Origin of the sequence: Roseivivax isoporae LMG 25204 (assembly GCF_000521865.1) — a bacterium.
GTDB lineage: Bacteria > Pseudomonadota > Alphaproteobacteria > Rhodobacterales > Rhodobacteraceae > Roseivivax > Roseivivax isoporae.
Map to the genome: position 1 here is coordinate 1 of NZ_JAME01000025.1, position 56261 is coordinate 56261.

A 56261-nucleotide genomic window follows, 5' to 3' on the forward strand; every position below is an offset into this window, starting at 1 on the left:
CAACCGCCGCACGGGTTTTCATGTTCCGTCCCTCCTGCTTTGTCCGGTCCGCGCGGACGTTGAGGGAAACGCGCGCCCTCGGCAACCGTGCAATGCGCGGCACCGACTTTCGTCTGCGCCGCCGGCTCAGAAATCGGCCCAGAGGCCGAGCTTGATCCCCATGCTCGCGTCCCCGACGAGGCCGTAGGCCCCGCCGATCTCGACCGACAGGTGGTCGGTGAGCGGCCAGACGAGCGACGGCGCGAGGCGCAGGAACGCCGGATCGCCCGACTCCTGTCCCATCTGGACCTGCAGGAGCGTCTTGCGGCCGCGCGCGCCGGTCAGGCCGAAGGTCACGTCGACCTTCACGTCCGCCCCCGTGCCGCCGCCGAGCGGCTGTTCCACCAGCGCGTCCGCCGCGACCCAGCCGCGGTCCCAGCCCATGCCGACCGAGAGCCCGGGCCGCACGACCGCCGCGCCCTCGATGCGGCCGAGGCCGAGTTCGGTCGCGATGCGGATGCGCGCGCCCTCGCGCGTGAGCGGCCAGCGCACGAAGCCCACCATCTTGCCCGCGCCGGACACCGACCGGCCGAGGTCGAGACCCGCGGTCAGCCGGTCGGTGACGCCATATTCGAGGTAGAGCGCGTCGTAACGCCCGGTGGGCTGCAGGCCGGTCCAGGTGGTGACGTCCTGCGGCCAGGTCAGGTGGACCGCGGCGCTGGCGAACCAGCTGCCGCGCTCCTGCGGCCAGGCCCCGGCCTCGACCGTCGGCGCGGCGCCGAGCCCCGCGAGGCAGAGTGCCAGAAACCGCCGCATGTCCCCTCCTTGCACAGCGTGGATCAGGAGAGCGGATCGGGGTTAAAGGCGCGTTAACCTTGGTTTTCCGGCACGGAAGGCGGTCGCGTGCAGCGCATGCGGGCCCAAGACCTATGGTCAAGTGCGCCCTGCCTGTGCAAGATGACGTGTGGAACACCACAGGAGGGGTGCCGATGGCCGGTTCCGTCATCACCGTGGCCCAGCAGAAGGGCGGATCGGGAAAGACGACGCTCGCGGCGAACCTCGCGGTGGGGTTCCTGCGCCGCGGGCAACGGGTCGCGCTGATCGACACCGACCCGCAGGGCAGCCTCGGGCGCTGGTTCATGACGCGGCTCGAGGCCGCGGGCGACGCCGCACCGGACATGGAGTTCGCCACCTCCTCGGCCTGGGGCATCACCTACGAGACCCGCAAGCTGACCGCCGCGCACGACGTGGTCATCATCGACACGCCGCCCAAGGCCGACAGCGACCTGCGGCCCGCGCTGCGCACCGCCGACCTCGTGGTGGTGCCGGTCGCCATGAGCCACGTGGATCTCTGGGCGACCGAGGGCGTGCTCGACCTCGCCCGGCGCGAGGGCAAGGAGGTCCTCGTCGTCATGAACCGCGCCCGTGCGGGCACCCGGCTCGGCGCAGAGGTGGCGCAGAAGGCCGAGGAACTGGCCGCCCGCATCGCCAGGGCGCAGTTCGGCAACAGGGTCGTCTACGCCGAGGCGCTGGGACAGGGCCGGGGCGCCGCCGAGGGCGCGAAGGGCCCCGCGCGCGAGGAGGTCGATGCCCTGACCGCAGAGGTGGCGGAGATCCTCCGGAACGGCTAGACGGGACCCGCCCCGCCACGGGGGCCGCCGCACAGGATGCCGCAGGAGATGCCCATGACTGACCGCGCCGCGCTGGCCGACCTGATCCGCGCCGACAGCGCCGCACGCGGGCGCACGATTTCGCGCCTGGGATATTTCTGCGCACCGTTCCGGCCGGCCTCGGGACCCTACACGGACCGGGTGGTCAAGATCTACCGGGGCCTGCCGGACGCCGCCGCGCTCGACCGGCTGGCCGCGGCGCACGATGCCTATGTGGAGGCGCTGCGCGCGGCGGGCGTGCCCCTGCCCGAGACCGCGTTCCACCTCGTCGACGTGGACGGCGTGCGCGTGCCGGTCGTGGTGCAGGAGGCGCTGCCCGAGGACAGCCTGATGCGCCCGCGCATGCAGACGGGGTCGCGGGACGCGACGCTCGCCATGATGCAGGCGGCGGGCGACGTCATCGCGACCTTCTGGCACAACGTCCGGGGCGATGACCGGCGCATCGGCTTTCACCCCTCGATCCGCAACTTCGCCATCCTCGACGGACGGGCGGTGTTCTTCGACACCTTCCCGCCGCTCATCGACTACGACCGGGACGAGATGGGGCGGCTCCTGCTGCAATTCTCCGAAAAGCGGCTCATGCGGCTGGTAGGACCGCTCCTGCGCGCGCGCGTCACCGGGATCCAGGACGAGTGGTATTCGGCACCCGAGACGCTCGTCGGGCTCGTGGGGTCGGCCTGCCGGCTGCGGCCGGAACACGCGGACGCCTATCTCGACTGGGGGCGCGGCTTTGCCCGCGATCGCATGACGCCCTGGGCCGACGAGGCGCTGGCGGGGCTCGATGCGCCGCCGCGGCTGCCGGGCTACTGGACGGGGTTCCGGCGGCTCCTCGGCCTCCAGGGGGAGCCCAATGTCTGAGACGCTGCCGGCGCTCTACGAACGCCGCGTGGCGGAGGGCACGCTCGACGCCGATCCCGCCCAGCGCGAGACCCTGCCCGAGTTCGAGCGCATCCGCGAGGAGCTTGCGAAGCCGCGCAAGGGCGGGCTGTTCCGCAAGGCGCCGCCGCCACCCAAGGGGCTCTACCTCTGGGGAGGCGTCGGGCGCGGCAAGTCGATGCTGATGGACCTCTTCGTCGAGACGCTCGAGGTGCCGGCGCGGCGCGTGCATTTCCACGCCTTCATGCAGGAAATCCAGTCGGGCGTGCACGCCGAGCGGCAGAAGGGCACCGAGGATCCGATCCGCCCCGTGGCGCGCAAGGTGTCCGACGCGGTGCGCGTCCTCGCCTTCGACGAGATGCAGATCACCGACATCGCGGACGCGATGATCGTCGGACGGCTGTTCGAACAGCTGGTCGCGGCGGGCTGCGTGGTGGTGACCACGTCGAACCGCGTGCCCGACGACCTCTACAAGGACGGTTTGAACCGGCAGCTCTTCCTGCCGTTCATCGATCACATCAAGGACACCATGGTGGTGAAGGAACTCGCCGCCGCCCGCGACTACCGGCAGGACCGGCTGGCGGGCACCGACACCTACTTCACCCCGAACGGACCCGAGGCGCGCGAGGCGATCGAGGCGGTCTGGCAGCGCCTGTCGGACGGGCGCGAGGAGCCGCTCGAGCTCCGGGTGCAGGGGCGCACGCTGGCGCTGCCGCGGTTCTCGAACGGGGTGGCGCGGGCGCGGTTCTACGACCTTTGCGGCCGGATGCTCGGGCCCGCGGACTACCTCAAGCTCGCCGAGACGGTGCGCGTGCTGATCCTCGAGGACGTGCCGCAGCTGAGCCGGCAGAACTTCAACGAGGCCAAGCGGTTCGTCACCCTGATCGACGCGCTCTACGAGGCGCGCACGCGGCTCATCATGTCCGCGGCCGCGGCGCCCGAATACCTCTACGTCGAAGGGGTCGGCGCGTTCGAGTTCGACCGCACGGCGAGCCGCCTGCGCGAGATGCAGTCCGAAGGCTGGGGAAGCTGACCGGGCCAGCCGCACCCGGACAGAAAGCGGGGTCCCGAAGGACCCCGAAGGCTGCTCGAATGCGGCTTGGTGCCTGTCTTGTCGCAAGGCCGGTCCGGGTGGGCCGGAACGGCGCGTAAGGGCAACCGGGACATGCTCGGCGACGCTGCTGCCAGGCACGATCCGCTTGGGCACCGCCCTGCCGGTAATCGTCGGCATGGGCGGCTCTTGGAGCGGCCTGTCGTCACGTTGCTGTCCCAGTCAGAGCCGGTGTGCGTCTCGGGGGTGCCTACCGGGGTCTTGGGCCAATCTTTGCCCACAAATGATTCGCCCGTCAACATCTAGTATCGCTGTCGATTCAAATGAGTTGTGGATAAAGAATCAGCTATATCTGGATAAGGTCGGTCGTCCCGATGTCAGCGGTTTTCCCGCAGCACCGCGCCGGCCAGGTAGAGCGAGCCGCAGATCAGGATCCGCGAGGACGGCGCCCGGCGGGCGATGCCGCGCACCGCCGACAGGACGTCGGACGCGGTCTCGGCCGCAAGCCCCGCGGCCCGGGCGGCAGCCGCGGTGTCCTCGGCCGGCAGGGTGTTGGTCTCTCCGGGCACCGGAACGGCGGTCAGGCTTTCGGCCACGCTGCCGAGGGGCCGCAGGTAGCCTGCCACGTCCTTGGTGTTGAGCATGCCGCAGACCAGGTGCGTGGGCCGCTGCGTGCGGGCCAGATGGGCGGCCAGCGCGCGTCCCGCCGCCGGGTTGTGCCCGCCATCGAGCCAGAGTTCGGCCTGCGGCGCGGCCTCGACCAGCGGGCCCTCGCGCAGCCGCTGCATGCGCGCCGGCCATTCGGCCCGCGTGACCGCGGCCTCGCAGGCGGCCTCGTCGTGACCGAGATGGCGCAACGCGGCGAGCGCGGCGCCGGCATTGTCGATCTGGTGCGGTCCGGGCAGGTTCGGCAGCGGCAGGTCCAGAAGCCCGGTCTCGTCCTGGTAGACAAGCCGCCCGCGGTCCTCGACCGCGTGCCAGTGCTGCCCGTGGGCGATCAGCGGCGCGCCGAGCCGCGCGGCCTGCGCCTCGATCACCTCCATCGCCGCGTCCTCCTGCGGACCCACCACGCAGGGCACGCCGCGCTTGAGGATGCCGGCCTTCTCGAACGCGATCTTGCCCAGCGTGTCGCCGAGATAGGCCTCGTGATCCATCGAGACCGGCGTGATGATCGTGAGCGCGGGACGCTCGACCACGTTTGTCGCATCGAGCCGCCCGCCGAGCCCGACCTCGAGCAGGGTCGTGTCCGCCGCCTCGCGCGCAAAGACGAGCAGTGCCGCGCAGGTGGTGATCTCGAAATAGGTGATGGGCTGCGAGGCGTTCGCCGCGTAGCACTCGTCGAGCACCAGCGCGAGGTCCTGCTCGGAGATCAGCGTGCCCGCGACGCGGATGCGTTCGTGGAACCGCGCGAGGTGCGGCGAGGTGTAGGCGTGCACGCGCTCGCCCGCGGCCTCGAGCCCCGCCCGGACCATGGCCTGCGTCGATCCCTTGCCGTTGGTGCCGGCCACGTGGATCACCGGCGGCAGGTCGCGCTCGGGATGACCCAGCGCCTCGAGCAGCCGCCAGACGCGGTCGAGCGTGAGGTCGATGATCTTGGGGTGCAGGGCCATCATCCTCTGCAGGATGTGGTCCGAGGTGAACGCCGTCATTCCCGCGGCTTGTCGGGGGCGCCCTCGGCACCCGGCATGTCGGCCTCGATGCGGTCGTCGGCGATGCTCTCAGGCGCGGGCAGCTCGCCCCAGACGGGCGGCGGCATGTCCATGAGCATGCGCAGCATCACGATCAGTTCCTCGCGCAGCTTGCGCCGGTCGGTGACCCGGTCGAGCATCCCGTGCTCGAGCAGGTATTCCGCCCGCTGGAAGCCTTCGGGCAGCTTCTCGCGGATCGTCTGCTCGATCACGCGGGGCCCGGCAAAGCAGATGAGCGCACCGGGCTCGGCGATCTGGATGTCGCCCAGCATGGCATAGGAGGCCGTCACGCCGCCCGTGGTCGGGTGCGTCAGCACCACGACATAGGGAAGGCCGGCCTCGCGCAGCATCTGGATCGCCACGGTGCTGCGGGGCATCTGCATCAGCGACAGGATGCCTTCCTGCATGCGCGCGCCGCCCGCGGCCGAGAACAGCACCAGGGGGCACTTGCGCTTCACCGCCTCCTCGGCGGCCTTGATGATGGCATTTCCGACGAACATGCCCATGGAGCCGCCCATGAACGAGAAGTCCTGCGCGGCCGCGACGATGGGCGTGCGGCCCATCTCGCCGTAGGCGACGAGCATCGCCTCCTTCTCGCCGGTCGCGCGCTGCGCGCCCTTCATGCGGTCCGGGTACTTCTTCTGGTCGCGGAAGTGCAGCGGGTCGGGCAGCGGATCGGGCACGGCGATCTCGACGAACATGCCGCCGTCGAAGAGCGCCTTGAACCGCTTGCGCGGCACGAGCTGCATGTGGTGGCCGCAGTTCGAGCAGACATGCAGGTTGTCGGCCAGTTCCCGGTGGAACAGCATGGTTCCGCAGCTGTCGCACTTGGTCCAGAGGTTCTCGGGGATCTCGCGGCGCGAGAAGATCGAGTTGATCCGCGGCCTGACGTAGTTCGAGATCCAGTTCATCGCGCTTCCCCCGCGGGTGCTCGTCCAGCGTGGGCCGGACTTATGTCGGCTGCGACCGGATTGCAATCCGCGCCCGCGGGCGCGCGGTCACGGGCGGCGGATGCCGAGCGCGAGGCGCGCCGCGATCCAGCTTGCCCCGAGCGCCGCGAAATCCGCGGGCAGGACGCGCCCGACCTCGTCCGCGTCCCCGGGCCCGAACGGGTAGGTGTAGAGCGCGAGCCCCGACATCGGCCCCTGCAGCGAGATGCCGAGGAGCACCACGGCGTTGTTGACGAAATGCAGCGCGAGCGCGGGACCGAGCGTGCCCGACCGCGCCGTGAGATCCGCGGCGATCAGACCGAACGCGCCCGCCCAGGCCGCGACGAGCCACGCATTCGTGCCGAAGCCCCCCGCGTAATGCCCGAGCGCGAAGAGCGCAGAGGGCAGCACCAGCCACAGGAGCGGGCTGCGGAACCGCGCGGCAAGCTGGCTCTGCAGGTATCCGCGAAAGAACAGTTCCTCGCTGCCGACCTGCACGAAGATCGCCAGCAGCGAGAGCGGCAGCAAGACGAGCCACTGGCCCGCCGCGAGGTTCGGCCGGAGCGGCTCGGGCGTACCGACCAGGGCCGCACCGATCAGCAGCCCGTTCAGGATCGTCGCGGCGGCGAGGACGCGCAGTCCCTGCGACAGGGCCGCGTCCGGCGGGCCGACGAGACTGCGCAGGCTCCGCCCGTGCAGCAGCCGCGCCGCAGCCCAGGTGCCGAGCCCGAGGAGCCCCATGGCGAAGAGGAGCGCGAGCAGGGTCGCGGGCGCCTCGGCCTGCACCATCATGCGTGCCAGCCGCGCGCCGTCCTCGGGGTGCAGGATCGCGGCGAGCGCAAAGAGCGCGTTGCCGCCGGCCAGCACCACCAGAAGCGTCATGAGGATGCCCAGCGCCAGCCGCCAGAGGGACGCGCGGGGGCGTGCGGGCGCGACGAGCGTCGCATGCGGGGCGTAGCTCATGGGCGGATCACGCGGGCCGGGACGACGCCGCGCGCAGCACGTCGAGATAGCCCCGCGCGGTCTGCATCCGCGCGCCGTGGCCCTTGTCCAGCATCAGGCGGTGCAGCCGGGGCAGGTTGTGGGCGGGCACGTGCATCACGAGGTGATGTTCCAGGTGGTAGTTCACCCGGTAGGGCGCGAGAAACAGCCGCTCGAGCGGGTTGGCAAGCGTCGTGCGGGTGTTGCGCAGCGGGTCGTCGGAAAACTCGACCGCGCCGTGCTCGGCGATGTTGCGGATGCGCAGCACCAGCTGGAACCACGTCAGCAGCGGCAGGATCCAGAGTGCGAGCCACGCCCACCAGGCGCCCGTCACCGCCCAGAACAGCGCGAAGACGACCGCGTTCGCGACGATGGCGCGGCCTATCACGGGGCCGGAGAAAGCCTGCGCCAGGTCCTGGCTCGACGGCGTGCCCTCGACCTCCCCGGCCATCTTGAGCGCGAACATGATCTGCTGCGCGCGCTGCTTGAGGCCGGTCTGGCCGGTGATGTCGCGGATCAGCTTGCGCCGGAGCGAGGCGCGGGTGGTCGGGAACGGGCGCGACAGCCTCAGGTCCGGGTCGCGGTCGGTCTGCGTGTAGCGATGGTGGGTCAGGTGATAGTGCCGGTATTCCGGAAGATCGGCGATGATCGGCCGCCCGCAGAGCCATTCGCCCGCGAACTCGTTCAGGGCACGGCTGCGGAACAGCGCGTTGTGCGCCGCCTCGTGCATGAGGATGGCAAGACCGAGCTGCCGCGAGCCGATGATCGTGAACGCGAGGAGGAAGGTCAGCGGGTTCGGCCAGAGCGCGAAGACCGCCAGCGCCCCGAGGATCAGCCCCCAGCAATGGGCGACGAGCCACGCGCCCCAGAGATCCGAGCGGCCGGACAGGCTGCGGATCTCTTCCGAGGTGAGAAAACGCTTGCCGGGTGTCATCACCGACTCTCCTATCGCGCGGAAAGTGTGGCCACCCGCGACGGCGGCTGTCAATTCAACGGCTCGTGTGGCGCTCGCGTGACGTTGCGGCGGGCATGCGCCTTGTGGACGCGCACCCGCTTTTGTATTGCGGAGGAAAATCGCGCCCGGAGGACCCCACCCATGCTCAAGCGCCCGTTCGACAAGTCGAAGCTGCCCAGCCGTCACGTGACCGAAGGTCCCGCGCGGGCGCCGCACCGGTCCTACTACTACGCCATGGGCATGACCGAGGAGGAGATCCACCAGCCCCTGGTCGGCGTCGCCACCTGCTGGAACGAGGCCGCGCCCTGCAACATCGCGCTGAGCCGCCAGGCGCAGGCGGTGAAGATGGGCGTCAAGCAGGGCTTCGGCACGCCGCGCGAATTCACCACGATCACCGTGACCGACGGCATCGCCATGGGCCACGAGGGCATGCGGTCCTCGCTCGCCAGCCGCGAGGCCATCGCCGACACGGTCGAGCTGACCATGCGCGGCCACTGCTACGACGCGATCGTTGGCCTTGCGGGCTGCGACAAGTCGCTGCCGGGCATGATGATGGCGATGGTGCGCCTCAACGTGCCGTCGGTGTTCATCTACGGCGGCTCGATCCTGCCGGGCAAGGCGCCGCAGGTCGACGAGATCCCCGAGGATTTCCGCTCGCGCGACCTGACCGTTCAGGACATGTTCGAGGCCGTCGGCCGCCACCAGAACCAGCAGCTGTCCGACAAGGCGCTCGACATGCTCGAGCGCGTGGCGTGCCCCTCGGCCGGCGCCTGCGGCGGCCAGTTCACCGCGAACACCATGGCCTGCGTGTCCGAGGCGATCGGCCTCGCGCTCATGAACTCCTCCGGCATGCCTGCGCCCTACGAGAGCCGCGACAGCTATGCCGAGGCGTCGGGCCGCGCGGTCATGGACCTGATCGAGAAGAACATCCGCGCGCGTGACGTCGTCACGCGCAAGAGCCTCGAGAACGCGGCGCGGGTCGTCGCCTGCACCGGCGGGTCGACCAATGCGGGCCTGCACCTGCCGGCGATCGCCCACGAGGCGGGGATCGAGTTCTACCTCGACGACGTGTGCGAGATCTTCCGCGACACGCCCTATTTCGTCGACCTCAAGCCCGGCGGCCAGTTCGTGGCCAAGGATCTCTACGATGCCGGCGGCATTCCCGTGGTGATGAAGGAGCTGCGCAAGGCGGGCCTCATCCACGAGGAGTGCATGACCGCCACCGGCCGCACCATCGGCGAGGAACTGGACCTGATCGAGCGCGAGGCCGATGGCCGCGTGATCCACCCGATCTCGACGCCCATCACCAAGACCGGCGGCGTCGTGGGCCTCAAGGGCAACCTTGCGCCCGAGGGCGCCATCGTGAAGGTCGCGGGCATCCCGGAGGAAGGGCAGGTCTTCACCGGGCCCGCCCGCGTGTTCGAGAACGAGGAAGAGGCCTTCGAGGCGGTGCGCGCGCGGTCCTACAAGGAAGGCGAGGTCATCGTCATCCGCAACGAGGGTCCCGCGGGCGGACCGGGCATGCGCGAGATGCTGGCGACCACCGCGGCGCTGTCCGGCCAGGGCATGGGCAAGAAGGTCGCGCTGATCACCGACGGGCGCTTCTCGGGCGCGACGCGCGGGTTCTGCGTGGGCCATGTCGGCCCCGAGGCGGCGCATGGCGGGCCGATCGCGCTGCTGAAGGACGGCGACCTCATCACCATCGACGCGGTCAAGGGCACGCTGTCCGTGGACCTGTCGGACGAGGAACTGGACCAGAGGCGGCAGGCCTGGAGCGGCGCGCGGCCGACGAACTACGCCGCCGGCGCGCTCTGGAAATATGCCCAGCTCGTGGGCGCGACCTACAAGGGCGCGGTGACGCATCCCGGGGCCGCGGCCGAAACCCACGTCTACATGGACCTCTGAACCCATGATCCTGCGCCGCCTCTCCGTCCTGATGCTGACGCTGCTGGCGCTCGGCGCCTGCGACGTCACGTCGGAAGAGGCGGCGCGCGGCTTTCTCGCGGATTTCGCCGCGCCCGGATCGGCGGGCGGGCGCGATGCGCTGTCCGAACCGGCGGCGGGCCCGCCCCCCGTCGGACGGGTCGCGCTGGCCGGCGGGGCCGTGGTCGTCGCGGGTCCGCGCGGCTACTGCATCGATCCGGTCACGATCGAATCCGCCGAGGACGGCGGGTTCGCCGTTCTCGCGAGTTGCAGCATCCTGTCGGGCGGCGCGTCGGGGCCGTCGGTGGCGCCCGCGCTCGTCACGGTCACCGTGGGCGGCCCGCAGCCCGCGCCCGTCCTTCCGGACGCCGCGACGATCGCGCGCGCGGCGGGCGTGCCGCTTGCGACCGACGCCACGCGCGGGCCGCTCGTGCTGGCGCAGATGGCCCGGGGCGGGGATACCGCGCTCGAGGGCGGGGACGCGCGCCACTGGCGCGGCGCCTTCCTGATGGGACGGCGGCTCGTGGCGCTTGCGCTCTACGCGCCGTCCGGCAGTGCCATGGCGGGCCGCGACGGCGCGCGGCTCCTGCAGGGGGTGCACGAGGCCATCGTGCGGGCGAGCCCGGACATCCCTGCCCCCATGTCCGGCCGCAGCGCGTCCCCGTCGCGCGGCTGATTGGGCATTTATCGGTCGGAAGGCTTTTGCCATAACACTCGGGCGGGGACACAACCGCCCGGACGGATCGGGGTTCATGGCAGGCAGATCACGCGGACCGCTCGACAGGCTGGTGCAGCGCGCCGCGGCGCTCCGCTGGCAGCGCGCCGCCGCCGACGCGCGGGAGGCGAGCCTCGACGACCTGCGCCGGGACCGCAGCGCCGCGCGACGGATGAAGCGGCATCTCGACGCCTTCCTGCACGTGGCCGAGGGCCGGCTGGCGCTGCCGGCGATCGGAACCCAGGCCTTTCCGCGGCCGCATGACACCGACTGGGCCTGGCGGCCCGAGGCGTGGTGCGGCCCGCTCGCGGTGCCCGGGATCGCCGCGGCCCCGTCAAAGGCCCCGCTCGGGGACGAGGCGACGCTGTTCCACGACTGCCGCGTGTCCGAGGTGACGATGCGCCAGGTCCGCAACACGCGCGCGGCCGACCTCGCCCCGTTCGGCCTGCGGCTCGACGTTTTCCGCTTCGACGGGACCTACCTGTCGCTGGCCGTGGACCTGCCGCCAGCGGCGGCGCTCGGCCTGCAGCGGCGGCACCTGATCCGGCTCGAAAGCATCGTCGAGATGGAGCGCCCCATCGCGATCTTCGCCCGGCTCAACATCAAGCACGGCCCGAATGTCGAGCAGCTGGTCCGCGAACTGCCCCTAGGGCAGGACGAGACGCGCATCGAGTTCGACCTGGCCTACACGAAACTGAACGAGAAGCGGGTCGAGAAGCTCTGGTGCGACCTGATCTTCGAGGGACCGCAGATGAACCAGGTGATCCTGCGCGACCTGACCTTCAGCCGCCGCCCGAGGGCGGACCTGTGAGCGAGGACGGCGCGATGAGCCCCTATACCCTGACCAAGACCCGCTTTTCCGAGGGCACCTGGGAGGGCGTGGTGACCGCGGACGGACGCGGAACGCCGCGGCCCGAACTGGTGGCGACGCATCTCGGCACCTCCCTGACGGGCGTGACGGTGACCGACACCGCCGAGCCGGGGCGCTGGGTCCTCAAGGTCCCGGTGCCGCCGCAGGCGGTGGGCGACGGCGTTCAGACCGTCCTCATCGCGGACGCGCGCACCGACGCCACGCTCGGGTCGGTCACGCTGGTGGCGGGCGAGCCATTGCACGGCGACCTCCAGGCCGAGATCGACCTGCTGCGCGCGGAACTCGACATGCTGAAGCGCGCGTTCCGCCGCCACTGCGCGGAAACCGCCTGAGCGCGGATCCCGGCCCGCGCGACCGGAGGTTTCGGGGATGATGCGGGACCGCCGCACCTTCGTGCGCCGGCCCCGCAGGTCCCTGCACCCCCGCTCTGAAATGGATCAGCAGAATATGGTCGCTGCGGCTAGAAATTCCGGCTGCGCCGGGTCCCCGGACGCAAGATACACCCGCCGCGGCAGGCGTGGATTCAAATCTGTGTTTCATCACGGACTGAAACTCCGCGGGGTGCAACAGCGCGGTTGCCTTGACCTTGCCGGGACCGGAACCCACGGTGGCGTGAACCTTCCCTCCGGATACCTGCCCCATGTCGTCGGCGCTGCGCGGCATCCTTCTCAAACTTGCCTCCGTGGTGCTGTTCGTCGTGATGTCGGCGATGATCAAGGCGACCGCGCCTGAGGTTCCGCCCGGTGAAGCGGTATTCTTCCGCTCCTTCTTCGCGATGCCGGTCATCCTGGTCTGGCTCTGGGGACGGCATGACCTGACCACGGGGCTGAAGACGTCGAACCCGCTGGGCCACCTGTGGCGCGGGCTGATCGGGGTGACGGCCATGGGCTTCACCTTCGCCGGGCTCGGGCTGCTGCCGCTGCCCGAAGTGACCGCGATCGGGTTCGCGGCACCGCTGCTCACGGTGATCTTCGGCGCGGTCCTGCTCGGCGAGAAGGTGCGGATGTTCCGGATGAGCGCGGTCGCGGCCGGGCTCGTGGGGGTCAGCATCATCATCTGGCCGCGCCTCAGCGTCGACGCGGCGACGCAGGCGGCGACGCTCGGCGCGATGTTCGTGCTGCTGTCCTGCGTGTTCCGCGCCCTTGCGCAGATCCAGATCCGGCGCCTCGTGGCGAAGGAGGAGACGTCCGCGATCGTGTTCTACTTCTCGCTGACCTCGTCACTCCTGGCGCTGCTGACGCTGCCCTGGGGCTGGATCGTGCCCGACCCGAAACAGGCGGTGTTGCTGGTGGGCGCGGGCGTCCTCGGGGGGATCGCGCAGATCCTCATCACCTCGGCCTACCGGTTCGGCGAGGCGGGGCTGCTCGCCCCGTTCGACTATGCGGCGATGCTTTTTGCGCTGGTGATCGGCTATGCGGTCTTCGGAGAGGTACCGACGGCGCCGATGCTGGCCGGGGCAGCGATCGTGATCGCCGCCGGCGTGCTCATCATCTGGCGCGAGCGGCAGCTGGGTCTGAAACGCGGCCGCGCCCGCGCGGGGCTTACCCCTCAGGGTTGAGGCGGGGCCCCGTCAGGCGCCGTAGCGGGCGAGGAACGTCAGCACGGCCCCGTCGATCACCCGGGCGCGTTCCGCCTCGGTGAACCGGGTCTGGATGCCGAAGACGAGACGCGGCCAGAGATCCGTCTTGCAGAGCTCGGCGAACTGGTCGGCGGCGAGCTCCATGTCGTCGATGACAAGCTCGCCCCGCGCCGCGGCCTCGGCAAGGTAGCCGGACAGCGCCTGCCGCACCACCATCGGGCCGCACTGGTAGAACTCGCGCCCGAGTTCCGGAAAGCGGTCGGACTCGGCCACGCACATGCGGAAGATGTTCTGCCCGAGGTCGGACAGGATGAAGGCCAGGAACGCCTTCGCCACCTGCGGCAGAACCTCGGCCGGCGGGCGGCTGCGATCGATGGTCGTCAGCGCCTCGTCGGCCTGGTTCTGGCACTGGCCCATGGCCACTTCCATGAACAGCAGGCGCTTGTCGGGGAAGTAGCTGTAGAGCGTCGCCTTGGAGACGCCCGAGGCGCGCGCGATGTCGTCGACGCTGGCGCCCTCGAACCCCTCGCGCATGAAGATCTCGCGCGCACCCTGGATGACCTGGGCGTATTTCCGCCCCTTGCGCACCTTGGCCGCATTCGCGGTCATGAGATCACTCCGTCGCCCGACGCGCCACTATAGACCGCGCGTCGGAGCGGCGGCAAGGCTGGCCCCGGGTCAGCCCCGGTCGACCTGCGGCACCGGAGGCTGGGGAACCGTGGGCGCGCTCGGCTCGGGGTAGGTCAGGTTGGGAAGGGTCATCGAAGGGATGCCCGCACTTGCGGAGGCCGCGATGGCGACGAGGGCGGCGGCAACGAGGATGGACTTGCGCATTGCAGTGACTCCTGTGGAAGACATGCGACTGATCTAAACCGTTCAGTTCAAAACGCAAGAGATTTCCGAACCGATCGGTTCACTTTCAGCGGAGCGCCGCTGTCCCGGGGCCTTGCGCGGCGCCGGCAAACGCGTAGATTAGAATCGTTCTAAATCTTTGGAGGTGCCATGGCACTCCTTCCCTACCGAAAGCGGTTCCGCGACCTCGACGAACGCGAGGTGCTGGCGTTGGCGATCTCGTCCGAGGAGGAGGACGGGCGCATCTATCGGCTCTATGCCGACCGGCTGCGGGCGGATTATCCCGCCTCGGCCCGCGTCTTCGACGGTATGGCCGCCGAGGAGGACACCCACCGGCGCGCGCTGATCGACCTCTTCACCCGCCGGTTCGGCGCGGTCATCCCGCCGATCCGCCGCGAGCACGTGGCGGGAGGGCTGTCCCGGCGCCCGGTCTGGCTGGTGGAAACCCTCGGGCTCGAACGGATCCGGGACGAGGCCGCCGCGATGGAGCGCGAGGCCGAACGCTTCTACCTCGAGGCGGCGCGGCGCAGCACCGACGCGGACACCCGCGCCCTGCTGGGTGACCTCGCTGCCGCCGAGGCGGGCCACCGCGGCACGGCGGGCGAGCTCGAGGCCGAGCACCTGGGGCAGGACGCGCGCGACGACGAGGACCGGACCGCGCGGCGGCAATTCGTGCTGACCTGGGTGCAGCCGGGACTGGCCGGGCTCATGGACGGCTCGGTGTCGACGCTCGCGCCGATCTTCGCCACCGCCTTCGCGACGCAGGACACGTGGACGACCTTTCTCGTGGGTCTCGCCGCGAGTGTCGGCGCGGGCATCTCCATGGGCTTCACCGAGGCCGCGTCGGACGACGGGGCGCTGTCCGGGCGCGGCTCGCCGGTCAAGCGCGGCATCGCCTCGGGCGTCATGACGACGCTCGGGGGGCTCGGTCACGCCCTGCCCTACCTCATCCCGCATTTCTGGACCGCCACGCTCACCGCCTTCGTCGTCGTGTTCGTCGAACTGTGGGCCATCGCGTGGATCCAGAACCGTTACATGGAGACCCCGTTCGTGCGGGCGGCCTTCCAGGTGGTGCTGGGCGGCGCGCTCGTCCTCGGCGCGGGCATGCTCATCGGCAGCGGCTGAGGCCGGCGGGCTGCGCGGTGCGGCAGCCTCGCCGCGCCGCGCAGCACACGCGTCCCTTGCCGATTGACCGGCCGGGAAAGGCTGCTACCAAGGCGCACATGCTCGAGATTTTTCTCAAGACATTGCCCTTCTTCGCATTGATCGGCCTCGGCTACGGCGCCGGGCGCACGCGCTTCTTCAGCGAGGAGGCGACCGCCTACCTCACCAAGTTCGTCTTCTACTTTGCGCTCTCGGCGATGCTGTTCCGCTTCTCGGCGAACCTGTCCATCGCCGACATCTTCGATGCGCGCCTCGCCGCGGCCTACCTCTGGGGCACGGCCTTCGTCTACGGCATCGCGCTCGGCGTCGCCTACTGGCGCAACCAGTCCACCGAGGTCGCGGCCATCGAGGCCCAGTGCGCGGCCATCGGCAATACCGGGTTTCTGGGCGTGCCGATGCTGGCGCTGCTGCTGGGGCAGGCGGCGGTCGGGCCGATCATCCTGATCCTCGCCATCGACCTCATCGTGTTCTCCTCGCTGCTCGTGATCCTCGTGACCGGGTCGCGCGACGGGCGCATGTCGGCCGCGGTTCTCGGGACCGTGGGCATGGGGCTCTTGAAGAACCCGATGATCGTCTCGATCGTGCTTGGGCTCGCCGTGTCGGGACTGGCGCTGCCCGTGCCCGGACCGGTGAACGAGTTCCTGTCGATCCTCGGTGACGCCGCGACGCCCGGCGCGCTCTTCGCGATCGGCGCCTCGCTGGCGTCGAAATCGGCCGAGCGGCTGACGATCGCGGGCTGGCTGTCCTTCTGCAAGCTGGTGCTGCATCCGGCGCTCGTCGCCGCGGGCGCCTACGTGTTCTTCCCGACCGATCCCTACAAGGCGGCGGTGGCGGTTTCGGCCGCGGCGCTGCCGGTCGCGGGCAACGTGTTCATCCTGGCGCAGCACTACGGGATCGCGCCGCAGCGCGTGTCGGCATCGATCCTGATCTCGACCGCGCTGTCGATCCTGACCGTCTCGGCGGTCATCGCGCTCGTCCAGGTCTGAGGCCGACGCGAAACCGCCAATCGTCGAGGTTGCGCGCGCGGCCGGCATCGGGCACGCCTTGGCGCAACGACCGCGAACGGACAGGAGAGACCGACGCCATGGAAACCGTATCCGAGAACCGCTCCTACGGCGGCACGCAGGGGGTCTACCGGCACGCCTCGGCCGCCTGCGGCTGCGACATGACCTTCGGCCTCTACCTGCCCGAAGAGGCGAAGACCGCGCCGGTCCCGCTGCTGTGGTACCTCTCGGGGCTGACCTGCACGCACGAGAACGCCATGACCAAGGCGGGCGCTCAGGCATGGTGCGCCGAGCAGGGCATCGCCATCGTTTTTCCCGACACGAGCCCGCGCGGCGACGGCGTCGCCGACGACGAGGCCTACGACCTGGGCAAGGGCGCGGGATTCTACGTGAACGCGACCCAGGACCCCTGGGCCAAGCATTTCCGGATGTGGGACTATATCACCGACGACCTGCCCAAGATGCTGGCCGAGCATTTCCCGCTCGACATGGACCGCCAGTCGATCTGCGGCCATTCCATGGGCGGACACGGCGCGCTGACCATCGCCATGCACCACCCCGAGCGGTTCCGGTCGGTGTCGGCCTTTGCGCCCATCGCGCATCCGACCCAGAGCGACTGGGGCAAGAAGCAGCTCGGGGCCTATCTGGGCGCCGATACCTCGACCTGGGCGCCGCACGATTCGACGCTGCTGATGCGCGAGAAGGGCTTCGACGGGCCGATCCTCATCGACCAAGGCGACAGCGACAACTTCCTCGACCTGCTCAAGCCCGAGGCGCTGGCCGAGGCGATGGCCGCGCGCCGTCAGGAAGGCCAGTTCCGCGTTCAGAAGGGCTACGACCACAGCTACTTCTTCATCTCCACCTTCATGGAGGACCACGTGTCGTTCCACGCCGAGGCGCTCTACGGGTGAGCGTCCTCTACGTCGACGCCGACGCCTGCCCGGTCCGGGACGAGGCCGAGCGGGTGGCGACGCGACACCGGGTGCCGGTGCGGATGGTGTCGAACGGCGGCATCCGCCCCTCGCGCAACCCGCTGGTCGAGATCGTCGTCGTGTCCGAGGGTGCCGACGTGGCGGACATGTGGATCGCCGACCGCGCCGGACCGGGCGACGTGGTCATCACGCAGGACATCCCTCTCGCCGCGCGCTGCGTCGCATCGGGCGCCCGGGTGCTGAAGCCCAACGGCGAGGCGATCACCGGGGCCAATGCCGGCCAGGCGCTGGCGATGCGCGACCTTGCCGCCGACCTGCGCGCGGCCGATCCGTTCCGGCAGGGGGGCGGACGCGGGTTTACAAAGGCGGACAAGGCGCGTTTCCTCGACGCGCTCGAGCGCGAGATGCGCGCGGCGGTGCGAGAGACACAGCGGAAAGAGGGGTAGGCATGACCATCGGGGCAGTCGTCTTCGACATCGGGAACGTCCTGATCGAATGGCAGCCGGAACGGCACTACGACGCGGTGATCGGCCGCGCGCGGCGCGAGGCGCTGTTCGCGGAGGTCGACCTGCACACGATGAACGACGCCATCGACCGCGGCGGCGACTTCCGCGAGACGGTCATGGCCTGCGCCGACAGACACCCGGACTGGGCAGACGAGATCCGGCTCTGGCACGATTCGTGGCTGCGGCTCGCCGGCCCGGCGATCCCGCAATCGGTCGCCGCGCTGCGCGGGCTGCGGGACGCGGGCGTGCCGGTCTTCGCGCTGTCGAATTTCGGCGTCGGCACCTTCGCGGTGGCCGAACCCGAATATCCGTTCCTCGCGGAATTCGACCGCCGCTACATCTCGGGCCACATGGGCATGGCGAAGCCCGATCACGACATCTACGCGGCGCTGGAGGAAGATTGCGGGGTGCCGCCCGGGCAACTGCTCTTCACCGACGACCGGGCGGACAACATCGCCGTGGCGGCCGCGCGCGGCTGGCAGACGCATCTTTTCGAGGGGCCCGAGGGGTGGCTCGCGCGGCTTCGGGCCGAGGGCCTGCTGACCGCCGCGGCCTGACCGCGCCTCAGCGGCGGAGCGCGGTCACCACGTAGTTCACCGACAGGTCCCGCGGCGACAGCCGCCAGGTGCCGGCGACGATGTCCGGCACCATGCCCTTGCGGTCCACGGGATCGAGCCCGCCTGCCGCCATCAGGCCCTCGAGCTCGTCCGGCGTGAGGAAGCGCCGCCAGTCATGGGTGCCGCGCGGCAGCCAGCGCAGGATCCACTCCGCGCCCACGATGGCGGCGGCGAAGCTCTTTCCGGTGCGATTGAGCGTCGACGCGACGAGAAGCCCGCCAGGCCGCACGAGCCGCGCGAGGTCGGCGAGGAAGGTGGCTGGATCGGCCACGTGCTCCACGATCTCCATCGCGAGGACGACGTCGAAGCGCCTCCCCTCGGCCGCGAGCGCCTCGGCCGTGATGGCGCGATACTGGATGGACAGCCCCGACATCTCGGCGTGGGCGCGCGCCGCGGCGACGTTGCCCGCGGCCGCGTCGATCCCGGTGACCGCCGCGCCGAGCCGCGCCAGCGGTTCGCAGAGCAGGCCACCGCCGCAGCCCACGTCGAGCACGCTCAGCCCCTCGAAGGGGCGCGACGCGGCGCGGTCGCGGGCGAATTCGCCGGCGATCTGGTCGGCGATGTAGTCAAGCCGGCAGGGATTCATCGCGTGCAGCGGCCGCGCGGCGCCGTCCGGGTCCCACCAGTCCTGGGCCATCGCCTCGAACTTGGCGACCTCGGCCGGATCGATGCTCGTGTCGCTCATCTGTCAGAAATTCCCATGGCCATGCCCTCACCTTCTCTCATATAGCTTGGGCATGGACAAAGACCTCGGTCAAAAACGCGCGGTGCAATACCTCTACCCTCCGCTCGACCCGTTCGACCAGCGGATGCTCGACGTGGGGGACGGGCACAGCATCTATGTCGAACAATGCGGCAACCCCCGCGGCACGCCGGTCATCGTGCTGCATGGCGGCCCGGGCGGCGGCTGTTCCCCGGCGATGCGGCGCTACTTCGACCCCCGCGTCTACCGCGTGATCCTCTTCGACCAGCGTGGCTGCGGCCGGTCGCGGCCGCATGCGAGCGTCTCGCACAACACCACATGGCACCTCGTGTGCGACATCGAGCGCATCCGCAAGGAGCTGTCGCTTGGCCCGGCCATCGTCTTCGGCGGGTCGTGGGGCGCGACGCTGTCGCTGATCTACGCGATCTCGCACCCCGAGTCGGTGACGCACCTCGTCCTGCGCGGCGTCTTCCTGATGACGCAGGCCGAGCTCGACTGGTTCTACGGCGGCGGTGCCGGTCTCTTCTGGCCCGAGACATGGGCGCGATTCACCGACCTCGTGCCCGCGGACGAGCGCGACGACCTGATCGCGGCCTATCATCGGCGGCTCTTTTCCGGCGATCTCAGGATCGAAACGAAGTTCGCGCGCGCGTGGTCGGCGTGGGAGAACGCGCTCGCCTCGGTGCATTCCTCGGGTCACGGCGGCGAGGCGCCGGGCGACTACGCGCGGGCTTTCGCGCGGCTCGAGAACCACTATTTCACGAATCGCGGCTTTCTCGACCACGACGGCTGGATCCTCGACAATGTCGACACGCTGGCGGGCATCCCGGGCGTGATCGTGCAGGGCCGCTACGACATGATCTGCCCGCCGGTGCGCGCCTGGCAGCTGGCGCGGCGCTGGCCCGCGGCCGAGCTGCGCATGATCCGGAACGCGGGTCATGCCCTGTCCGAGCCGGGGATCAGCGCGGAGCTGGTGCGAATCATGGATGAGCTTGCTCACTGACGACATGATGATGTCGGTTTTCGACATTCTTCTTTACAATCTTCGGGTGTCGACTACCGTTCGCTGCGCCCTGCGTCCGGGGCGGGACCCGCATGTCGGCGCCCGTCGGGCAGGGTGACTTTACGAGTGGCGACACAGCAAGACGAAAAGACGTGCCGAACGTATTCGCGATCATCCTCCAGAGGCTGCTTCTGGGCCTCCTGACCCTCTTCGTCGTCTCCATCATCATCTTTGCCGCGGTGAACATGCTGCCCGGCGACTTCGCCCAGGTCATCCTCGGCCAGGGCGCGACGCCCGAGGCGACGGAAGCGATCCGGCGCGACCTCGGGCTCGATCGGCCGGTCGTGCTGCGCTACTTCGAGTGGCTCGGCGGTGCGCTGCAGGGCGACCTCGGCCGATCCTTCGCGCAGGCGAACTTCGCGAGCTTCGTGGGCGCGGACGCGGCCGGCGGCACCACCGTCCTGCAGCAGATCGCGCCGCGCTTCGCCAACACCATGTTCCTTGCCGGCGTGACCGCCGCCATCGCGGTGCCCTTCGCGGTCGGCCTCGGCATCCTCGCGGCGCTCTACCGCAACACCGTCTTCGACAAGGGCACGAACGTCTTCGCGCTGACCTCGATCTCGAGCCCCGAGTTCTTCCTCGCCTACGTGCTGATCCTGTTCCTTGCGGTGCTGAACCCGATCCTGCCGTCGTTGTCGAACATCTACGCGGGCATGAGCCTCGGCGAACGGCTGGAGCGTTCCCTGCTGCCGGCGCTGACGCTGACGCTGGTGGTGACCGCGCACATGATGCGGATGACGCGCGCGGCGATCATCAACCTGCTCGCCTCGCCCTATATCGAGATGGCGCGGCTCAAGGGCATGACACCGATGCGGGTCATCGTGCGGCACGCGCTGCCGAACGCGCTGGCCCCGATCATCAACGTCATCGCCATCAACCTCGCCTACCTCATCACCGGGGTCGTGGTGGTCGAGGTGGTGTTCGTCTACCCGGGCATCGGCCAGCTCTTCGTCGACGCGGTCAAGACGCGCGACATCCCGGTGGTGCAGGCCTGCTGCCTGATCTTCGCGGCGGCCTACATCGTCCTGAACCTCGTGGCCGACATCCTGTCGATCCTGTCGAATCCCCGCCTGAGGCATCCGAGATGAACGTCTGGCTCTGGGCCCTCGCCGCGCTTGCGACGCTTCTGCTCGCGGCCTATGCCCTTCGCGCCGCGGGGCGTGCCGCGACCGCGGGCGCGCCCGCCTTCCGCGACATGACCTTTGCCGTGGCGTTCGGCTACGTCCTGGCCGCGGCCGCCTTGGCCGGCGGCGTCTGGCTGTGGGTCCAGCCGGGCGCGGTGTTCTTCCGCTGGGCGGTGCAGTTCTTCGCGATGGCGACCGCGGCGGCCTTCCTCTTCCGCCTCGCCGGACGGCACGTGGGCACCGAGGCAACGCGCAAGGCGTTCCGCCAGATGCCGCTGACCGCCGCGTTCGGGCTGCTGACGATCCTCCTCTACGCGGTGACCGCGATCTTCGCGGACATCCTCGCGCCCTACGGCCAGTCCGAGGTGGTGGGTGCCGTCAACATGCTGCCCGGCGGCGACCCGGCGACAGGCGGCGATCCGGCGCACCCGCTCGGCACCGACCAGATCGGCCGGGACCTGATGTCGCGTCTGATCTACGGTGCACAGAACACCGTGGGCATCGCCTTTGCCACCACCTGCATCGCGTTCTTCCTCGGCGGGTCGCTGGGTTTCCTGGCCGCGACCATCGGCGGCTGGCTCGACAACCTGCTGGCGCGCGCGGTCGACGTGCTGATGGCGATCCCGTCGCTGATCTTCGCGCTCCTGCTCATGACGATCGCAAGCGCCTGGGCGGGCAACCAGCAATGGCAGCTCACGCTCTACATGGTGATCATCATCGCGGTGATCGATTCGACCCGCGTCTTCCGGCTGGCGCGCGCGGTCGGGCAGTCGATCGTCGTCATGGACTACATCGAGGCGGCGAAGCTGCGCGGCGAGGGCCTGGGCTACCTCATCTTCCGCGAGATCCTGCCCAACGCCACCGCACCGCTCCTGGCCGAGTTCGGGCTGCGCTTCTGCTTCGTATTCCTGACCATCGCGGCGCTGTCCTTCCTGGGCGTCGGCATCCAGCCGCCCCTCGCGGACTGGGGAACGATGGTGCGCGACCTCGCGCAGTTCATCAACTTCGCCGCGTTCTCCCCGCTTGCCGCCGCGCTGCCGCTGATGGCCGCGGGCGCGATCGCGCTCTTGACCGTGGCGGTGAACTTCGTCGTCGACTGGATGCTGCACCGCTCCTCGGGATTGAAGGACTGACCGCATGGCCGACCACCTCCTGAAGATCCGCGACCTGAGGCTCGAGGGCCGCGCGGACGAGACGTGGCATCCCATCGTCAACGGCATCGATCTGGACCTCGGGCGCGGCGAGGTTCTGGGCCTCATCGGCGAATCCGGCGCCGGCAAGTCGACGCTCGGCCTCGCTGCCATGGGGTTCACCCGCGATGGCGTGCGCATCTCGGGCGGCACGGTCGAGTTCGACGGCATCGACCTCGTGAACGCGCCGCTCGCGGAGAAACGGCGTCTCCTGGGCAAGCGCATCGCCTATGTCGCGCAATCGGCCGCCGCGAGCTTCAACCCTGCCCACCGCATCATCGACCAGCACACCGAAGCGCCCGTGCAGCACGGCCTCATGTCCGAACGCGAAAGCGAGGAGGACGCGATGCGGCTCTACGAGCGGCTGCGCCTGCCCAACCCAGACGAGATCGGCTTTCGCTACCCTCACCAGGTGTCGGGCGGGCAGCTGCAGCGGGCGATGACGGCGATGGCCATGTCCTGCCGGCCGGACCTCATCATCTTCGACGAGCCAACCACCGCGCTCGACGTCACGACGCAGATCGAGGTGCTGGCCGCGATCCGCGACATCGTCGACCAGTTCGGCACCGCGGCGATCTACATCACCCACGACCTCGCCGTGGTGGCGCAGATGGCCGACCGCATCAAGGTGCTGCTCCGGGGCGACGAGGTCGAGGAGGCGCCGACGCGCGAGATGCTCGAGTCCCCGCAGGAGGATTATACCCGCTCGCTCTGGGCGGTGCGCAGCTTCGAGCGGCCGGAAAAACCCGCGCCGGCGGCGGACGCGGTTCCGGTCATCTCGGTGCGGGGGATCGATGCGGCCTACGGCGACACGCGCGTCCTGCACGACGTGAGCTTCGACATCCACGAGGGGCGCACCGTGGCCGTGGTGGGCGAGAGCGGATCGGGCAAGTCGACCACCGCGCGCTGCATCACGGGGCTCCTGCCGCCGGTGAAGGGCACGATCCGGCTCGAGGGCGAGGACCTGCCGCCGGATTACCGGCGCCGCAGCAAGGACCAGCTGCGGCAGGTGCAGATGATCTACCAGATGGCCGACACCGCGCTCAATCCGCGCAAGACGGTGGGCGAGATCCTCGGCCGGCCGATCGAGTTCTACATGGGGCTGCGCGGACGCGAGCGGCGCCGACGGGTCGAACAGCTTCTCGACGAGATCGAGCTGCCGGCATCGCAGTTCATCGACCGACTGCCCTCCGAACTGTCCGGCGGGCAGAAGCAGCGCGTGGGCATCGCGCGGGCGCTCGCCGCGGAACCGCGGTTCATCATCTGCGACGAGGTGACCTCGGCGCTCGATCAACTTGTCGCGGAAGGCATCCTCAAGCTGTTGGCACGCCTTCAGGATGAGCGCAAACTGTCATACATGTTCATTACACACGATCTGGCGACGGTCCGCGCCATCGCGGACGAGGTCGTGGTGATGAAGGACGGGGAAGTGGTGGAACAGGGCGACAAGCGGCAGATGTTCACGCCGCCGCACCACCCCTACACCGACCTCCTGCTCAGCTCGGTGCCCGAGATGGATCCCGACTGGCTGACCACCCTCCTCGAGGAGCGGGGCCGCGAGAACCTCGGCGACGCCGCGATCGACCGGATGAACGGATGAAGGCCCGGCCAACGGGCCGCACGAAGGCGGGACCCCCGTCCCGCGAAGGACCGACAAGGGAGACTTGGACATGACACGCATTTCCAGACGCGGGCTTCTGCGCAGCGGTGCCGCGGCAGGCGTGCTGGCGGCCTCGGGCCTGCCGATCCGCGCGCAGGAGGCCCGCCGCGGCGGCCGGCTGGTGGTGGGCCTTTCCGGCGCCAACACCTCGGACAGCTGGGACGGACGCACCCATTCGGACGTCTTCATGGTCTCCGCGGGACAGGGCGGGGTGTTCGACAGCCTGACCGAGGTGGCCGCCGACGGCAGCCTCGTGGGCGAGCTCGCCACAGACTGGGAGGCCTCGGCCGATGCCAAGGTCTGGACCTTCAACCTGCGGCAGGGCGTGAGCTTCCACAACGGCAAGCCGTTCGGCGCCGACGACGTGATCGAGTCGCTGCAGCTGCACGTGGCCGAGGGCGCGAAATCCGGCGCGGCGCCGCTCGTGTCGCCCATTACCGAGATGAAGAAGCTCTCGGAACACCAGGTGCAGTTCACGCTTGCCGAGGGCAATGCGGACTTCCCCTACCTGATGTCCGACTACCACCTGCTGATCTACCCCGCCGGCCAGATCGAAGAGGCGATCGCGCAGGGCATCGGCACCGGGCTCTACCGCGTGCAGAGCTTCGATCCCGGCGTGCGCTTCGTCGGCACCCGCGTCGACAGCCACTACAAGGACGGCCAGGCGGGCTGGTTCGACGAGATCGAGTACATCGCGATCAACGACAACACCGCCCGGATGAACGCGCTCCTGACCGGGCAGGTGGATGCGATCAATCGCATCGACTTCAAGACCGAGCAGCTGCTGCGTGCGAACCCCGCGGTGCGCATCCAGGAGGTGACGGGCAACCAGCACTACACCTTCCCGATGCTGACCAACTCCGCGCCCTTCGACGACCCGAATGTCCGGCGGGCGCTGAAGCACGGCATCAACCGGCAGGAGATGCTGGACAAGATCCTCTTCGGCCACGGCTCGGTCGCCGCGGACAGCCCGATCGGCCCCGCGAACCAGTACATGGCCGACCTCGAGCCGATCCCCTACGACCCCGAAAAGGCGCGCTACTACCTCAAGCAGGCCGGGCTCGACTCGATCGACGTGAACCTCTCGGCCTCCTCGGCCGCCTTCGAAGGCGCGGTCGATGCCGCGCAGCTCTACCAGGCCTCGGCGGCGTCGGGCGGCATCAACATCAACGTCGTGCAGGAGCCCGCGGACGGCTACTGGTCGAACGTCTGGATCAAGAAGCCGTGGTGCGCCAGCTACTGGTCGGGCCGCGCCACCGAGGACTGGATGTTTTCGAACGCCTACGAGGAAGGCGTGCCCTGGAACGACAGCCAGTGGGATGCCGAGGACAACGCGCGTTTCCAACAGCTGCTGATCGAGGCCCGCGCGACGCTCGATTCCGGGCTGCGCCGCGAGATGTACGGCGAGATGCAGCAGATCCTGCGCGATGAGGGTGGCGTGATCATCCCGATGTTCGCGAACTGGGTGCAGGCCGTGTCGAACAAGATCGCGACGCCCGACACCATCGGCAATCTCTGGCAGATGGACAATTCGCGCCTCGCCGAACGGTGGTGGATGGCCTGACGGGCCATCCCGCCGTCCGTCCCGAACGACGACGCCCCGCGGCCGGACCGGCGCGGGGCGTCTTTCGTTCGGGTCCGTGGCCGCGGCCGCAGCCGCGGCTCAGAGCACGTAGCGCGACAGGTCGCTCGACCGGCTGAGATCGCCCAGATGCGTCTCCACGAAGTCCGCGTCGACCGTGATGGTCTGCCCCGCGCGGTCCGGCGCCTCGAAGGACAGCTCCTCGAAGACCCGTTCCATGACGGTATAGAGCCGCCGCGCCCCGATGTTCTCGACCGAGCCGTTGACCTCGGCGGCGATGCGGGCGAGCGCCGCGATCCCGTCGGCCGTGAAGTCGACGGCGACCTCCTCGGTCTTCATGAGGGCCGTGTACTGCCGTGTCAGCGCGTTGTCGGTCTCGGTCAGGATGCGGACGAAATCCTCCTCGGTCAGCGCGCGCAGGTTCACCCGGATCGGCAGCCGGCCCTGCAGTTCGGGCAGCAGGTCCGAGGGCTTGGCGATGTGGAAGGCGCCCGATGCAATGAAGAGGATGTGGTCGGTCTTGACCGGTCCATGCTTGGTCGACACCGTCGTGCCCTCGATCAGCGGCAGCAGGTCGCGCTGCACGCCCTCGCGGGACACGTCGCCGCCGCGCGCGTCGGTGCGCGCGCAGACCTTGTCGATCTCGTCGATGAAGACGATGCCGTTCTCCTGCACCGCTTCGAGCGCGGCGTGCTTGACCGTCTCGTCGTCGAGCAGCTTGTCCGCTTCCTCCTGGATCAGGACCTCGTAGCTTTCGGCGACGCTGAGCCGCTTGCGCGTGGTGCGCCCGCCGAAGGCCTTTCCGAAGAGGTCGCCGATGTTCATCATGCCCATGCCGCCCTGCCCCGGCTGACCCGGGATCTCCATCGTCGGGAAGGGGCTCGAGGTGTCGGCGACGTCGAGTTCGATCATCGTGTCGTCGAGTTCGCCGGACTTGAGCTTCTTGCGGAACATCTCGCGCGTCGAGTCGCGCGCGCCGTCGCCGGCGATGGCCGCGATCACGCGATCCTCCGCGGCCTTGTGGGCAGCGCCCTTGACGTTCTCGCGCATCTGCTCGCGCGTCATCGCCATGGCCGCGTCCATCAGGTCGCGCACGATCTGCTCCACGTCGCGGCCGACATAGCCCACCTCGGTGAACTTGGTCGCCTCGACCTTGACGAAGGGCGCGCGCGCGAGCTTGGCCAGCCGGCGCGAGATCTCGGTCTTGCCGACGCCGGTGGGGCCGATCATCAGGATGTTCTTCGGATAGACCTCCTCGCGGATGTCGTCGGGCAGCTGGCGGCGCCGCCAGCGGTTCCGGAGCGCCACCGCGACGGCGCGCTTGGCATCCTGCTGCCCGATGATGAAGCGGTCGAGTTCCGAGACGATCTCGCGCGGGGTGAGGTCGGTCATGGCGTGTCCTTCTCGTGTGTGGTCGGCGGGGCCGCGTCCTCGCGCGGACCCCGAGAGAGGCAGGGCATGCGGCGCGGGGCCGTCAGCCGCCGATCTCCTCGACCGTGAGATTGCCGTTGGTGTAGACGCAGATGCCGGCGGCGATTTCCATCGCGCGGCGGGCGATGGTGCCCGCGTCCATGTCGGTGTCGATCATCGCGCGTGCCGCGGCGAGCGCGAAATTGCCGCCCGAGCCGATCGCGGCGATCCCGTCCTCGGGTTCGAGCACGTCGCCCGCGCCGGTGACCACGTAGAGCTCGGCGCCGTCGGTGACGATCAGCATCGCCTCGAGCTTCTGCAGATACTTGTCGGTGCGCCAGTCCTTGGCGAGCTCGACGCAGGCGCGCTGCAGCTGGCCCGGGGTCGCCTCGAGCTTGGTCTCGAGCCGCTCGAGCAGCGCGAAGGCGTCGGCGGTCGAGCCCGCGAAGCCCGCGACCACGTCCGAGCCTCCCGGGGACAGCCGGCGCACCTTGCGCGCGGATCCCTTGATGACGGTCTGTCCGAGGCTCACCTGCCCGTCACCCGCGACCACCACCCGGCCGCCCTTGCGGACACCGACGATCGTGGTGCCGTGCCAGCCGGGGAATGCGTCTTCGGCCATGAGGCCCTCCTGTCTTCGGTCTGCCGCCATATGGGGGCTGGACAGGAGCGGCGCAACCGGATCGCATGGCGCCGCCATCCCGGCCGGAGCCGCCATGACCGACACCCCGATCCCCGCAGACCTTGCCGGATGCTGGCCGAAGCTCGCGCGCGAGGCGGGGCTGCCGGCCGCCGGCTGGCGGTTCGAGCTGGTCTCGCGGCGCGACGACCGCGCCCGCGCGCGCAACGTCTGGCGGGTGCGGGACGGCGCGCGGTCGGTCGCGCTGAAACACGTGTCACGCCCTGTCGACCCGGCGGCGTTCCTGGCCGAGATCGAGGCGCTGATGCAGGCCGGCGCGCGGTTCCCGGACGGGTTCCCGCGGATCCTCGCCGTCGATGCGGCCGCGCAGGCAGTCGTGATCGAATGGGTCGAGGGGGTGACGCTGCACGAGGCGCTGGGACGGCGCGCGGCGGATCATGCGGCGCTGCTCGCGGTGGCGGGCGCCTGGGTCGCGAGGCTGCACCGGGCCGGGTTCGACGAGCGGCGGATGTTCCGGCCCCACCACTCGGTGGCGCACCTGACGCGGCTCGCGGACGAGGCCGCGACGGGCAGGCGCACGGTGCCGCGCCTCGAGGCATGGCTCCGCGCCACGCGGGCGCTCGCTGCCATGTCGAGGGATTACGAGGGGCGGGAGACCGTGTCCTCCGAGGGTCACGGCGACCTGAACCTGCGCAACCTGATGGTCGACGGGACGGCGGCGTCGGGTCTTGATCCGCGCCCCGTCAAGGCCGTTCCCGTCGGCCACGACATCGCGCGGCTCGCGGTCCACTACGGCGCGCTGCGCGCGCCCGACGCGGCGTGTGAGGGCCCCCTGCCGGGGGTCGACCTGACGGGGTTCTTCGCGGGCTACGACCTGGTCGGACCGGACGATCCGTCGATCGGGTTCCTGTGCCGGATGCGGATCCTGGTCGACTGGCAGACGCTGCCGGAAGAGCGGCGCATGACGCTTGCCGAGCATCGCCGCCTGGCCGGGCTCATGCGGCTTGCAGCCCGCGCCTTCGGCTGACGGGACCGGCGCCGCGCCCAGGTCCGGGCGCGACGCCGCAGCGCTCTCAGTCGCGGCGCGGCTCGTCGGCTGGCGCGACGCTGTGCGTGGCCACGGGCCCCTTGCCCTGCGGGTAGGTGGGGCCGTCCGCCGCCAGCCCGCTGTGCGGGTGGTTCGGATCGCGGCGGGCCTTCTCGGTGCTTTCCTTCGTCCAGATGGCGAAGGCGATGCCGGCGAAGAGGGTGATGAGTGCCAGGACAGGCACGATGAAGCCTGCGTCCATGAGACCGTTCCTTTCGGTTGAGTATCGCGGACAAACACCCGCCTTGCGGCAGTGTTCCCGGTGGCGGCCGGACGCGCGCGCATCCGGCGGAAAGCCGCCCCGGAACGCAAAGGGCCCCGCGGCGTGCCGCGGGGCCCCTGTCACGCATGGAGCGCGGGATCAGATCGAGTCGTCGATCCAGCCCTTGAGCGCCGCCTTCGGCGCGGCGCCGGCCCGGTTCGAGACGACCTGGCCGTCCTTGAAGATGAAGAGCGCCGGAATGCCACGCACGCCCATGGCGGCCGCGGTGTTCGGGTTCTGGTCGACATCCACCTTGGCGACCTTGATCTTGCCGTCGTACTCGGCGGCGAGCTCCTCGAGCGCGGGGCCGATCTGCTTGCACGGGCCGCACCATTCGGCCCAGAAATCCACCACGACGGGGATATCTGCGTTCTTCACTTCGTCGTCGAAGGTTGCGTCGGTCACTGCGACGGTCGGCATGGGCATGCTCCTGTCCATCGGGTTTCGGGAAGGGCGGTTCCGTCTTGGGCGCCGAACCTATGGACGCGCCGGCGTGGCGTCAAGATGGGGTGGCGCGGGCCAGTGCATCCCTCACGATGCTGTGCGGCAATGACATGAGCCGTGCCTCGGCGGTCCAGAGGAGCGCGGTCTCGACCTCGCGGTCGGGATAGAGGGCGCCGAGCATCGCGGCATAGGCGCCCATCTGGCGCAGAAGTCCCTCGGGCACCGCCTCGGGCGATCCGGGAACGGTCCGGTTCGACTTGAAATCCACGGCCAGGACCCGGCCCGGGGACAGCACCAGCCGGTCGACCACCCCGGCGAGGCGGCCGAGCCCCGGAACATCGGCGGACAGCGCGACCTCGGCCAGCGTGCCGGGCTGGAAGAGGTGCGCAAGCTGCGGCGCATCGATCACGGCGCGGGCCTCTGCCATGAGCGCCGGAAGGTCGGCGGGATCGGCCCCCGCAGCGCGGGCGATACGGGCACCGCCTTCGGCGCGCAGCCCCGGTGCAAGCTCCGGCAGCGTCTCGACGAGAAGATGCAGGAGGGTGCCGCGCCGCTTGGCAAGCTCGGTCTCCTCGCCCGCGTCGCCCGGCAGCGCCTTCGCGCCGCCCAGGTCCGAGGGGCTGCGCACGGGATCGGGCGCGACGGGCGCGGGCGGCGGATGGCGCAGCGCCTCGGGCAGCGCGACGGGTTCCGGCGGCGGGGGCGCCGCGGCCGGCGCGGCGACCCGGTCGGGCCAGCCCACGGAGAGGCGCAGGCCCTCGCCAGCGCCCAGCGCACCGAAATCGAAGGCCTGCGGCACGGCGCCCGCCCGGGCGAGCCCCGCGGCCACCTGCGCGTGCCACGACGCCCCGTCCTTGCCGAGTTCGCCCGCGGCGGCGACGATCAGCCAGCGCTCGGCGCGGGTCATGCCCACGTAGAGCAGCCGGTCGCGTTCCTCGGCGGCGCGGGCCTTGGCGGCGTCCTCGGCCGCCTGCTGCGGCGGGGGTTTCGCGCCCGACATCTTCCAGAACGCGGTCTCGCCCGCCCCGAGCAGCGCGCCGCGCAGGGTGGTACTGGGCTGCGCGCAATCGGGCAGGATGACGACGGGCGCCTCGAGCCCCTTGGCGCCGTGCACGGTCATGACGCGGATGCGCGCGCCCGCGGCCTCGGGGCTCCGCTTGATCTCGAGGTCGTCGGTCTGCATCCACTGCAGGAAGCCCGTGAGCGACGGCACCGCGGTGTCCTCGTAGGCGAGCGCCTGCGCGAGCAGGGCGTCGATGCCATCCTCGGCCTCGGTCCCGAGGCGCCCGGTCAGGCGGCGGCGGCCGTCATGGGCGGTCAGGATGTGTTCGATCAGGTCGTAGGGGCGCAGGAAGTCCGCGCGGTCGCGCAGGTCGTCGAGCATGGCGAGCGACCGGGGGAAATCGGCGCGGCGGCGGCGCAGTTCCTCCCAGAGGCCGCTGCCCTGCGGCCGGCGGTGGGCAAGGTCGTGCAGGTCCTGCTCGGACAGGCCGAAGAGCGGCGAACGCAGCACGGCGGCGAGCGACAGGTCGTCCTCCTGCGTGGCGAGGAAGGACAGGAGCGCGGCGATGTCGCGCACGGCAAGCTCTGCCATGACCCGAAGTCGGTCGGGACCGGCGATGGGCAGGCCTGCCTCCTTGCAGGCGCGGATGATCTCGTGGAAGGGCCCGGCGCGCCGCCGCACGAGGATCAGGAAATCGCCCGCGTGCACCGGCCGCGCGGTCCATGTGCCGTCGGACCCCTCGACCGGCAGGGGCGTGCCCGAGGCGATGGCGTCCGCGATGAAGCCCGCGATCCGGCGGGCGAGGATCACGTCGTGATGCGTCTCGCCCACGCGGTCGACGGGATCGAACCACGCGTCGGGATCGGGCTTCGGCGCCTTCTCGACCACGGGCCAGAGATCGACGCGGCCGGGCATTGCGGCCTTGAAGGCGATGTGCCGCTCGGCGGGCGAAAAGCCCGAGGGCTCGCGCCCCTCGAAGGTCGCGTCGACCGCCGCGAGGATCGGTGCGGCGGAGCGGAACGAATGGGAAAGTGCTCGCGTCTGCAAGGGATTGCCGGTTTCGGCGAGACGCGTGGCGAAGTCGTCGCGCATGCGGTCGAACTCGCGCGGGTCGGCGCCCTGGAACGAGTAGATCGACTGCTTCTTGTCGCCCACGACGAAGATCGTGCGCGCCACGTCCGACCGCGCGCCGGCGCCGGCGGTGAACTCGCGCGCCAGCCGTTCGATCACCTGCCACTGGATCGGCGAGGTGTCCTGCGCCTCGTCCACGAGGATGTGGTCGATGCCGCCGTCGAGCCGGTAGAGCACCCATTCGGCGACGGCCGGATCGGAGAGGAGCGCGTGCGCCTTCTCGATCAGGTCGTCGAAGTCGAGCCAGCCGCGCAGCAGCTTTTCCCGTTCGTATTCAGGCAGAAAGACCTGCGCGAAGGCGTGCAGCGCCTCGTCGCGGCGGGCGGCCTCGAGCGCGGTGCGGCGACCGCAGGCGCCCTCGAGCCGGGCGCAGAGGGCGTCGAGCCGGTGCATCGCGTCGGCGAACGCGGCCTTCACGTCCTTGCCCGGCACGCGGGAGGACACGGTGCCCTTCGCGGTGAGGAACGCGGCCTCGAGCGCGGCGAGGCCCGCGGCGTCGGGACCGGCGAAGGCGGCAAGCGCGTCGGCCGCCTTGCGGTCGTAGCTGTTACCGCCTCGCAGGAGCGGCAGGAGCGCGGCGACGAGGTCCGTCTCGTCCCCGAGGAAGACCTCGGCGAGCAGCGCGGCCTCGTCGTAATTGGTCGGGATTCCGTATGGCTCGCGTATGGCTTCGGCGTGGCGCGGCGGCCAGAAGGCATGACGGCGTCCGAGCAGGTCGCGCAGCAGCGCGTCGAGCCCGTCGTCGCCGCCCGTGAGGTGCCGCGCGACACCGGCCACGAGGTCCGGCCGCTCGGCCGACAGCCGGTCGAGCAGCGTCGCGCGCAGGAGCTCCGCGGCGCGGTCCTCGATCTCGCGGAAACCGGGGCTGACGCCCGCCTCGAGCGGGAAGCGGCGCAGCAGCGCCGCGCAGAACGAATGGATCGTCTGGATGCGCAGGCCGCCCGGCGTCTCGATCGCGCGGGCGAAGAGCGTGCGGGCGCGCTGCAGGAACACCCGGTCGAGGTCGCGCTCGACCCCGAGCTGCCGCAGCTCGGCGCGCAGGTCGTCGTCGGCCAGCATCGCCCAGGCGCCGAGGCGGCGGAAGAGGCGGTTCTGCATCTCGCTGGCCGCGGCCTTGGTGTAGGTCAGGCAGAGGATGTTCTCGGGCGAGACGTCCTGCAGCAGGAGCCGCGCCACCCGGTCGGTCAGCACGCGGGTCTTGCCCGACCCGGCATTGGCGGCGAGCCAGGTCGAGAGGCCCGGGGCGGCGGCGTCCACCTGCGCCTGCGTGGCGTCGTCGCGTGTCATCTGAGCCGTTCCTTCACCGGGCGGTCGGTGACCTCCCATTCGCCGAGACGGGAAAGGTGGTCGTAATCGGTGCGCGCGGCATCGCTCTGCAGCGCGCGGCGCGCGGTGTAGCCCTGCTCCGCGTCGGCATAGCGGGCCATGAGGCGGCCGAACTCCTCCCACACCTGCGCGGGCGGCACCTCGTCGAGGGGAGCGGCGAGCTCGCCCGGTTTCGGGCCGACACCGATATAGGCGGCATGCGCGACCTTCAGCGCCGCGAGGCCGGCGAAGCCGCCGCGCTCGGCCATGGCGGCCTCGAGCAGGAGCTGCTTGTCGAAATGGGCCTGCTCGTCCTTCGACGGCGGCGTACCGGTCTTGTAGTCGTAGATCCACGCGACCCCGCGCGCGTCGAGGTCGATGCGGTCGGCCTTGGCGGTGAGCGTGAAGGGCGGCACAGCCAGGTCGGCGCGCCCCTCGATCTCGAGCCGGTCGCGATGCGGGCTGGCCACGGCGCGACGGCGGATCTCGTCCGCGACGAAGCCTTCGGCGATGCGCGCCATGCGCGCGCGCCAGAGGTGGCGGATGGTGGGAAAGGGGATGGCGGCGAGCGCCGCGTCCACATGCGCCATGAACTGCGGCACCGAGAGCGCGGCGGGATCGTCGAGCGTCGCCGTCACGTAGGCCTCGAGCGCGTCGTGCATGGCATTGCCGCGCATGAGCGCGTCGGGCGCGGCCTGCAGCGGGTCGAGCGGGCGGAGCCGCAGCACCTCGCGGGCATAGATGGCGTAGGGGTCGCGGATCAGCGTCTTGATCCGGGTGACGCTGAGCCGGGTCGGCCGCGCCTCGGCCGGCGGGGCGGGCGAGGGACGCGGCGCGCGCGGGCTCTCGATCGGGGTCTCGAGCGCGGCCGCCATCTGCCGCCAGCGCGTGCCGCGGGCGCGCATCGCCGCGAGCGCCTCGGGCCCCTGCCGCGCCGGCAGGCCCGAGAGCAGGTTCACGATGCGGTTCAGCCAGCGCGAGGGCACGGTCTCGGCGTCGTCCGAGCGTTCGGCGCGGGTCAGCCAGACCTCGCGCGCGGCGATGGCCTGCTGGAAGTCGTGGGCCGAGAGCCCGATGCGCCGCTCGGGCAGCGTCAGCCCCGCCTCGGCGCGCATGCGGCGGTTCAGCCAGGGGTCGGCCGCGGGCATCTCGGGCCAGGTGCCGTCGTTGAGCCCGCCGAGGATCAGGAGGTCCGCGCCCATCACCCGCGCCTCGATGGTGCCCCAGATGCGGACGAGAGGGTGCGGCGCGTCGCGGTCGCGCACCGCCTCGGCCCGCGACAGGAGCGCAGCGAAGAGATCGGCATAGTCGCGCGCCGAGAGGTCCGTGCCGTGCCCGGCCTCGGCCGTCAGCTCGGAGATCACGCCGCGCAGGGTGCGCCCGGCGGATTCGTCCCAGAGCGGGGTCGCATCGCCCCCGGCGCTGCCCGCGACCGCGGCTTCGCCCAGTGCCACGTGGTCGGCGACCCAGTCGGCGAGCGGCCGCCGGCCGGACGTGGCGCGCGCGGTGAAGGTGGCGCGGAGCCAGTCGGACCAGATGGCGGGGTCACGGCCGCGCCTGCCCTCTTCCGCCCGCCACGCGGCGAGCCCCGGTTCGTCCGGGTAGGGCATGCCGCGGCGGCGGATGAAGAGTTCGAGCCGCTGGGTGTCGAGCTGGTGCGGGCCACGACCCGCGCCCGCATGCGTCAGCGGGTGCTTGAGGATGGCAAGCAGGGCCTCGGCCGTCAGCGGTTCGGCGAAGAGCGCGGCGAGCTGACGCATGAGCCGCCCTGGCGGGGTCAGCTGGAGCGGCGTGCCGGCGCTGTCGTCGGGCACGATGCCCCAGCGGCCGAGCGCGGCGGCGACCTGCCGGGTGAGCATCCGGTCGGGGGTCACGAGCGCCGCGGGGGTGCCGTCCTCGGCCGCCTGCCGCAACCGCAGCGCGATGGTGCGGGCCTCGTCGCGCCGGGTCGGCGCCTCGAGCAGGGTGACCTCCGCCATCGCCGCCTCGAGCGGCGGCAGCGCGGGGCCGTCGCGGAGCCACTGGTCGGTCACCGGCGCGGGCCGGAGCGCGAGGGACACGAGGCGGTTGCGGGCAGGCGCGGGCGCCGCGTCCTCCGTCCACGGGAGGACGTCGCGCGGGCTCGAGCCGAGCACCGACAGGAGCCGGGCGAAGCGGAACTGCGGATGGTCCTCGCCGGGCTGCGCGCGGTTCTCCTGCGGCAGGGTGTCGGTCAGCTGGTCCCAGACGTGGCGCGGCAGGTCGGTGTCGAAGCCCGGCAGCACCAGAGCGCCCTGCGGCAGGTGCGCGACCGCCTGCATCAGGCGCAGCGTCGTGCCGCGCGAGCCGGTCGAGCCCGCGACGATCACCGGGTGATCGGGTGGCGCGGCCTGCCAGTCGGCGAGCCGCAGTTCCAGCATCCGGCGCTGCAGCGCGGCGGCATCGGGGGCGGCATCGGCGTCGAAATAGCGCTGAACGATGGTGAGAAAGCGCAGGGCGCGCGCCCAGTGGCCCGAGAGGTCGGTGACGTCGAGGCCCGCGATGCGGTCGGGCGGCACGTCCTCGACCTGCATCTCGTCCATGAGCTGGGCGAGGCTGTCGGCGAGGTCGAAGAGCGCGGCACGCGGCGCGATGGCGGGGTCGGCGTCGATCAGCCGCGAGACGAGCGCGGTCAGTTCGAGCCTGCGGCGCAGGCCCGGCGCGGGGTCGGGCAGCGTCGCCGCCAGCGCCGGCGGCCCGATCTGCGTCACGAGCCGGATGCGCGGCAGGAAGCCCGGCGGCCCCTCGGCAAAGAGCGTCTCGACCCGGCGGCGCATGCGGTCCGAGCTCACGAAGAGTTCGACCCGCGCCATGGCCTCGGGCGGATGGCCGGCGAGACGGGCGCGCAGGCCCGCGACGAGGGCGCGGGGAAAGTCGATGCCGGGGGCGAGGCCGAAGAGCCGCGGGCCCGGGGCGGGGTCGAACATCAGGCCTCCTTCAGCATCGTCTCGGCGCGCGCGATGCCGTCCGGGTGGCCCACATCCGCCCAGCGCCCGGGATGCTCGGTGCCGTAGAGGCGCCCGTCGCGGGCGATCGCGTCCCAGACGCGGTTGAGCGAAAAGGCGCGGTCGGGGATCGCGGCGAGCCGGTCGGTCGCGAGGATCTGCACCCCGGTATAGACCTGCGGGCCGCCGCGGGTGAGGCGGCCGTCGGGTCCGAGGGTGAAGTCGCCCGGGCCCTGGCGCCCCGTGGCGCGGTGCTCGGGCACGGTCAGGAGCAGCGCCTCCATCCGCGCGGGGTCCCAGGCGGCGGCGAGGGTCTCGAACGGGTTCGGTCCGGTCCAGACCGCGTCGGTGTTCGAGGTGAAGACGGGCGCGGGGCCGAGATGCGGCAGCGCGTGCCGCAGGCCCCCGCCGGTGTCGAGGATCTCGGGCGTCTCGACCGACACGGTCACGTCGCGGCCGGCGAGGTGCGCGACGATCTGCGGGGCGCGGTAATGCGCGTTCACCACCACGCGCGCGGGCGCCACGGCGCGCACGAGGTCGAGCGTGCGGTCGAGCAGCGTGCGGCCGGCGACCTCGATCAGCGGCTTCGGGCGGTCGGCGGTCAGCGCGCCCATACGCGTGCCGAACCCGGCGGCAAAGAGCATCACGGCGTCGGGCATGGCGTCCTCATGGCGGCCAGCATCGCGGGTGTCGGGCGGGGCAGGACGGGACGCAGCCGGCGCGCCACCGCGGCCAGCGCCGGATGGTCGAGCGCGCGGTCGAGATGCGCCCAGACCCGCGGCACGAGGTCGATGTAATGCGGCTTGCCCGCCTGCGCGGCGAGACGGGCGAAAACGCCGAGGATGCGCAGGTTCCGCTGCGCCCCGAGCACGGCGAGCCGCGGACGGAGTTCGGCGGCGCTGCGCCCGGAACGTTCGAGATAGCGGGTGCGGGCGATCTCGGCGGCGGCTGGAGACACGTCGCGGCGGGCATCCTCGACGAGCGAGACGAGGTCGTAGCCCGGGGGGCCGCGCATGGCGTCCTGGAAATCGAGCAGGCCAGCGCGCGCGACGCCCGTGCGGTCGGGCAGCCAGAGAAGGTTCTCGGCGTGGTAGTCGCGCAGGATCATCACCGACATCTCTGGGGCGTGGGTGGCGAGCGCATCCTCGAACGCCGTCCGGACATCCGCGGCAAGGCCCGCGTCACGGGGGCCGCCGGCGCGCGGCAGGTACCAGTCGAAGGCCATGCCGGTGAGCGCGGCAAGCTCGGCCGGGCCGGCGGGCGGCAGGTCGGCGGGAGGCGCGTGGCGCTCGACGACGCCCAGCACGTCGACGGCGACGGCGTAGAGCGCGGGTTCGCGCGCGGGCTCGGACGCGGCGAGGCGGGCGAAGAGCGCGTCGCCCAGGTCCTCGGCCAGGAGCAGGCCGGCCGCGGCGTCGCAGGCGAGGATCGCGGGCGCGCTCAACCCCCAGCCCGACAGGAGCCGCGCGAGACGGGCGAAGCGGTCGACGTCGCCGCCCGGGTCCTGCATCAGGATCGCTGTGTCGCCTCCGCGCTCGAGGCGCGTGTAGCGACGGGAGGAGGCGTCGCCCGCCAGCGGCGCCGGGACCGCCCCGCCCCATCCGGCGCGGTCGAGAAAGTCCGCGACGCTCATGCCCCGAGGTCCTCGAGCCGGTCGGTCCAGCGGGGCGCGGTCCAGGTCAGGTCGGCGGTGCGGGCATCGGGGGTCGGTCCGGGGCCGAGCGCGAGCGTCAGCGCGTCGGCCGGGGCGTCCGCTCCCAGCCGGTCGGGCCATTCGACGAGGCAGATCGCGGTCTCGAACGCCTCGTCGAGGCCGAGTTCGGCCACTTCGGACGCATCGCCCAGCCGGTAGAGGTCGGCATGCCAGATCTCGGCCCCGTCCGTGTCGTAGACCTGCACCAGCGTGAAGGTCGGGGACGGCACGTCCTCGGCCCGGCCGAGGCGGGCGCGGATCAGGGCGCGGGCGAAATGCGTCTTGCCGGCGCCAAGCCCGCCCTCGAGCAGCACGGTGTCGCCGGGGCCGAGGCGCGGCGCGAGCCGGGCGGCGAGCGCGTCCGTCGCGGCGGCGTCGGACAGGGACAGGCGGAGGGTACGGGCGGTCATCGCCCGCGACCTTACAAGCGCGGCGCCGGGCCGCAAGCCGGTTCAGGCGCGACGGACGCCCCGTTCCTGCCGCTGCACGCCCTGCCAGTCCGGCACGAAGCGCACGAGCGTCGCGCCGGCATGGATCGGCTCGATCCGGCAATGCACCGGCGTGCCGTCGGCGAGCGCCACGTCGGCATCCCAGCCCGCCCGTTCGCCGAAGCCCGTGACGTAGTCGCGCAGTTCGCCCCAGACCGGGGTCGGGCGGCACATGTGCTGCCAGTGGCGCGTGGCGTCGACGATGGTGGCATCGGCCACCAGCGCCTCGGGATCGGTGTCCCAGAGCCGCCGGTAGCCCGCGTTGCAGAGCGCGAGCGCGCCCGTCGCGGTGAACACCGCGACCGCGTCGTCGAAGGCGTCGATCACCGACTGGCCGAGCTCGAGCTCGTTGCGGAAGCGGCGGCTGAGCGTCACCTCGTCCGAGATGTCCTCGAGCAGGAAGGCCACCGCGCCGTCGGGATGCGGCCGGCCGGTGAGCCGGTAGGTGAGCCCGTTCGACAGCGGCCAGGTCTCGGAATAGCGGTCGTCGCGGGCGGCGGCGACGAGGCGCGAGAGATCCGCGCGCCAGGTGCCGTAATCGCGCGGTTCGGGCATCACGCGCTTTTCCCGCAGGAGGTCGAAGAAGGTCATGAGGTTCGGCCGGGTCGACAGGCGTTCCGGCGGCAGGCCCGTCAGGTCCACGAGCGCGGGATTGAAGAGCACGAGCCGCTGGTTGCGGTCGAAGATGGCGAGCCCCGTCGGCAGGTAGGAGAAGGTCTTGGACAGCGTCTGGACGAAGTTGCGCTGCGCCGCCTCGGCCCGCACCACCGCGTCGATGCCGATGGCGTAGTGGCGCGCCCCCTCGCCGTTGCGGCGGCTCACGACCTCGAACCAGCGGTCACCCGCGGCACCGGCGGGCGCCTCGGCGCGGTGGCTTTCGCTGTCGCTGCCGGGGGTGAGGTCGACGGGGAGCGGTGCGGCATCGCCGGCGGCGCGGGCCAGCGCCTGGTAGCGGGCATTGGCGTAGGTCACGCGCCCCGCGGCATCGGTCTCCCAGACCGGACAGGGCGCGTCGGCGAGAAGGCCCGCCAGCCGGTCGACCGCGCGGGTCCGCAGCGCCAGGGCGACGCGCAGCGCGGCCTCGGCGCCCGGACCGGCGAGGGAAACGCGCAGGCTCGGCCCCGCGCAGGCGAGGACGAGGTCGGGCAGGTCCGCATCGGCCGCCGCGTGGCGTCCGGGCGCGGCGTCGCCGGCGGCGGGCAGCGAGGGATAGAGCGTGCGCAGGCGGCCCGCGACGGCCTCCCACCCGATGTCGGTGCCGTCGGGACGGGGCGGCGGAAAGAGGCAGTCGATCAGGGTCTCGCCCGCTTCGCAGGCATCGAACATCCGGCCGCCGCGCAACAGGTAGAGCGGCGCCTCTGTGCCACCGTCCCCGGACAGCGCCGTCCCGTCGCGCCGGAGCCACGCCGCCAGGGTGCCGAGTCCCAAGGCGGCCGCCACGCCGCCCAGGCTGTATCCAGGTCCCATAAACCCCGTCCCTCTGTCGGGCGCGCCGTCCCCTCGGCGCGCACCGCAATCACGTACTCAGGGTATGCGGCAGCATCCGTTAACGAGCCGTTAATCGGCGCGCGCGCCCGGCGGCGGCCGGGGCGTTCAGGCCACGATGGGCCGGTTCTGGCCGATCGCCGGCCGCGGCGCGTCGGGATCGAGCGCGATCTTGGCGCGCGGCCAGACCACGTCGACGATGGCACCGCGCCGTTCGCCCTGCGCGTGGGCGGGCAGGAACGGATCGGTGCCGTTGGCGAAGCTCAGCGTCGCGCCGGTGCGTTCGAGCAGCGTCTTGGCGATGAAGAGCCCGAGGCCCATGCCCTCGTATTCCGGCCGCGCGCGGCGGTCGCCGTCGCTGCGCCGGCGGCGCACGAACGGGTCGCCGATGCGGCCGATGAGGTGCGGCGGAAAGCCTCGCCCGTCGTCGACGATGCGCACCGAGATGTGGCTGTCGCTCCATTCCGCCTCGATCCAGACGGTCGTGCGCGAGAAGTCGACGGCGTTCTGCACGAGGTTGCGCAGTCCGTGGATGATCTCGGGGCGGCGCAGGATCTGCGGCTGCGCGATGCCGGCGCCCTCGGCCGGCAGCGCCTCGATCACGATGTCCTTGCCGCGCAGGGCATGCGGCTCGGCGGCCTCGCGGATGACCTCGACCAATGGGGCCTGACGCATGTGCAGGTCGTCCTTTCCCGCCCGCCCCATGGAGCGCAGGATATCGCGGCAGCGGTCGGCCTGTTCGCGGATGAGCCGCGCGTCGTCCTGCAGGTCGGGGCGGTCGGCGAGTTCCTCCATCAATTCGGCCGAGGTGAGCTTGATGGTGGCGAGCGGCGTCCCGAGCTCGTGCGCGGCCGCGGCGACGACGCCGCCCAGGTCGTTGAGTTTCTGCGCGCGGGCGAGCGCCATCTGGGTCGCGCTGAGCGCGTCCGACATCATCTGCATCTCGAGCGTCAGCCGCCGCGCGTAGAGCGAGATGAAGACGAGCGCGATGGTGATGGCCGTCCACTGGCCGAAGACGAACAGGTCGGGGATGCGCAGCACCTGCCCGTCCTCGGTCACGAGCGGCAGGTGGAAGAAGACGAGCAGCGTGACGAGGCAGAAGGCGATCGTGTTCAGGATCACCGTCGAGCGCAGCGTGAGCACCGCCGCCGACACCGTGACGGGCGCCAGCACGAGCAGCGAGAACGGGTTGTGCAGCCCGCCCGTCAGGAACAGCAGGAAGCAGAGCTGGAGCACGTCGAACGTGACCATCATCAGGTTCTCGGGCTCGGACAGGCGCTTGTTCTCGGGAAAGACGAAGATCGCCACGAGGTTGCCCGCGACCGAGATGCCGACCGCGAGGAAGCAGAGCCCGGTCTCGATCTGCAGGTCGTAGAGACGCGTCGCCACGAAGATCGCCGCGAGCTGGCCGCAGAGCGCGAACCACCGCAGCAGGATCATGGTGCGGAGCCTGATCCAGTTGCTGCGCCGGCGCTCGCCCAAGGGCGCGAGTTCGCTCTCGGACATGTGCGCCTCTGTCGCTTTGCCGCCCATCGCCGAATTGATAGGTCTCGCGTCCAGCGGAATCAACGACGGAGAGCAGGCACATGGCGGACCGGCGGATGCTGGCGGCGCTCGTTTCGGGCGCGGCGATCGTGGGGCTCAGCGCGGGACTGTTCTTCTGGTCGCAGATGCGCGGGGACGCCGACGTCTTCGCGGCGTGCGCGCAGGGGCAGGTCGCGGGCGGCATGGGCGCCATCGGCGGGGATTTCACGCTGGTCTCGGACGCGGGCGAGACGCTCAGCTCGGCCGAGGCGCTGGCGCGGCCCTCGCTCGTCTATTTCGGCTACACGTTCTGTCCCGACGTCTGCCCGCTCGACACCGTGCGGAACGCCGACGCGGCGGACCTGCTGGCCGAGGACGGGCACGACGTGCAGCCGGTCTTCGTGACCGTCGACCCGGCCCGGGACACACCCGAGGTCATGGCGGAGTTCACCGACGCGATCGGCGGCGACACGCTGGGGCTGACGGGGTCGGCCGAACAGGTGAAGGCGGCCGCCGACGCCTACCGGGTCTACTTCCGCGTGCCCGACAGCGACGAGGAGTACTACCTCGTGGACCACACGACGTTCACCTACCTCGTGCTGCCCGGGCACGGCACGGTGACCTACTTCCGGCGCGAGACCCCGGCCGAGGAGATGGCCGAACGGGTCGAATGCTTCCTGAACGCTGCGTGAGATCGGGGCGCTACGTGATTGACCCCGGCCCGCGCGGAGCTAAGACTTTGCTGACGCGATGAGACTTTCCGGAGTGATGCACGTGGCCGAGGACATGCCGCCCGACCTTGGCGAGGACCGCACCCTTCTGCTGGTGGACGACGACGAGTCGTTCCTGCGCCGCCTCGAGAAGGCGATGGCGAAGCGCGGCTTCTCGGTCGAGACGGCGGGATCGGTCGCCGGCGGCACCGCGATCGCCACGGCGCGCCCGCCGGCCTACGCGGTGGTCGACCTGCGGCTCGAGGACGGCAACGGGCTCGACGTGGTCGAGACGCTGCGCGAGAAGCGGCCCGATTGCCGCGTCGTGGTGCTGACGGGCTACGGCGCGATCGCGACGGCGGTCGCCGCGGTGAAGATCGGCGCGACCGACTACCTGTCGAAGCCCGCGGACGCCACCGACATCGTGAACGCGCTCCTGTCGCGGCAGGAGGAGATGCCGCCGCCCCCGGAGAACCCGATGAGCGCCGACCGCGTGCGGTGGGAACACATCCAGCGGGTCTACGAGCTGTGCGACCGCAACGTGTCTGAGACCGCGCGAAGGCTCAACATGCACCGCCGGACGCTGCAGCGCATCCTGGCCAAGCGGTCGCCCCGCTGATCGTCGTTCCGCACGCGCTCGATCACGATTTCCGATAGGGCCTTTCTTTTCCCGATCCTTTCGCTCAAGTATTCGGCGAGGACATCCGCGGCGACGTTCCCGAGTCGCGGAGGCGGAGGAAAGGAAGACCGGCACATGATTGTCTGTCACTGCATGTCGATCAGCGACCGCGACATCCGCGCCGCGGTCGACTGGATGCGCGCCGCCGATCCCCACACGATCGTCACGCCCGGCAAGGTCTACCGCGCGCTCGGAAAGAAGGCCGATTGCGGCGGCTGCCTTCCGGTCTTCATGGACACCCTGAAATCGTGCGATAGTTTCGAAGTGCCAGCCAACCTGCGCGGCCTGCGCCGCGCGGTCGAGCCAGACACGCGAAACAAGGGAATACGACATGAAGGGCGACGATAAGGTCATCGATTACCTCAACCGCGGGCTCCGCAGCGAGCTGACCGCGGTCAACCAGTACTGGCTGCACTACCGCCTGCAGGAGGACTGGGGCTACGGCAAGATCGCCGCTAAGAGCCGCGCGGAATCGATCGAGGAGATGCACCACGCCGACCGCTTCATCGAGCGGATCATCTTTCTCGAGGGCCATCCGAACCTTCAGAAGCTCGATTCGCTGCGCATCGGCGAGACGCTGAAGGAGACGCTCGAATCCGATCTCGCCGCCGAGCACGACGCCCGCAATCTCTACATCGAGGCGCGCGACCATTGCGAGAAGGTGGGCGACTACGTGTCGAAGAACCTCTTCGAGGAGCTGATCGCGGACGAGGAAGGCCATATCGACTACCTCGAGACGCAGCTCGACCTCTTCGCGAAGCTGGGCGAGGAGCGGTACGCGCTCCTGCAGGCGACGCCGGCGAACGAGACCGAGTGAACGACACGCGCCGGCGCCCCGCTGGGGGCGCCCGCGCCTTTTCCGGCCACGTCTTTTCCGATTGAAATACTCGGGAATACGTGGAAGATCCCGGCACATCCTCCGCCCCTGACCGGAGCCCGAGCGTGCCGACCCGTTCCGCCCTGCTGTCCCTGACCCTCTGCCTTACCGCCGTCGCCGGCGCCGGTGCCACGGAGGCGCCGGACCTCCTCGCGGCGCCGCATCTCGACGTGGTGCCGCGCACGGCGGAGGAACGCGCGCGGATCGCGGACGTCGTGGCCGCGCCGACCCGGTTCGACGCGCCCGAGCGGTTCGAGGAGAACCCGGCGGGCGCCGCGACGGTGCGCGCCCGCACGAATGCCGACGCGTTCTCGCAATCCTCCGCGAACATGCCGTTCGAGCGCGAACTCGACTTCAAGGTGGGCAACGGCCTCTTCAAGAAGCTCTGGGTCTCCGCGCCGTCCTCGACGCTTGCCTCGGACGGGCTCGGCCCGCTCTACAACGCGCGGTCCTGCCAGCGCTGCCACATCAAGGACGGCCGCGGCGTGATGCCGGACGGCGAGGGCCCCGGGGGCAGCGGCCTCCTGATGCGGCTGTCGGTGCCGGGGAACGCCGGCGCGCCTTCCTCGGAAATCGAGCGGTTCCTCGCGGGCCGCGAGGGGACGCCGGCGCGCACCGATCCCCATCCGGTCTATGGCGGGCAGCTGCAGGATTTCGCGGTGGCGGGACAGAGGGCCGAGGGGCAGGTCCGCGTGACCTGGCAGGAGATGCCCGTGGCCTTGTCCGGTGGCGAGAGCGCGAGCCTGCGCGCGCCCTCCGTCGAGATCGCGGAGCCGAGCTACGGCCCGCCGGGCGACGACGTCATGACCAGCCTGCGGCTCGCGCCGCCGATGATCGGGCTCGGCCTGCTCGAGGCGATCCCGGCCGAGGACATCCTCGCGCGAGCCGATCCGGAGGATGCGGACGGCGACGGCATCTCGGGGCGCGCGCAGGTGGTGTGGTCGGTCGAGCACGATCGCCCGATGCTGGGCCGCTTCGGCTGGAAGGCGGGCGCGGCCACGGTGCGCGAGCAGGCGGCAGCGGCCTTCGCGGGGGATCTCGGGATCTCGTCGCCGCTGTTCCCGGCGGGCGCGGGCGACTGCACTGACGGCCAGCCCGCCTGCCTGTCCGCCCCGCACGGCGACGGCGACGCGCGCGGCACCGAGGTGGATGCCGAGGGGCTCGACCTGGTGACGTTCTATTCCCGGAACCTCGGCGTGCCGGCGCGGCGCGACGTGGACGACGCGCAGGTCCTGCGCGGCAAGCGCATGTTCCACGAAAGCGGCTGCGCGTCCTGCCACCGGCCGAAATTCGTGACCGCGCGCCTCGACGGCCAGCCCGAGCAGAGTTTCCAGCTGATCTGGCCGATGACGGACCTGCTGCTGCACGACATGGGCGAGGGGCTGGCCGACCGGAGGCCCGAGGGGCGCGCGACCGGGCGCGAATGGCGCACGCCGCCGCTCTGGGGGATCGGGCTGACCCGGACGGTGACCGGGCAGGAGCGCTACCTGCATGACGGGCGGGCGCGGTCGCTTCTCGAGGCCATCCTGTGGCACGGCGGCGAGGCGGAGGCGGCGAAGACCCGCGTGACCGAGATGCCGCCCGCCGACCGCGCCGCCCTGATCCGCTACCTGGAGAGCCTCTGATGCGTGCCGTCCTGACCCTGTGTCTCTGCCTGGCGACGCCGCTTGCGGCGGGCGTGCCAGAGGCGGTGCGCGACCACGCGCTGCCTGCCGCCGACCGGTTCGCCCGCGCCGCGGACGCGCTTGCCGCGTCGGCCGAGGCCGACTGCACGGCCGAGGCGCTGCGGCCCGCCTGGAACGAGGCGTTCGACGCGTGGCTGGGACTCGCGCACCTGCGCTTCGGCCCGCTCGAGACGGAGAGCCGCGCGCTGACGCTCGGGTTCTGGCCGGACACGCGGGGGATGATCCCGCGCACGCTCGTCGGGCTCGCGGCGGACGGGGACGCGGCGGTGGACGACCCGGCGGCCTTCGCTGAGGTGTCGATCGCGGCGCGCGGGTTCTTCGGGATGGAACAGGTGCTCTACGGGCCGGACGCGGGCTACGGGCACGACAGCTATGCCTGCCGGCTGGCGGTCGCGCAGGCGCGTGACATCGACCGGATGGCCGCCGGCATCGCGGCGGACTGGCAAGACCACGCGGCGCTGCTGACCTCGGCCGGGGCCGCGGACAATGACACCTATCTCAGCACCCGGGAAGCGCGGCAGGCGTTCTACACCGCGCTCGTGACCGGGATCGCGTTCACCGCGGACCAGCGGCTGGGACTGCCGCTCGGCAGCTACGACGACCCGCGGCCGGAACGGGCCGAGGCGCGACGGTCGGCGCGGAGCCTCAGGAACGCGGTCCTGTCGCTCGAGGCGCTGCGGGATCTCGCGCGGACGCTGGCGCCGGGCCCCATCCCCGACACCGACGCGGCCTTCGACGCGGCGCTGGGAACCGCATCGCGGATCGACAGCGCCGACCTCTCGAGCGTCGCGGACCCGGCGCGGCGGCTGCGCGTCGAGCAGCTGGCGCAGGAGGTGCGCGCGATCGGCGAGGCCGCGGCGAACGAGATCGGCGTGCCGCTGGGCGTCTCGGCGGGCTTCAACGCGTCGGACGGGGATTGAGGACCATGACCACGCGCAGGACGTTCCTCGCCACGCTTCTCGCGGCGTCGACGGCGCCGGCGCTGTCCTGGGCCGACGCGGGCAACCCCGCCTATCTCGGTGCGGCGCGGGACCGCGACGGCGGCCACGCTCTCTACGGACTCGACGCGGCGGGCGCGCGCATCTTCCGCATCCCGCTGCCCGCGCGGGGCCACGCGGCGGCGGCGCATCCCGACGCGCCCGAGGCCGTGGCCTTCGCGCGCCGGCCGGGCACCTTCGCGCTGGTGATCGACTGCGCGCGGGGCCGCGTGGCGCACCGGCTCGAGGCACCGGCGGGGCGGCATTTCTACGGCCACGGGGCGTTCGTGGCGGCGGGCGACGTGCTCTGCACCACCGAGAACGAGATCGACACCGGCGAGGGCCGCATCGGGCTCTGGTCGCGGCGCGAGGGCTATGCGCGGATCGGCGAGATCCGCAGCCACGGGATCGGGCCGCACGACATCCTGCGCATGGACGGCGACGTGCTGGCGGTGGCGAACGGCGGCATCCGCACCCATCCCGATACCGGGCGCGAGAAGCTCAACATCGACACGATGCGCCCCTCGCTCGCCTGGATCACGCCGGATGGCGACCTGCTGGACGCGGTGGTCCTGGCGCCCGACCTGCACCGGAACTCGATCCGGCACCTCGCGCAGGCGCCGGACGGCACGGTGGCCTTCGCCATGCAATGGCAGGGAGAGCCCGGCGATGCGGTGCCGCTCCTCGGGCTCGCGCGGCGGGGGCATGAGCCGGTCCTGCTCGCGGCGGAGCTGGGCGAGCAGATGGCGATGCAGGGCTACGCGGGCTCGGTGGCGTTCTCGGGCGACGGGCGGTCGGTCGCGATCACCTCGCCCAGGGGCGGACGGCTGCACCGGTTCGACGTGGCGACCGGGGCGGTCACCCCCTACCGGCGGGGCGACGTCTGCGGGCTGGCGCCTGCGCCCGGCGGCTTCACCGCGACGGACGGCCTCGGCGGCATCGTGGCCGTCGGCCGGGATGTGGCGCCGCTCGCCGCGCATGACGGCCTGAGCTGGGACAACCACCTCGTGGCGATCGGCGCGTGAAAGGGCACTCGCGCCGCGTTCCGGCATCTGGTTAACGTGACGCGGACATGCGACTCGCGACGATCACCTACGGCACGGCCCTCGCCATCATGCTGGGCTGGCTCTTCTGGATGGGCAAGCCCATCCTGCTGCCCGTGCTCGCCGCGGTCATCTCGCTCTATGTCCTGTCGGCGGCGGCGACGGCGCTGACGCGGGTGCCGCTGCTCGGGCACCTGCCGCTCTGGGCGCTCCGGACGCTGGTGCTGCTGCTCTTCACCGCGGGCATCGTGATGCTGTTCGTGCTGATCGTCGTCAACTTCAACCGCGTGATCGCGGCGGTCCCGGGCTACGAGCAGAACCTCGACCGTCTGGTCGCGCGCGGCGCGACGATGCTCGGGATCGAGGACGAACCGAACTGGGAGATCGTCCGCGACAACACGCTGGGCCAGATCGACGTGGCCAGCTACATCGCGCCGCTCGCCAACCAGATCCGCGGGATCGGCACGTCGCTGTTCCTGATCGTGCTCTACGCCGCGTTCTTCTTTGCGGAGCGGGTGCAGTTCGCAGACAAGATCACCATCGCGCTCGGCGGCATGCGCCGCGGCGCCAAGGCAGTGGACCTGATGAACCGCATCAACGGGCGAGTGAGCGACTACCTCCTGGTCAAGACCTTCGTGAACGTGGTGCTGGCCGCTATCTCGTTCGTCATCATGTGGGCGATCGGGGTCGAGTTCGCCGTGTTCTGGGCGGTGCTGATCGGCTTCCTGAACTACATCCCCTATTTCGGGTCGCTGATCGGCGTGATCTTCCCGGTGATCCTGAGCCTCGTGCAGTCGGGGTCGTTCGGCTTCGCGGTGGTGTCGCTGGTGACGCTGACCTTCGCGCAGGTCTACGTGGGCGCTGTGCTCGAGCCCCGGCTGATGGGGCGGACCTTCAACCTCTCGCCGGCGGTGGTGCTGCTGGCGCTGGCTTTCTGGGGCGCGCTCTGGGGCATCGCCGGCGCGATCCTCGCCGTACCGCTGACCGCGAGCCTCGTGATCGTGCTGGCCGAGGTGCAGGCGACGCGGCCCATCGCGGTCATGCTGACGGCGCGCGGCCGGCTGTGAGCGACCTGGAACTCTTCGCGGTCTGCGCCCCCGGCCTCGAGGCGGCGCTGGCGTCCGAGGCGCAGGCGCAGGGCTTCGACGTCACGGACACCACGCCCGGCGGCGTGACGCTGCGCGGCGGCTGGCCCGAGGTCTGGCGCGCGAACCTGTCGCTGCGCGGCGCGGTGCGCGTGCTGGTGCGGATCGGCGCCTTTCCGGTGGCGCATCTCGCGCAGCTCGACAAGCGCGCGCGCAAATTCCCCTGGTCCGACACGCTGCGCCCGGACGTGCCGATCCGGGTCGAGACGACGTGCCGCAAGTCGCGCATCTATCACCAGGGCGCCGCGACCGAGCGGATCGAGACGGCGCTGCGCGAGAGCCTTGGCGCGACCATCGACCCGCAGGCGTCGCTGGTGCTGAAGGTCCGGATCGAGCGCGACATGTGCACCTTCAGCCTCGACACGAGCGGCGAGCCGCTGCATCGCCGCGGCCACAAGGAAGCCGTGGGCAAGGCCCCGATGCGCGAGACGCTGGCGGCGGCATTCCTGCGCGATTGCGGCTTCGACGGGACGGGGCCGGTGCTCGACCCCATGTGCGGCTCCGGCACCTTCCCGATCGAGGCGGCCGAGATCGCGGCGGGCCTGCTTCCGGGGCGGTCGCGCGCGTTCGCCTTCGAGACGCTGGCGAGCTTCGACGCCGCGGCCTTCGCCCGGATGCGCGGCGCGGGTCCGGCCGAGGCGCCGGGGCCCGTGCGCTTTTACGGCTCGGACCGCGACCAGGGCGCGGTGCAGTCCGCCACCGCCAACGCGGCGCGGGCGGGCGTGGGCGCCGCCTGCCTCTTCGAGCGGCGCGCGGTCGGCGACATCGTTCCGCCCGAGGGGCCGCCGGGGCTCGTGGTCGCGAACCCGCCCTATGGCGGGCGGATCGGCAACAAGAAGCTTCTCTTCGCGCTGCACGGCGCGTTCGGAGAGGTTCTGAAGGCGCGCTTCCGCGGCTGGCGCGTCGGCATCGTCACCAGCGAGCCGGGGCTCGCGCGCGCCACGGGCCTGCCGTTCCTGCCGCCCGGCCCGCCGGTGCCGCACGGGGGTCTCAAGGTGCGCCTCTACCGCACGAAACCGCTGCCGTGAGCGGAACCGCGGAGACGCGCCGGTGCTTGTCTGTGCGCATCGGGCGGCCTACGTGACGCCGCAGTGATCAGGAGGCGTGTTGCGCCATGGCAGAGAAGAGCCGCACCTTCGGCGTCATCGGGCTGGGAAATTTCGGATCGACCGTGGCGAAGGAGCTCACGCGTTTCGGCAACGACGTGATCGGCATCGACACGGACAAGGATCGCGTGTCCGCCCATGCCGACGAGCTGGCACAGGCGATGATCGTCGACGCCCGCGACGACAAGGCTATGAAGGAAGCCGGCATGGGCGATTGCGACGTCGCGCTCATCGCCATGGGGTCCGACCTCGAGGCGTCGATCCTCGCCGCGATCAACCTCAAGCTCGTGGGGGTCGAGACGGTCTGGGCCAAGGCCCGCACCAAGACCCATCACCGCATCCTGTCGCGGCTCGGCGTCGACCGGATCATCCACCCGGAGGTGGAGGTCGGCCAGCACGTGGCGCAGGTGCTGCACAACCCGCTGATCCGCGACTACATCAGCCTCGGCAACGGGTTCTACGTGGTGAACTTCCGCATTCCCGAAAGCCTCGAGGGCAAGACGCTGGAAGAGCTGCCGCACCGCGAGGATTACGACCTGCGCTGCGTGGGCGTGATGCGCGGCACCGAGTTCCTGGGCATGGACGGGCAGGGCTGCACCTTCCAGAGCGACGACCTGCTGCTGCTGCTCGGCAAGCGCGCGGATCTGCGCCGCTTCGCCTCCAGCCTCTGACATGGCGCTGATCGGGGCCAGGGCGGGCGTCCGGTACCGCGTGATGCGGGCCTCGCCGCCCGCGCTGCTGGCGTTCTTCTACCTGATCTTCGCGGTGATCGGCGGACTGCTCCTGTGGGCGCCGATCTCGAGCAACGCGAACGTGGGCTGGGTCGAGGCGCTGTTCACCTCGGTCTCGGCGGTGACGGTCACGGGGCTCGTGGTGGTGGACACCGGCGCCGACTTCACCCTTTTCGGGCAGGCGGTGATCGTCATCCTGATGCAGCTCGGCGGGCTCGGGCTCGTGACCTTCGCGGTCTTCGTGCTGAGCGCGCTCGGGATGCAGGTGGGACTCGGACAGCGGCTGATGCTGCGCGAGGACCTGAACCAGAGCAATATCGGCGACCTCCTGATGCTGGTGCGCACGGTGTTCGTCGTGTCGCTCGGCTGCGAGGCGGCGGGCGCGGTGGTGCTGGCCACGGTGTTCGTGCCCGATCACGGGCTCTGGCCGGGGATCTGGGCGGCAGTGTTCCACGCGGTGTCGGCGTTCAACAACGCGGGCTTCTCGCTCTGGTCGGATTCGCTCATCGGCTACGCGCTCGACCCGGTGGTGAACGTGGTGGTGCCCGTCCTCTTCATCACCGGGGGGCTCGGGTTCATCGTGCTGTCGGACCTGCAGCGCAAGCGGCGCTGGCGGCGCCTCGGCCTGCATTCCAAGATCATGCTCGTGGGCACGGCGGTGCTGATCGTCTTCGCCTGGATCATGTTCGCGGCGCTCGAATGGACCAATCCCGGCACGCTCGGCGCCATCGACAGCGTCGGCGGACGTCTCATGGCCGCGTGGTTCCAGGCGGTGACGCCGCGCACGGCGGGGTTCAACACCATCGACACGGGCGAGATGCACGATTCCACCGCGCTCATGACCATGACGCTGATGCTGATCGGGGCGGGGTCGACGTCGACCGCGGGCGGCATCAAGGTCACGACCTTCGCCGTCCTGATCCTCGCCACCATCGCGTTCGTCCGCCGCGAGAGCGAGCTGCACTGCTTCGGCCGGTCGCTCGGCGTGGACGAGGTGATGAAGGTCATGGCGCTGACCACGGCGTCGATGCTGATCGTGTTCCTGTCGATCTTCGCGGTGTCGATCAGCCATGACGGGTCGTTCCTGCATCTCGCCTTCGAGGTCACCTCGGCGCTCGGGACGGTGGGGCTGTCCATGGGGGCGACGCCCGAGCTCGACACGACCGGGCGCTGCATCATCATGGCGGTGATGTTCTTCGGCCGGGTGGGGCCGCTGACGCTGGGCTTCTTCCTGGCCACGCACACGGTCGCCCGCGTGCGCTACCCGCCCGGCCAGGTCTATCTCGGCTGAGCGCTAGCGCAGCGCGGCAAGAAGCGCCTGCGACGGCTCGCCCGTGACCGCCATGCCGTTCGCCGACTGCCAGGCCCGGATCGCCGCCTCGGTCCCCGATCCGATCACGCCGTCGGGCGTGCCCGCATCGTAGCCCTGCGCGTTCAGCCGGGTCTGGATCTCGCGCCGGTCGTCGATGGTCAGCCCGTAGCGGTCGGGGGCGAAGCCGCCGCGCAGGGGGCCCGCGCCGCCGAGCCGGTCCGACAGGTGGCCCACGCCGATCGCGTAGTTGGTCGAGTTGTTGTAGCGCTTGATCACGTCGAAATTGCGGAAGACGCGAAAGCTCGGGCCGCCCGGTTCGGGCTGGATCACCTGCCCGCCGCTGCCGGGATTCGCGGCCGTGATCTCCTGTCCCCAGGGTTCGCCGCGCCGCCAGCCCGACGCCGAGAGGTAGGCCGCGGCCGAAGCGAGCCCGTCGGTCGGGTCGTCGGACCAGATGTCGCGCCGACCGTCGCCGCGGAAATCCACGGCATAGGCCTGGTAGGTGGTGGGGATGAACTGCGTGTGGCCCATGGCACCGGCCCAGCTGCCGACGAGTCGATCCGCAGGCACGTCGCCGCGCTGGACGATGCGCAGGGCGGCGATGAGCTGATCCTCGAAGAAGGCGCCGCGGCGGCCGTCATAGGCGAGCGTCGAGGTGGCCGAGACCACCGGGATGTCGCCACGCCGGGTGCCGTAATTGCTTTCCATGCCCCAGACGGCGGCCACGACCTCGGCCGGGACGCCGTAGCGGCCCTCGATCTCGGAGAGGAGGCCGCGATTGGCCGCGAGCCGCGCGCGGCCGTCGCGCACCTTGGTCTCGTTGGCGACGATGGCGAGGTAATCCTCGAGCGTCCGGGTGAACTCGGTCTGCGCGCGGTCGCGCTCCACCACGCCCGGCAGGTAGCCCGCGTCGCGGAACCCCGCGTCGAGCGTCGCCCCCGACAGACCCTGCGCCCCCGCGCGGCCGCGGAAGGACGCGACCCACGCGTCCCAGCCCGCGTTCGGCACCGGCCGCAGCGCCGGGTCGGGCGCACTGCCGCCGCCGCCCGCGCGCGGGATGGCCGCGCCGCCGCATCCGCCCAGCAGCGCCGCGCCGCCCGCGAGGGTGATCCATCGCCGTGAAACCTGCATCCGTCCGCTCCGTCGCCTGCCCGTTTTCGGCACTGTGACCTGCCGGGCGGCAACGGGCAAGACCGCTGCCCGACCCCCGCGCGGCGCGCCGCTCAGATCGAAAGCCAGCCGGTGGTGCCGCTGTCCTCGAGATCCCAGCGCGCCGACCACGTGCCGCGCTTCCGCGCGAGCGTCAGGTAGTTGCGTTCCGCCGTGTAGTTGTGGCGCTGCCCGGGCAGCGGCGCGATGCGGATCGGATGTTCGGGGATCGGCGCCTCGCCGAAGCGCGCGAGCGTGCCGAGCGTCATGGCATAGAGGCGCGGCGGCGCGCGGTGCGAGATGCCCGAGGCCACCAGCTGGTGCAGGGGCTCGGGCCGGCCGGTATCGAGCGTCGCGCGCGTGGCGAGATGGATCTCGCCCGAGATCGCGGTGACGCGGTGGCCCCGCGCCTCGACGTCGATCAGCCGGCGCAGCATCCGCGCCCACTCGGCCCGGTGCGCGCGGCTCTGCCACTGGTCGCGCAGGTCGTCCTCGTAGCGCTCCATCCGGCGGGTGAGCTGCATCAGCCGCTCGACCAGCGACAGGCGGGGGCCGAGGAGCGGCACGCTCGAGACGAGGAAGACGCGTTCCTGCAGGTCCGCGAGCGCGGCATCGAACCGGTCCCAGCCGTTCGGGCCCATGATGCGGGCCCGGGTGCGTTCCGACCGCAGGTCGGGCGCGAGGATCGTCAGCCCCGGCAGGTCGCGGCGAAAACCGAGCGACAGGCCCTCGGGATCGAGGAAGAGGTCGGGCACGTCGTCATCGGTCGCGGCGTGCTGGTAGAGCAGGAACGCCTCGCGCGCGGTGCGGAACAGCGTCTGACCGATGGCCGTGCGCTCGACGTCGCCGAGCGAGCCCCAGCCGTCGCAGATGTCATGGTCGTCCCACATCATGAGCGAGGGCACCTCGGCCGCGAGCTCGGCAAAGCCCGGCGCGGCGTAGGTGATCGCGTAGCGGTGCAGGAACCGTTCGCGCAGGTGCAGCCGCAGGTCGTCGAGATCGGCGGGGGCGGCGGTCTCCGGCAGCTCGTCGGGCCAGCCGTCGCTCAGCCGGTGGCCGTCCGTCGCCTCGTCGGCATAGACCTGGTCGCCGCCATGCAAGAGGACGTGCAGCGGCCGCGTGGCGTGCTGCGCGCGCAGCCGCTGCCACATGGCGTTGCGTTCGTCCGCGTCGCGGTCGAGGTCGCCGTTCTCCTCGCCGTTGCAGGAGACGAAGCCCACGTGCAGGTCACCCTCGTAGCGGGTGTCGACGCGGTGGGTCCGCCCGGCAAGGCCGTAATCCGACACGGTGCCGAGCGGCAGCGCGAAGTCGTAGCGCCAGACGCCGTGGCCCGCGACGGTGGCGAGCCGGAGCGCCGGGTGCGAGCGCCCGCCCGCGGTCAGGGCCGGCGGGCGGCTGTCGTCGTCGCGAACCACGAGGGCCGCGAGCCGGACGGACCGCTCCGCGAGCCCCCGAAACATCAGAACCGGACCGAACCTCACGACACCCTCCGTCCGCCGTCATGCCTGCGCCTGAAAGGCGCGCCGGCCGGCGAGGGTTCCCGCCGACCGCCCGTCGCGCGTCACGCACGCTGCGTGCTGCCCTCCGTGGCCTTGCCGCGGCCGCGCCGCACCAGCCGCTCTATCACCACGAAGAAAAGCGGCACGAAGAAGACGCCCAGCGCCGTCGCCGACAGCGTGCCGCCCAGCACGCCCAAGCCGATGGCATTGCGCCCCGCGGCGCCCGCGCCCGAGGAAAGCACCAGCGGCACCACCCCGAGGCTGAACGCCATGGAGGTCATGATGATCGGGCGGAAGCGCTGGCGCGCGGCGTCGACCGCCGCGGCGATCACACCCTCGCCTGCCTCGACCCGTTCGCGGGCGAACTCGACGATCAGGATCGCGTTCTTGCCGGTCAGGCCGATCACGGTCAGGAGCCCGACCTGAAAGAACACGCCGTTCTCGTAGCCCCCGAGGAACGCGCCGAGCAGCGCGCCCAGGACGCCGATGGGCATGGCGAGCATCACCGCGAAGGGGATCGCCCAGCTTTCGTAGAGGGCCGCGAGCGACAGGAACACCGCCGCGAGCGAGAGCGCGTAGAGCAGCGGCGCCTGGTTGCCGCTTTCCTGTTCCTCGAGCGAGAGGCCGGTCCACGCCACCTCGAAGGTCGGCGGCAGGTTCTCGTCCACGAGGCGCATGACCTCGGCCATCGCCTCGCCCGAGGAGACGCCGGGTACGGGCGAGCCCTGGATCTGCATCGAGGGCACGCCGTTGTAGCGGTAGAGCCCCTGCGGTCCGTAGGTCCAGCTGCCCTCGGCGAAGTTCGAGAACGGCACGAGTTCGCCCGCCTCGTTGCGCACCCGCCAGAGCGAGAGGTCCGAGGGCTGCATCCGCGTGCCGGCCTCGCCCTGGACGTAGACCTGCTTGACCCGGCCCTCGTCGACGAAGTCGTTCACGTAGCGGCCGGCCCAGGCGATGGACAAGAGGTTGCCCACGTTCTGCGCCGACACGCCCATGGCCCCCGCCTTGCGCCAGTCGATGGCGATGTTGTACTGCGCCGCGTCCTCGAGCCCCGAGGGCCGCGCCGAGGCGATCATCGGGGACTGGTTCAGCAGTCCCAGCACCTGGTTGCGGGCGTTCACGAGATCCTCGTGGCTCTGCCCGCCCCGGGCCTGGAGGTAGAAGTCGAAGCCGGAGGCGTTGCCGAGCTCGGGCACCGAGGGCGGCACGATCGGGAAGACCTGCGCGTCGGTGATCTGGCTGAAGGCGCCGAAGGCGCGCCCCGCCACCGCCTGCGCGCTGTCCTCGGGACCGCGTTCGTCCCAGTCCTTGAGCCGCACGAAGGCGAGGCCGTTGTTCTGCCCCTGGCCGCCGAAGCTGAAGCCGACGACGCCGAAGACCGAATCGACCGCGCCCTGCTCGTTCTCGAGGAAATGCGATTCCACCTGTTCGACCACGTCGAGCGTGCGTTCCGCGGTGGCGCCGGTCGGCAGCGAGATCAGCGTGAACAGGAGCCCCTGGTCCTCTTCCGGCAGGAACCCCGTGGGCGTGCGCAGGAACAGGAACACGACCGCCGCGCCGAGGCCGAGATAGATCAGCAGGATGCGCAGCGGCCGGCGCACGATGTAGCCCACGCTCTTGGCGTAGCCGCCGAGCGTGCTGTCGAAGCCGCGGTTGAACCAGCCGAAGACGCCGCGCCGGCGGTCATGGGTCGGCTTCCTGAGCAGGATCGCGCAGAGCGCCGGAGTGAGGGTCAGCGCCACCACCACCGACAGGGTCATCGCCGAGACGATGGTGATGGAGAACTGGCGGTAGATCACGCCGGTCGAGCCCGGGAAGAACGCCATCGGCACGAACACCGCCGACAGCACGAGCGCGATGCCGATGAGCGCGCCGGTGATCTGGCCCATGCTCTTCCGGGTGGCCTCGCGCGGGCCGATGTCCTCCTCCTCCATGATGCGCTCGACGTTCTCGACCACGACGATGGCGTCGTCGACGAGAAGGCCGATGGCCAGCACCATGGCGAGCATGGTCAGCGTGTTGATGGTGAACCCGGCCGCCGCCAGAACGGCGAAGGTGCCGAGGATCACCACCGGCACCGCGAGGGTCGGGATGATCGTGGCCCTCAGGTTCTGCAGGAAGAGGTACATCACGAGGAAGACGAGGATGATCGCCTCGATCAGCGTCTTGACCACCTCCTCAATCGAGATCTCGACGAAGGGCGTCGTGTCGTAGGGGATCACGTAGTCCATCCCCTCGGGGAAGAACTGCGCGAATTCCTCGATCCGCGCCTTCACTGCCTCTGCGGTCTCGAGCGCGT

At 71.0% G+C, this 56261-nt stretch carries 52 protein-coding genes (1 of these 52 running past the window's edge); 30 read left to right on the top strand and 22 right to left on the bottom strand.

From position 1 onward, the window contains the following. Nucleotides 1–126: 126 nt before the first annotated feature. Nucleotides 127–795, bottom strand: coding sequence for a hypothetical protein (locus RISW2_RS24600; protein WP_043772962.1), 669 nt, complete (start codon nt 793–795; stop codon nt 127–129). Between the two features lie 173 nt (nt 796–968). Between RISW2_RS24600 and parA the strand changes: the two genes are divergently transcribed. From parA to zapE, 3 genes are read left to right on the top strand one after another with little or no spacing between them, the layout of a single operon-like run. Continuing rightward, nucleotides 969–1610, top strand: coding sequence for a ParA family partition ATPase (gene parA, locus RISW2_RS15450; RefSeq protein ID WP_043772963.1), 642 nt, complete (start codon nt 969–971; stop codon nt 1608–1610). Between the two features lie 54 nt (nt 1611–1664). Continuing rightward, nucleotides 1665–2507 carry a DUF6206 family protein gene (locus RISW2_RS15455; protein ID WP_043773059.1) on the top strand — a complete coding sequence of 281 codons (843 nt, stop codon included), beginning with the start codon at nt 1665–1667 and terminating at the stop codon, nt 2505–2507. Further along, the gene (gene zapE, locus RISW2_RS15460; RefSeq protein ID WP_043772965.1) at nt 2500–3558 is read left to right on the top strand and encodes a cell division protein ZapE; all 1059 of its coding nucleotides are present in this window, start codon (nt 2500–2502) and stop codon (nt 3556–3558) included. Before RISW2_RS15455 ends, zapE begins: the two co-directional genes overlap by 8 nt. Before the next feature lie 395 nt (nt 3559–3953). Here zapE and RISW2_RS15465 read toward each other — a convergent pair whose 3' ends face one another. From RISW2_RS15465 to RISW2_RS15480, 4 genes are all read right to left on the bottom strand, one after another. Further along, nucleotides 3954–5225: a bifunctional folylpolyglutamate synthase/dihydrofolate synthase gene (locus tag RISW2_RS15465; RefSeq protein WP_043772966.1), complete on the bottom strand. Its 1272-nt coding sequence runs from the start codon at nt 5223–5225 to the stop codon at nt 3954–3956. Then, nucleotides 5222–6175, bottom strand: coding sequence for an acetyl-CoA carboxylase, carboxyltransferase subunit beta (accD, locus tag RISW2_RS15470; protein ID WP_043772968.1), 954 nt, complete (start codon nt 6173–6175; stop codon nt 5222–5224). The genes RISW2_RS15465 and accD overlap by 4 nt, the downstream gene beginning before the upstream one ends. An 87-nt stretch (nt 6176–6262) precedes the next feature. Then, nucleotides 6263–7156 (bottom strand): CPBP family intramembrane glutamic endopeptidase, encoded by an 894-nt coding sequence (locus RISW2_RS15475; RefSeq protein WP_043772970.1) that lies wholly within the window; start codon nt 7154–7156, stop codon nt 6263–6265. Between the two features lie 7 nt (nt 7157–7163). After that, a complete protein-coding gene (locus RISW2_RS15480; protein ID WP_043772971.1) occupies nt 7164–8108 on the bottom strand; it encodes a fatty acid desaturase family protein in 945 nt (314 codons plus the stop codon). Nucleotides 8109–8270: 162 nt separating this feature from the next. Between RISW2_RS15480 and ilvD the strand changes: the two genes are divergently transcribed. The 5 genes from ilvD (at nt 8271) to RISW2_RS15505 (ending at nt 13196) form a co-directional block, all read left to right on the top strand. Continuing rightward, entirely contained in the window at nt 8271–10034 is a 1764-nt protein-coding gene (gene ilvD, locus RISW2_RS15485; protein WP_043772973.1) for a dihydroxy-acid dehydratase, read from the top strand. Nucleotides 10035–10038: 4 nt separating this feature from the next. Further along, nucleotides 10039–10728, top strand: coding sequence for a hypothetical protein (locus tag RISW2_RS15490; RefSeq protein ID WP_051492079.1), 690 nt, complete (start codon nt 10039–10041; stop codon nt 10726–10728). A gap of 76 nt (nt 10729–10804) precedes the next feature. Continuing rightward, complete coding sequence (locus RISW2_RS15495; RefSeq protein ID WP_043772975.1) at nt 10805–11578, top strand: DUF6478 family protein; 774 nt, start codon at nt 10805–10807, stop codon at nt 11576–11578. 14 nt (nt 11579–11592) lie between these two features. Beyond that, nucleotides 11593–11970, top strand: coding sequence for a hypothetical protein (locus tag RISW2_RS15500; protein WP_043772977.1), 378 nt, complete (start codon nt 11593–11595; stop codon nt 11968–11970). Nucleotides 11971–12278: 308 nt separating this feature from the next. Beyond that, nucleotides 12279–13196 carry a DMT family transporter gene (locus RISW2_RS15505; RefSeq protein ID WP_043772980.1) on the top strand — a complete coding sequence of 306 codons (918 nt, stop codon included), beginning with the start codon at nt 12279–12281 and terminating at the stop codon, nt 13194–13196. 12 nt (nt 13197–13208) lie between these two features. On the opposite strand, the gene RISW2_RS15510 is transcribed toward RISW2_RS15505, so the two are convergent. Then, nucleotides 13209–13826 carry a TetR/AcrR family transcriptional regulator gene (locus tag RISW2_RS15510; protein WP_043772981.1) on the bottom strand — a complete coding sequence of 206 codons (618 nt, stop codon included), beginning with the start codon at nt 13824–13826 and terminating at the stop codon, nt 13209–13211. 69 nt (nt 13827–13895) lie between these two features. Next, the gene (locus RISW2_RS24605) at nt 13896–14051 is read right to left on the bottom strand and encodes a hypothetical protein (RefSeq protein WP_156943868.1); all 156 of its coding nucleotides are present in this window, start codon (nt 14049–14051) and stop codon (nt 13896–13898) included. A gap of 168 nt (nt 14052–14219) precedes the next feature. Between RISW2_RS24605 and mbfA the strand changes: the two genes are divergently transcribed. The 5 genes from mbfA (at nt 14220) to RISW2_RS15535 (ending at nt 18232) form a co-directional block, all read left to right on the top strand. Beyond that, a complete protein-coding gene (mbfA, locus tag RISW2_RS15515) occupies nt 14220–15194 on the top strand; it encodes an iron exporter MbfA (protein ID WP_043772982.1) in 975 nt (324 codons plus the stop codon). A 98-nt stretch (nt 15195–15292) separates the two neighbouring features. Further along, complete coding sequence (locus tag RISW2_RS15520; RefSeq protein WP_043772983.1) at nt 15293–16219, top strand: AEC family transporter; 927 nt, start codon at nt 15293–15295, stop codon at nt 16217–16219. A 98-nt stretch (nt 16220–16317) separates the two neighbouring features. Further along, nucleotides 16318–17148, top strand: coding sequence for an S-formylglutathione hydrolase (gene fghA, locus RISW2_RS15525; RefSeq protein ID WP_043772985.1), 831 nt, complete (start codon nt 16318–16320; stop codon nt 17146–17148). Beyond that, nucleotides 17145–17615, top strand: coding sequence for a YaiI/YqxD family protein (locus tag RISW2_RS15530; RefSeq protein WP_043772987.1), 471 nt, complete (start codon nt 17145–17147; stop codon nt 17613–17615). The genes fghA and RISW2_RS15530 overlap by 4 nt, the downstream gene beginning before the upstream one ends. A gap of 2 nt (nt 17616–17617) precedes the next feature. Continuing rightward, entirely contained in the window at nt 17618–18232 is a 615-nt protein-coding gene (locus tag RISW2_RS15535; protein WP_043772989.1) for an HAD family hydrolase, read from the top strand. A 7-nt stretch (nt 18233–18239) separates the two neighbouring features. On the opposite strand, the gene ubiG is transcribed toward RISW2_RS15535, so the two are convergent. After that, nucleotides 18240–18977 (bottom strand): bifunctional 2-polyprenyl-6-hydroxyphenol methylase/3-demethylubiquinol 3-O-methyltransferase UbiG, encoded by a 738-nt coding sequence (gene ubiG / locus RISW2_RS15540; RefSeq protein ID WP_043772990.1) that lies wholly within the window; start codon nt 18975–18977, stop codon nt 18240–18242. A 52-nt stretch (nt 18978–19029) separates the two neighbouring features. Here ubiG and pip point away from each other — a divergent pair, with 52 nt between their 5' ends. From pip to RISW2_RS15565, 5 genes are all read left to right on the top strand, one after another. Then, entirely contained in the window at nt 19030–19998 is a 969-nt protein-coding gene (gene pip, locus RISW2_RS15545) for a prolyl aminopeptidase (protein ID WP_043772993.1), read from the top strand. Nucleotides 19999–20150: 152 nt separating this feature from the next. Further along, nucleotides 20151–21146: an ABC transporter permease gene (locus tag RISW2_RS15550; RefSeq protein WP_043772995.1), complete on the top strand. Its 996-nt coding sequence runs from the start codon at nt 20151–20153 to the stop codon at nt 21144–21146. Further along, nucleotides 21143–22315, top strand: a complete 1173-nt coding sequence (locus RISW2_RS15555; RefSeq protein ID WP_051492080.1) for an ABC transporter permease — start codon at nt 21143–21145, stop codon at nt 22313–22315. Before RISW2_RS15550 ends, RISW2_RS15555 begins: the two co-directional genes overlap by 4 nt. Before the next feature lie 4 nt (nt 22316–22319). Next, nucleotides 22320–23972: an ABC transporter ATP-binding protein gene (locus tag RISW2_RS15560; RefSeq protein ID WP_043772997.1), complete on the top strand. Its 1653-nt coding sequence runs from the start codon at nt 22320–22322 to the stop codon at nt 23970–23972. A gap of 70 nt (nt 23973–24042) precedes the next feature. Beyond that, complete coding sequence (locus RISW2_RS15565; RefSeq protein ID WP_043772999.1) at nt 24043–25596, top strand: ABC transporter substrate-binding protein; 1554 nt, start codon at nt 24043–24045, stop codon at nt 25594–25596. 99 nt (nt 25597–25695) lie between these two features. Here RISW2_RS15565 and hslU read toward each other — a convergent pair whose 3' ends face one another. Together hslU and hslV are read right to left on the bottom strand one after the other, a co-directional pair. Next, nucleotides 25696–27006: an ATP-dependent protease ATPase subunit HslU gene (hslU, locus tag RISW2_RS15570; RefSeq protein WP_043773001.1), complete on the bottom strand. Its 1311-nt coding sequence runs from the start codon at nt 27004–27006 to the stop codon at nt 25696–25698. Between the two features lie 82 nt (nt 27007–27088). Next, nucleotides 27089–27646, bottom strand: a complete 558-nt coding sequence (gene hslV / locus RISW2_RS15575) for an ATP-dependent protease subunit HslV (RefSeq protein ID WP_043773003.1) — start codon at nt 27644–27646, stop codon at nt 27089–27091. A 94-nt stretch (nt 27647–27740) separates the two neighbouring features. On the opposite strand from hslV, the gene RISW2_RS15580 reads away from it, so the two are divergent. Then, nucleotides 27741–28691, top strand: a complete 951-nt coding sequence (locus tag RISW2_RS15580) for a phosphotransferase (RefSeq protein WP_051492081.1) — start codon at nt 27741–27743, stop codon at nt 28689–28691. Between the two features lie 46 nt (nt 28692–28737). Here RISW2_RS15580 and RISW2_RS15585 read toward each other — a convergent pair whose 3' ends face one another. The 9 genes from RISW2_RS15585 to regB all read right to left on the bottom strand — a co-directional run bounded on the left by RISW2_RS15585 (nt 28738) and on the right by regB (nt 41031). Then, the gene (locus RISW2_RS15585) at nt 28738–28953 is read right to left on the bottom strand and encodes a hypothetical protein (protein WP_043773005.1); all 216 of its coding nucleotides are present in this window, start codon (nt 28951–28953) and stop codon (nt 28738–28740) included. Between the two features lie 159 nt (nt 28954–29112). Then, the gene (gene trxA, locus RISW2_RS15590; protein WP_043773006.1) at nt 29113–29433 is read right to left on the bottom strand and encodes a thioredoxin; all 321 of its coding nucleotides are present in this window, start codon (nt 29431–29433) and stop codon (nt 29113–29115) included. 79 nt (nt 29434–29512) lie between these two features. Further along, entirely contained in the window at nt 29513–32878 is a 3366-nt protein-coding gene (addA, locus tag RISW2_RS15595; RefSeq protein ID WP_043773008.1) for a double-strand break repair helicase AddA, read from the bottom strand. Next, nucleotides 32875–35841 carry a double-strand break repair protein AddB gene (addB, locus tag RISW2_RS15600; protein WP_043773010.1) on the bottom strand — a complete coding sequence of 989 codons (2967 nt, stop codon included), beginning with the start codon at nt 35839–35841 and terminating at the stop codon, nt 32875–32877. The genes addA and addB overlap by 4 nt, the downstream gene beginning before the upstream one ends. Next, on the bottom strand, nt 35841–36518 hold the full coding sequence (locus RISW2_RS15605; RefSeq protein WP_043773012.1) for a nucleotidyltransferase family protein: 678 nt from the start codon (nt 36516–36518) through the stop codon (nt 35841–35843). The genes addB and RISW2_RS15605 overlap by 1 nt, the downstream gene beginning before the upstream one ends. Then, nucleotides 36503–37492 carry an aminoglycoside phosphotransferase family protein gene (locus RISW2_RS15610; RefSeq protein ID WP_043773018.1) on the bottom strand — a complete coding sequence of 330 codons (990 nt, stop codon included), beginning with the start codon at nt 37490–37492 and terminating at the stop codon, nt 36503–36505. Before RISW2_RS15610 ends, RISW2_RS15605 begins: the two co-directional genes overlap by 16 nt. After that, complete coding sequence (gene tsaE / locus RISW2_RS25395; RefSeq protein WP_043773019.1) at nt 37489–37962, bottom strand: tRNA (adenosine(37)-N6)-threonylcarbamoyltransferase complex ATPase subunit type 1 TsaE; 474 nt, start codon at nt 37960–37962, stop codon at nt 37489–37491. The genes RISW2_RS15610 and tsaE overlap by 4 nt, the downstream gene beginning before the upstream one ends. A 42-nt stretch (nt 37963–38004) precedes the next feature. Further along, nucleotides 38005–39507, bottom strand: coding sequence for a PAS-domain containing protein (locus tag RISW2_RS15620; RefSeq protein ID WP_051492082.1), 1503 nt, complete (start codon nt 39505–39507; stop codon nt 38005–38007). Nucleotides 39508–39633: 126 nt separating this feature from the next. Next, nucleotides 39634–41031 (bottom strand): sensor histidine kinase RegB, encoded by a 1398-nt coding sequence (regB, locus tag RISW2_RS15625; protein ID WP_043773020.1) that lies wholly within the window; start codon nt 41029–41031, stop codon nt 39634–39636. Between the two features lie 80 nt (nt 41032–41111). Between regB and RISW2_RS15630 the strand changes: the two genes are divergently transcribed. From RISW2_RS15630 to RISW2_RS15680, 11 genes are all read left to right on the top strand, one after another. Continuing rightward, nucleotides 41112–41741, top strand: coding sequence for an SCO family protein (locus tag RISW2_RS15630; RefSeq protein ID WP_043773021.1), 630 nt, complete (start codon nt 41112–41114; stop codon nt 41739–41741). A 94-nt stretch (nt 41742–41835) separates the two neighbouring features. Beyond that, the gene (locus tag RISW2_RS15635) at nt 41836–42378 is read left to right on the top strand and encodes an ActR/PrrA/RegA family redox response regulator transcription factor (protein ID WP_425277793.1); all 543 of its coding nucleotides are present in this window, start codon (nt 41836–41838) and stop codon (nt 42376–42378) included. Between the two features lie 135 nt (nt 42379–42513). Continuing rightward, nucleotides 42514–42786, top strand: coding sequence for a (2Fe-2S)-binding protein (locus RISW2_RS15640; protein ID WP_043773022.1), 273 nt, complete (start codon nt 42514–42516; stop codon nt 42784–42786). Further along, nucleotides 42770–43255 (top strand): bacterioferritin, encoded by a 486-nt coding sequence (gene bfr, locus RISW2_RS15645; protein ID WP_043773023.1) that lies wholly within the window; start codon nt 42770–42772, stop codon nt 43253–43255. The genes RISW2_RS15640 and bfr overlap by 17 nt, the downstream gene beginning before the upstream one ends. Before the next feature lie 125 nt (nt 43256–43380). Then, nucleotides 43381–44940 (top strand): di-heme oxidoreductase family protein, encoded by a 1560-nt coding sequence (locus RISW2_RS15650; protein ID WP_425277792.1) that lies wholly within the window; start codon nt 43381–43383, stop codon nt 44938–44940. Then, nucleotides 44940–45920: an imelysin family protein gene (locus RISW2_RS15655; protein ID WP_043773025.1), complete on the top strand. Its 981-nt coding sequence runs from the start codon at nt 44940–44942 to the stop codon at nt 45918–45920. Before RISW2_RS15650 ends, RISW2_RS15655 begins: the two co-directional genes overlap by 1 nt. A 5-nt stretch (nt 45921–45925) precedes the next feature. Further along, nucleotides 45926–47002, top strand: a complete 1077-nt coding sequence (locus tag RISW2_RS15660) for a DUF1513 domain-containing protein (RefSeq protein WP_043773027.1) — start codon at nt 45926–45928, stop codon at nt 47000–47002. 47 nt (nt 47003–47049) lie between these two features. Further along, nucleotides 47050–48087 carry an AI-2E family transporter gene (locus RISW2_RS15665; RefSeq protein WP_051492083.1) on the top strand — a complete coding sequence of 346 codons (1038 nt, stop codon included), beginning with the start codon at nt 47050–47052 and terminating at the stop codon, nt 48085–48087. After that, a complete protein-coding gene (locus tag RISW2_RS15670; RefSeq protein ID WP_043773029.1) occupies nt 48084–49193 on the top strand; it encodes a THUMP domain-containing class I SAM-dependent RNA methyltransferase in 1110 nt (369 codons plus the stop codon). The genes RISW2_RS15665 and RISW2_RS15670 overlap by 4 nt, the downstream gene beginning before the upstream one ends. A gap of 86 nt (nt 49194–49279) precedes the next feature. After that, nucleotides 49280–49942 carry a potassium channel family protein gene (locus tag RISW2_RS15675; protein WP_043773030.1) on the top strand — a complete coding sequence of 221 codons (663 nt, stop codon included), beginning with the start codon at nt 49280–49282 and terminating at the stop codon, nt 49940–49942. Between the two features lies 1 nt (nt 49943). Then, nucleotides 49944–51293 carry a TrkH family potassium uptake protein gene (locus RISW2_RS15680; protein ID WP_244437590.1) on the top strand — a complete coding sequence of 450 codons (1350 nt, stop codon included), beginning with the start codon at nt 49944–49946 and terminating at the stop codon, nt 51291–51293. Between the two features lie 3 nt (nt 51294–51296). Here RISW2_RS15680 and RISW2_RS15685 read toward each other — a convergent pair whose 3' ends face one another. The 3 genes from RISW2_RS15685 to RISW2_RS15695 all read right to left on the bottom strand — a co-directional run. Then, nucleotides 51297–52445, bottom strand: coding sequence for a lytic murein transglycosylase (locus RISW2_RS15685; RefSeq protein ID WP_043773032.1), 1149 nt, complete (start codon nt 52443–52445; stop codon nt 51297–51299). Between the two features lie 92 nt (nt 52446–52537). Further along, nucleotides 52538–53944 (bottom strand): alkaline phosphatase D family protein, encoded by a 1407-nt coding sequence (locus RISW2_RS15690; RefSeq protein ID WP_043773034.1) that lies wholly within the window; start codon nt 53942–53944, stop codon nt 52538–52540. An 80-nt stretch (nt 53945–54024) separates the two neighbouring features. Beyond that, nucleotides 54025–56261 carry the 3' portion of an efflux RND transporter permease subunit gene (locus RISW2_RS15695; RefSeq protein ID WP_043773036.1) on the bottom strand. The gene runs 892 nt beyond the window's last position, so the window shows 2237 of its 3129 coding nt (coding positions 893–3129); its start codon lies beyond the right edge, outside the window; it ends in the stop codon at nt 54025–54027.

Coding starts and splice junctions, on each gene's coding strand:
- RISW2_RS24600 (WP_043772962.1), bottom strand. CDS start 795: ATGCGGCGGTTTCTGGCACTCTGCCTCGCGGGGCTCGGCGCCGCGCCG.
- parA (WP_043772963.1), top strand. CDS start 969: ATGGCCGGTTCCGTCATCACCGTGGCCCAGCAGAAGGGCGGATCGGGA.
- RISW2_RS15455 (WP_043773059.1), top strand. CDS start 1,665: ATGACTGACCGCGCCGCGCTGGCCGACCTGATCCGCGCCGACAGCGCC.
- zapE (WP_043772965.1), top strand. CDS start 2,500: ATGTCTGAGACGCTGCCGGCGCTCTACGAACGCCGCGTGGCGGAGGGC.
- RISW2_RS15465 (WP_043772966.1), bottom strand. CDS start 5,225: ATGACGGCGTTCACCTCGGACCACATCCTGCAGAGGATGATGGCCCTG.
- accD (WP_043772968.1), bottom strand. CDS start 6,175: ATGAACTGGATCTCGAACTACGTCAGGCCGCGGATCAACTCGATCTTC.
- RISW2_RS15475 (WP_043772970.1), bottom strand. CDS start 7,156: ATGAGCTACGCCCCGCATGCGACGCTCGTCGCGCCCGCACGCCCCCGC.
- RISW2_RS15480 (WP_043772971.1), bottom strand. CDS start 8,108: ATGACACCCGGCAAGCGTTTTCTCACCTCGGAAGAGATCCGCAGCCTG.
- ilvD (WP_043772973.1), top strand. CDS start 8,271: ATGCTCAAGCGCCCGTTCGACAAGTCGAAGCTGCCCAGCCGTCACGTG.
- RISW2_RS15490 (WP_051492079.1), top strand. CDS start 10,039: ATGATCCTGCGCCGCCTCTCCGTCCTGATGCTGACGCTGCTGGCGCTC.
- RISW2_RS15495 (WP_043772975.1), top strand. CDS start 10,805: ATGGCAGGCAGATCACGCGGACCGCTCGACAGGCTGGTGCAGCGCGCC.
- RISW2_RS15500 (WP_043772977.1), top strand. CDS start 11,593: ATGAGCCCCTATACCCTGACCAAGACCCGCTTTTCCGAGGGCACCTGG.
- RISW2_RS15505 (WP_043772980.1), top strand. CDS start 12,279: ATGTCGTCGGCGCTGCGCGGCATCCTTCTCAAACTTGCCTCCGTGGTG.
- RISW2_RS15510 (WP_043772981.1), bottom strand. CDS start 13,826: ATGACCGCGAATGCGGCCAAGGTGCGCAAGGGGCGGAAATACGCCCAG.
- RISW2_RS24605 (WP_156943868.1), bottom strand. CDS start 14,051: ATGCGCAAGTCCATCCTCGTTGCCGCCGCCCTCGTCGCCATCGCGGCC.
- mbfA (WP_043772982.1), top strand. CDS start 14,220: ATGGCACTCCTTCCCTACCGAAAGCGGTTCCGCGACCTCGACGAACGC.
- RISW2_RS15520 (WP_043772983.1), top strand. CDS start 15,293: ATGCTCGAGATTTTTCTCAAGACATTGCCCTTCTTCGCATTGATCGGC.
- fghA (WP_043772985.1), top strand. CDS start 16,318: ATGGAAACCGTATCCGAGAACCGCTCCTACGGCGGCACGCAGGGGGTC.
- RISW2_RS15535 (WP_043772989.1), top strand. CDS start 17,618: ATGACCATCGGGGCAGTCGTCTTCGACATCGGGAACGTCCTGATCGAA.
- ubiG (WP_043772990.1), bottom strand. CDS start 18,977: ATGAGCGACACGAGCATCGATCCGGCCGAGGTCGCCAAGTTCGAGGCG.
- pip (WP_043772993.1), top strand. CDS start 19,030: ATGGACAAAGACCTCGGTCAAAAACGCGCGGTGCAATACCTCTACCCT.
- RISW2_RS15555 (WP_051492080.1), top strand. CDS start 21,143: ATGAACGTCTGGCTCTGGGCCCTCGCCGCGCTTGCGACGCTTCTGCTC.
- RISW2_RS15560 (WP_043772997.1), top strand. CDS start 22,320: ATGGCCGACCACCTCCTGAAGATCCGCGACCTGAGGCTCGAGGGCCGC.
- RISW2_RS15565 (WP_043772999.1), top strand. CDS start 24,043: ATGACACGCATTTCCAGACGCGGGCTTCTGCGCAGCGGTGCCGCGGCA.
- hslU (WP_043773001.1), bottom strand. CDS start 27,006: ATGACCGACCTCACCCCGCGCGAGATCGTCTCGGAACTCGACCGCTTC.
- hslV (WP_043773003.1), bottom strand. CDS start 27,646: ATGGCCGAAGACGCATTCCCCGGCTGGCACGGCACCACGATCGTCGGT.
- RISW2_RS15580 (WP_051492081.1), top strand. CDS start 27,741: ATGACCGACACCCCGATCCCCGCAGACCTTGCCGGATGCTGGCCGAAG.
- RISW2_RS15585 (WP_043773005.1), bottom strand. CDS start 28,953: ATGGACGCAGGCTTCATCGTGCCTGTCCTGGCACTCATCACCCTCTTC.
- trxA (WP_043773006.1), bottom strand. CDS start 29,433: ATGCCGACCGTCGCAGTGACCGACGCAACCTTCGACGACGAAGTGAAG.
- addA (WP_043773008.1), bottom strand. CDS start 32,878: ATGACACGCGACGACGCCACGCAGGCGCAGGTGGACGCCGCCGCCCCG.
- addB (WP_043773010.1), bottom strand. CDS start 35,841: ATGTTCGACCCCGCCCCGGGCCCGCGGCTCTTCGGCCTCGCCCCCGGC.
- RISW2_RS15605 (WP_043773012.1), bottom strand. CDS start 36,518: ATGCCCGACGCCGTGATGCTCTTTGCCGCCGGGTTCGGCACGCGTATG.
- RISW2_RS15610 (WP_043773018.1), bottom strand. CDS start 37,492: ATGAGCGTCGCGGACTTTCTCGACCGCGCCGGATGGGGCGGGGCGGTC.
- tsaE (WP_043773019.1), bottom strand. CDS start 37,962: ATGACCGCCCGTACCCTCCGCCTGTCCCTGTCCGACGCCGCCGCGACG.
- RISW2_RS15620 (WP_051492082.1), bottom strand. CDS start 39,507: ATGGGACCTGGATACAGCCTGGGCGGCGTGGCGGCCGCCTTGGGACTC.
- regB (WP_043773020.1), bottom strand. CDS start 41,031: ATGTCCGAGAGCGAACTCGCGCCCTTGGGCGAGCGCCGGCGCAGCAAC.
- RISW2_RS15630 (WP_043773021.1), top strand. CDS start 41,112: ATGGCGGACCGGCGGATGCTGGCGGCGCTCGTTTCGGGCGCGGCGATC.
- RISW2_RS15635 (WP_425277793.1), top strand. CDS start 41,836: ATGCCGCCCGACCTTGGCGAGGACCGCACCCTTCTGCTGGTGGACGAC.
- RISW2_RS15640 (WP_043773022.1), top strand. CDS start 42,514: ATGATTGTCTGTCACTGCATGTCGATCAGCGACCGCGACATCCGCGCC.
- bfr (WP_043773023.1), top strand. CDS start 42,770: ATGAAGGGCGACGATAAGGTCATCGATTACCTCAACCGCGGGCTCCGC.
- RISW2_RS15655 (WP_043773025.1), top strand. CDS start 44,940: ATGCGTGCCGTCCTGACCCTGTGTCTCTGCCTGGCGACGCCGCTTGCG.
- RISW2_RS15660 (WP_043773027.1), top strand. CDS start 45,926: ATGACCACGCGCAGGACGTTCCTCGCCACGCTTCTCGCGGCGTCGACG.
- RISW2_RS15665 (WP_051492083.1), top strand. CDS start 47,050: ATGCGACTCGCGACGATCACCTACGGCACGGCCCTCGCCATCATGCTG.
- RISW2_RS15675 (WP_043773030.1), top strand. CDS start 49,280: ATGGCAGAGAAGAGCCGCACCTTCGGCGTCATCGGGCTGGGAAATTTC.
- RISW2_RS15680 (WP_244437590.1), top strand. CDS start 49,944: ATGGCGCTGATCGGGGCCAGGGCGGGCGTCCGGTACCGCGTGATGCGG.
- RISW2_RS15685 (WP_043773032.1), bottom strand. CDS start 52,445: ATGCAGGTTTCACGGCGATGGATCACCCTCGCGGGCGGCGCGGCGCTG.